We start from the raw sequence: 52,710 nt of genomic DNA on the forward strand, positions 1-52,710 counted from the left end.
TCGACTCCGAGATCGAAGCGACGCGCCGCCGCGGCTACGCCCAGGACGACGAGGAGTTCTCGCCGGGCATCCGCTGCGCCGCCGTGCCAGTCTACGCCGCCCCGGGCGACATGATCGCCGCCATCGGCGTATCCGGGCCGACCGCCCGCATCAGTCTCGAGCGGCTTGCCGAACTCGGAGCCCTGGTCTCCGAGCGGGCCGCCGCCACTTCCAGTTGGAGCAAACCATGACGTTCGACACAGTCCGTGTAGGAATCATCGGCACGGGCCGGATTTCCGACCTGCACGCCATCGAGTATCTCGCCAATCCGAACGCCCGCATCGTGGCGCTGTGCGACAATGCCATCGCCAATGCCGAGGGGCGAGCCAAGGCCTGGGGCGTGAGCGATGCGCGGGTCACCGACGACTACCGCCGGGTCCTCGCCGACCCCGATGTCGACCTGGTCGAGATCCTGCTGCCCCATCACCTGCACCTCGAGGTGGCCCTGGCCGCCATCGCCGCCGGCAAGGCGGTGTCGCTGCAAAAGCCGATGACGCTCGATCTCGCCCAGGCCGACACGCTGGTCGCGGCCGCCGAGGCCTCGAGCAAGCCCTTCAAGGTGTTTGAGAACTTCATCTTCTACCCGCCGGTGATGAAGGCCAAGGCGCTGATCGCCGAAGGCGCCATCGGCGAACCGGTGACCATCCGCCTCAAATCCAACCCCGGCGCCAGCAAGACCGCCTGGAAGGTCCCGGCCAGCGCCGAGGCCTGGCGGCAGGACAAGGCGCAGGCCGGTGGCGGCCCGCTGGTGTTCGACGACGGCCACCACAAGTTTGCGCTCGCCTGGCACTTCATGGGCAATCCAGACACCGTGCACGCCTTCATCAGCCGCTCCGTGGCGCCCTCGGGCTTCGTCTTCGACGCCCCGGCCATGGTGTCGTTCCGCTTTCCAGGCAACAAGATGGGCAATCTCGAGATCGTCTACTCGCCCGAACTCGAGATCATCACCCGCCACTACGCCCAGGACGACCGGGTGGAGATCACCGGGACCAAGGGCGTCATCTGGATCAATTGCGGCCACGGCCGGATCGGCGACCCGCCGCCGGTGGCGCTCTACCGCGACGGCGCGGTGACCACCTTCCACAACCTCGATACCGGCTGGGAGGCCAGCTTCGTGCACTCCACCCGCGCCTATATCGAGGCCCTGCGCAACGGCACGCCGCCCAAGCTGACCGCCCGCGAGGGCCGCACCATCCTCCGCTTCGCGCTTGCCGCGGAGCAATCCGCCCGCGAGGGTCGCGCCATCGCCCTCGATCCGGCAGGCTGAACCATGACCGACGCTGCCACTCCCTCGCCGACCGCCCTGATGGACCGGCGGGCCGCCGCAATCGCCGCGGCCGGCGGCCTCGAGGCGGCCATCGCCAGCGGCCCGCTGGCGGAGCCGCTCGAGGTCAGCCTCAGCGAGGCCCTGGTGCTGGGCCTGATGCGTCAGGGCGTCCGCAAGTTCTTTGCCATCTTCGGGCACGGCTCGACCGCGCTCGCCGAAGTACTGCGCGTCTATGAGGCGCACGGACTGGTACGGGTCTGGCAGTTTCGCAACGAGATCGAGATGGCGCATGCCGGCACCGCGCTGCGCTGGACCTATGGCGAGACCTGCGCGGTGATCACCTCGATCGGGCCCGGCGCCCTGCAGGCCATGTCCGCCTCGCTGGCCGCCGCCTCGAACGGCATCGGCGTCTATCACATCTATGGCGACGAGACGACGCATGGCGAAGGCTACAACATGCAGCAGGTGCCCAAGCCGGCGCAGGGGCTGTACGGGCAGATCACCGCGCTGATGGGCCGCTCCTACACTCTGCACACGCCCGAGGCGCTGCGCGAGGCGTTGCGCCAGGGCGCAGCGACGGTGTTCCACCCGACGCGGGCCGGCCCGTTCTATCTGCTGACGCCGATCAACACCCAGCCAAGGATCATCACGCTGAACATCGCCGGGCTGCCCCGCGCGGCGACGCTGCCGGCGCAGGTGCCGGCCGATCATGCCCCATTCGCGGCAGCAGCCGATCTCATCGCGGCGTTCGGCAAGGTGGCGATCAAGGCTGGCGGCGGAGCGCGGCGCTTTCCGGAGCAGGTCCGTCGCCTGGCCGAACTCGCCGGCGCCGCCGTGCTGCTCAGCCCCGGTTCGACCGGCCTGTTGCCCGACAACCACCCGCAGAACCTCCACGTCGCGGGCTCGAAGGGCTCGATCAGCGGCAATTTCGGCATGGACGAGGCGGAACTGCTGATCGTCATCGGTTCGCGTGCCGTGTGCCAGGCGGACTGTTCCGGTATCGGCTATCCACGCGTCCGGCAGGTCATCAACATCAATGCCGACATCAACGACATCCAGCACTACAACAACACGCTGCCGCTGCTGGGCGATATCGGCGCCATCCTCGACCGGCTGAACGCCCTGCTGGCGGACCGCGACCTCGCCGCCGCTGCCGACAAGCAGGCCTGGCTGGCCGCCTGCCGCGCCGCCAAGGGGCGCTGGCGGAGCTTCAAAGAGGCGCGCTTCGCCGCCCGCCCGCTGCACGACCCGGCCTGGCAGCGGACGGTGCTGACCCAGCCGGTCGCCATCCGCACCGTCGCCGAGTTCGCCAAACGCATCGACGCGCTGAAATACTTCGACGCGGGCGACGTCCAGGCCAACGGCTTCCAGATCGTCGAGGACGATACCCCGACCGAAACCGTCACCGAGTCGGGTGCCTCCTACATGGGCTTTGCCGTGTCGGCCCTGCTGGCGGGTGCCGCCGCCGAGCGGCCGCGCTACGCCATCGCTTTCACCGGCGACGGCTCGTTCATGATGAACCCGCAGGTGCTGATCGACGGTGTCGCGCACGGCGCCAAGGGCATGATCGTGCTGTTCGACAACCGCCGGATGGCGGCGATCAGCGGCCTGCAACTGGCCCAGTACGGCATCGAGTACCGCACCAACGACAATGTCGTGGTCGACTACCGGCAGCTCGCGGCGGCCGTCTCGGGCGTCGCCGCGTTCTGGGGCGGCACCACCCGGGAGGAACTGGCCGGCGTGCTCGAACGGGCGCGGGCGCATGACGGGCTGAGCCTCGTGCACGTGCCGGTCTATCACGGCACCGATGTCGACGGCGGCATGGGCGCCTATGGACGCTGGAACGTCGGCAACTGGGTGGCCGATGTCGAGCGCGACTATGCCCTGACCGCGATCTGAGAACGGACGACCAACATGTACGAGACATACGGACTGCTGCGGCTCAACGGATGGCACGCCGCCTCGGACGGTGCGACCCGCACGGTGACCAGCCCGGTCACCGAGCAGCCGGTCGGGGCCGTGCCCGCCGCAACACCCGCCGATATCGACGCCACACTGGCGGCGGCGCGAACCGGCCTCGCCCAGTGGCGCGAGGTGCCGGCCTGGACCCGCGCCAGGATCCTGCGCCGGACCGCCGACCTGATGCGCGAGCGGGTCGACGACATCGCCCGGCTGATCAGCACCGAGACCGGCAAGCCGCTGGCCGAATCGCGCGGCGAGACCAACTCGGCGGCCGACCAGTTCGAGTGGTATGGCGAGGAAGCCAAGCGCATCTACGGCCGGATCATTCCGGGCCGGAACGGCGACGAGCGCCTCTCGGTCATCCACCAGCCGGTCGGCATCTGCCTGTCGCTGTCGGCCTGGAACTTCCCGGCCCTGCTCCCGGCGCGCAAGATCGCCGCGGCGCTGGCGGCCGGCTGCGCCATCATCGCGCGCCCCGCTTCGGAGGCGCCGGGCGCCACGCTGGCCATCGGCCAGGCGCTGATCGATGCCGGGGTTGCCCCAGGCGCGATCGGGATCCTGACCGGCGATGCCGGGCTGATCTCGGAGACGTTGATCGACTCGCCGAGCGTCCGCAAGGTCTCGCTCACCGGTTCGGTGCCCGTCGGCAAGCATCTGCTCGGGCTCGCGGCCAATGGGGTGAAGCGCGTCAGCATGGAACTTGGCGGCCACGCGCCGGTGATCGTCCACGCCGACGCCGATCCCGTCGCGGCGGCTCGGAAGGTGGCCGGCGCCAAGTACCGCAATACCGGGCAGGTGTGCATCTCGCCGTCGCGCTTCTACGTCCACCGCTCGATCCAGCCGCAGTTCGAGGCGGCCTTCGTGGAGGTGGCCAGGAGCCTCGTCGTCGGCGATGGCCTCAGGGACGGTGTGACGATGGGGCCGATGATCCGGCGCCGCGCCTTCGATTCGGCGCTGGCGCTGATCGAGGATGCCCGGACGAGGGGCGCGCGGCTGCTGACCGGCGGGAGGCGGCCGGCCGGCGCCAATACCGGCCATTTCCTGGAGCCGACGGTGCTGACCGACGTCCCGGACGACGCGAGCATCATGCATGAGGAGCCCTTCGCCCCGGTGGCGCCGATCGCGGGCTTCACCGACCTCGGCGAGGTACTTGAACGCGCCAACAGCACGCCGTTCGGCCTCGCCTCCTACGTCTTCACCAACAATGCCGAACTCGCCGCCCGCACCGCCGAAGGGCTCGAGGCGGGCATGGTCGGAGTCAACGAGACCCTTCTCGCGCTGGCCGAGGCGCCGTTCGGCGGCGTTAAGGAAAGCGGCTTCGGCCGGGAAGGCGGCTCGGAGGGCATCATGGACTATCTCGACACCAAGTATGTCCGGCACCGGCTGAGCATCGAGGGGGCGCGCTGATGGCCGACAGGAAGCCGCATGCCGGGCTGACCGGCGGCCTCACCAACTATGGCGATACCGACTTCGCCCGTTACCTGCGCCGCTCGTTCGCCAAGTCGATGGGCTATACGGACGCCGCGCTCGACAAGCCGATCGTCGGCATCTGCTACACCGAGAGCGGCTTCAACAACTGCCATCGCGATTTCCCGCAGATGTTGGAGGCGGTCAAGCGCGGGGTGCTCGCCTCGGGCGCCCTGCCGGTGGTGTTCCCGGTGATTTCGCTCGGCGAGGTCTTCCTCAGCCCCACCAGCATGAACTTCCGCAACCTGATGGCGATGGACGTCGAGGAGATGATCCGCGCCCAGCCCATGGACTCGGTGGTGCTGATGGGCGGCTGCGACAAGACCGTGCCGGCGCTGCTGATGGGCGCCGCCTCGGCCGGCAAGCCGGCCGTGATGCTGGTGTCCGGTCCGATGATGACCGGCCGGCATCGCGGCGAGCGGCTCGGCGCCTGCACCGACTGCCGGCGCTTCTGGGCTCGCTATCGGGGCGGCGATGTCGACGACGCCGAAATCAACCAGGTCGAGGGACGGCTCGCCGTCACCTCGGGCACCTGCGCGGTGATGGGGACGGCCAGCACCATGGCGCTGATCGCCGATACGCTCGGCATGATGGTGCCCAACAGTTCCGCCATCCCCTCCGTCCACGCCGACCGCCTGCGCGCCGCCGAGGAGACCGGGGCGCTGGCCGCGCGCCTTGTCGGCACCGACCGCACACCGGACACACTGATGACGCCGGCCGCGATCGAGAATGCCCTGCGGGTCCTGCTCGCCGTCTCGGGCTCGACCAATGCCATCGTCCATCTTGCCGCCATCGCCGGGCGGGTCGGCGTCGACATCGACCTCGATGCCTTCAACCGGCTGTCCGACGAGACCCCGGTGCTGGTGAACCTGAAGCCGGTGGGCGACGGCTACATGGAGGACTTCAACACCGCCGGCGGCCTCGACGCGGTGCTGCGCGGCATTGCCGACAAGCTGCACCTCGAGACCCGCGACGTCACCGGCCAAACCCTGCGGGAACGGCTGGCCAGGCCCCTGCCCGATCCGGTGGACACCCGCTTCATCCGCCCGCCCGACAATCCGGTCGAGCCGGTCGGCGGTCTGATCGCGCTGCACGGCAACCTGGCCCCAGGCGGCGCCATCCTGAAGCGGGCGGCGGCGACGCCCCGGCTGATGGAACACGAGGGTCGCGCCGTGGTCTTTGCCTCGCTCGAGGACCTCGCGGCCCGTATCGACGATCCCGACCTCGATGTGACGGCGGACGACGTGCTGGTGCTGCAGCATGCCGGACCGAAGAGCCCGGCAGGGATGCCCGAGGCCGGCTACCTGCCGATCCCCAGAAAACTCGCCCGCCAGGGCGTCAAGGACATGGTGCGCATCTCCGATGCCCGGATGAGCGGCACGGCGTTCGGCACCGTCGTCCTCCATATCACCCCGGAAGCGGCCGATGGCGGCCCCCTGGCACTGGTGCGGACCGGCGACCGCATCCGCCTCTCGGCGGCGCGGAAGCGGATCGACCTCCTGGTCCCGGAGGAGGAACTGGCCGCGCGCCGGGCGAACCTGCCGGTCGACGACACCGCCGGCCAGCGCGGCTACAAGTGGCTCTATGGGCGCCACGTCGGCAACGCCACCTCGGGCTGCGACTTCGACTTCCTGCGCCGCGACTGGACGGGCGAGCCGGTGCGCCGGGACGGACGCTGAGACCGGACCGGCTGCGGCCAGGGATCAGTCCCAGCGTTCGAGGTCGAAGGCGGCGAGGCTGTCGCAGACCTCGGCAGCGCCGCTGAAGTCGCCGCCCGCAGTGTAGGCGGCCGGGGTGACGATGGTGCGCAGCCCGGCGGCCAAGGCGGCCCTGAGCCCGTTCTCGGAGTCCTCGAAGGCCAGCGCCTCCTCCGGCGCGAGGCCGAGCCGCTCGAGCGCGACACGATAGGCGGCGGGGTGCGGCTTGAGCTCGGAGACGTCGCCCGCGGTGACGAGCACGTCGAAGGCGGGCATCGGCGAGGCGGCAAGCAGCGCATCGAGGTTGACGCGGCTGGTGGTGGTGGCGATGGCGAGGCGCAGCCCCCGCCGCCGCGCGCGTTCCAGCAGATCGATGACCCCCGGCCGCGGCACGGCGGCCCCGCGCCCCACCAGCTCGCCATAGAGCCGGTTCTTGGCCGCATGGAGGGCCGACGCCAGCGCATCGGGTATCGGCAGGCCCGCCTGCTCGAAATGCCCCACGATCCGGCGCTTGCCGCCGGTGACATCGAGCAGCCGCCGGTACCGCGCGGGATCCCAGCGCACGGCGAGCCCGGCCTCGGCGAAGGCGCCGTTGAACGCCTGTCGATGCAGTTCCTCGGTCTCGGCGAGGGTGCCGTCGAGGTCGAAGATCAGCGCGGCGAGCCTAACCAAGGCGCCACATGTCGATGGCGACGTCGAGTTCGCCGAGGCTGTCGATGATGATGTCGGGCGCAAGCTGCTCGAGCGGCACGCTGGAATAGCCGTTGCGCAGCGCCACCGCGAAGACGCCCGCCGCCCGCGCCGCCTCGATGTCGGCCGCGCTGTCGCCCACCATGATCGCCTCGCCCGGCTGGGCCCTGAGCCGGCTGAGGGTGAACTGCAGCATATCCGGCGCCGGCTTGGCGGCGAGGCCGCCGGGGCGCGCCTGGTCGCCCAGCACGACGCTGAAGCTCTCGGCGAGGCCGAAATGATCGAGGACGATATTGGCCGCCGACTGCAGCTTGTTGGTGACCAGCGCCAGCGGCACGTCGCGCTGCCTGAGGCCGGCGAGCGCCTCGCGCGCGTGCGGCATCAGCGTGGTGCGGCCGGTGAGATGGCGCGGATAGATCTCGCGCATCCGCCCGATCTGCCGCTCGTGCTCGGTGGGCGACAGCTCGATGCCGTGTGCCGCGAAGGCCCGCGACACCAGCGGGCCGACGCCATGCCCCACCATGACGCGGATGCTGTCCTCGTCGAAGGGCGCCAGGCCGGACAGATCGAGCAGTTCCGCCACGGCGAGAGCGATATCGGGAACCGAGTCGATCAGCGTGCCGTCGAGGTCGAATAGGACGGCCCTGGGCAGGGTGCCGGGCCGGCGGTCGGGTGCGCCGCGAGTGTTCAGCACGAAATCTCCAAAATCCATCCGCGCCTCCCGCTACGGCCTGCCGCCGGCAGCACTGCGGATCGCCGCGATGCGTGCCGCATAGCCGTCGCGACCGGCGGCGAACACGGCCGATCCGGCCACCAGCACATCAGCGCCCGCCGCGGCGACGGCCGCCGCATTGGCTGCCGAAACGCCGCCATCGACCTCGATCCTTATCGGGCGATCACCGACCATCGTCTTGATTCGACTGATCTTGTCGAGCGTCGACGGAATGAAGGCCTGGCCGCCGAAGCCCGGGTTCACCGTCATCACCAGCACGAGGTCGACACGGTCGAGCACATAGCCGAGGACCGATTCGGGGGTCGCGGGGTTGAGTGCCACCCCGGCCCTCTTGCCCAGTTGCCGGATGCGCTGCAGCGACCGGTCCAGGTGCGTCGTCGCCTCGGCATGGACGGTGATGACGTCGCAGCCGGCCTCGGCGAAGGCGTCGAGATAGGCGTCGACCGGCGAGATCATCAGGTGGCAGTCAAAGGTCGCCCCGGTGCGGCCGCGCAGCGCCTTGATGACGGCCGGACCGAAAGTGATGTTGGGCACGAAGTGGCCGTCCATCACGTCGAGATGTATCCAGTCGGCACCAGCGGCGAGCACATCGTCGACTTCCTCGCCGAGCCGCGCGAAATCGGCGGCAAGGATCGAGGGAGCGATAAGGATGTCGGTCATGGCGCCTCTCCGGTCGACTGGGTCTGCGCGAACACCCGGCTGGCGCGGATGTCCGGAGCGGTGATGGTCGAGAGAGCCTCGGCCCCCACCGGCCCGGTCGCCTCGAACAGCCGGTTGGCCTGCCTGAGGCGGGCCCGGTCGATGGCATTGCGGATCGAGCGGGCATTGGCGAAGTGCGGCTGGGTCCGCCGCTTCTCGATGTAGTCCCGCATCGTCACCTGCCCCGGCCCGTCGAAGCGGTAGCCCTGCTCGTCCAGCATGGACCGTGCGATCGCCAGCAGTTCGTCGTCGGAATAGTCGGGAAAATCGATGTGGTGGGCAATGCGGGAGCGGAAGCCCGGGTTGGACTGGAAGAAACGCTCCATCCGGTCGGCATAGCCGGCGAGGATGACCACCAGGTCGTCGCGCTGGTTCTCCATCACCTGTAGCAGGATCTCGATCGCCTCCTGCCCGTAATCGCGCTCGTTGTCGGGGCGATAGAGGTAGTAGGCCTCGTCGATGAACAACACGCCGCCCATTGCCTTCTTCAGCACTTCCTTGGTCTTGGGCGCAGTGTGTCCGATATACTGGCCGACCAGATCGTCGCGCGTGACCGCGACCAGGTGCCCCTTGCGCACATAGCCCAGCCGGAACAGCAGGTCTGCCATGCGCCGCGCCACCGTGGTCTTGCCGGTCCCCGGATTGCCGGTGAAGCTCATGTGCAGGGTCGGCGTCGTGCTGCCGAGCCCGAGCTGGCGCCGGGCCCGGTCGACGAGCAGCAGCGCCGCCGTCTCGCGGATCCGCTGCTTGACCGGCTTCAGCCCGACCAGCTCGCGGTCGAGTTCGGCGAGCACCTCGGCGACGCCCGAGGCCCGGTACTCGGCCTGCAGGTCGATCGTCGCCGGGGCCGCCCCGCTGCCTTCGGTCTCGAGCACGGTCAGTACTCGGTCGTCATGGTGACGCTGACCGTACGGCCCCGCACCTCGGTGCGCGTCAGGCGGAAGCTCGGCTCGACCTGCGGACGGTTGACGATGAAGCTCAGCCGCACCGTCTCGAAACCGCGGGTCGAATCGTAGGCGTTGATGCGGATGTAGTGATTGGGGAAGGCCTTGCGGCAATCCCTGAGCTCCATCATCACGCCGGCCGCATCGCGCAGGTCGAACATCGGGTTGCCCCACATGTCCCACAGCACGTTGCGCGGGTGCGGATCGGAGGTGTGCTCGATGCCGATGGCCCAGTCGTTCCTCAGGCAGTACTCCACCTGCATGGAGATCTGCTCGTCGGTGAGGTCGGGAAGGAAGGAGAAGGCTCCCTGGGTGATGCGCATGGCAGGTCCTCAGTAGCTGAGCGCCGGCGTCGGGACGTAGTCCGACGTGTCGGTCGACTGGTAGTTGAACGAGATGTTGCCCCAGGTATCCAGCGCGGCCTCGACCGGCTTGCACCACCTGGCCGCCGCCCTGAGGATTTCGGGCCCTTCGTTGATGATGTCGCGGCCCTCGTTGCGGGCCAGCACCATGGCCTCGAGCGCGACGCGGTTGGCCGTCGCGCCGGCCTGGATCCCCATCGGATGGCCGATCGTGCCGCCGCCGAACTGCAGTACCACATCGTCGCCGAACAGGTGCAGCAACTGGTGCATCTGGCCGGCATGGATGCCGCCCGACGCCACCGGCATCATCTTCTTGAGGTCGGCCCAGTCCTGCTCGAAGTAGATGCCGCGCGGCAGGTCGATCTCGTTCCTGAGTTCGCGGCAGACATTGTAGTAGCCCTGCACCGTCATCGGGTCGCCCTCGAGCTTGCCGACCGCGGTACCGGCGTGGATGTGGTCGACGCCGGCGAGCCGCATCCACTTGGCGATGACGCGGAAGCTGACCCCGTGGTTCTTCTGGCGCGTGTAGGTGCCGTGGCCGGCCCGATGCAGGTGCAGGATCATGTCGTTCTGCCGGCACCATTCCGAGATCGACTGGATTGCGGTGTAGCCGATGATCAGATCGATCATCACGATGACCGAGCCGGTCTCCTTGGCAAGTTCGGCCCGGCGGTACATCTCCTCCATCGTGCCGGCGGTGATGTTGAGGTAGTGCCCCTTGATCTCGCCGGTCTCGGCCGAGGCCTTGTTGACCGCGTCCATGCAGTAGAGGAACCGGTCGCGCCAGTGCATGAAGGGCTGCGAGTTGATGTTCTCGTCGTCCTTCATGAAGTCGAGGCCGCCCTTGAGGCCCTCATAGACGACGCGCCCGTAGTTCTTGGCGGAGAGCCCGAGCTTGGGCTTTGTCGTCGCCCCGAGCAGCGGTCGGCCGAACTTGTCGAGCCGCTCGCGCTCCGTGACGATGCCGGTCGGCGGCCCTTTGTAGGTCTTCACATAGGCGACCGGCAGGCGCATGTCCTCGAGCCGGGCGGCCTTGAGCGGCTTGAACGAGAAGACGTTGCCGATGATCGAGGCGGTGAGGTTGGCGATCGAGCCTTCCTCGAACAGGATCAGGTCGTAGGCCACGTAGCAGAAGTACTGCCCCGGATTGTTGGGGACCGGTTCGACCCGATAGGCCTTGGCCCGGTACTGGTCGGCGGCGGTGAGCCGGTCGGTCCACACCACCGTCCAGGTCGCGGTCGAGCTCTCGCCGGCCACCGCCGCAGCGGCCTCGATGGGGTCGACGCCATCCTGCGGCGTGATCCGGAACAGCGCCAGCAGGTCGGTGTCCCTGGGCACGTAGTCGGCATTCCAGTAGCCCATCTGGGCGTACTTGAGCACGCCGGACTTGTAGCGTTCCTTGCCCCGGATTTCGGTCGGCTGGGTGTCCATGATCAGTTCCTTTCGACTGGGGTTCAGGCGGCGCGGGCGGTGCCGGCGCGGGGCGCGAGGCTGCCCGACGCATAGCGCCTGGCCATCTCGCTCATCGGCACGACCTTGATGCGCGAGGCATTGCCGGCCGTGCCGAAGGCCTCGAAGCGCTGCTTGCAGACCGATCGCATCGCCTCCATGGCCGGCTTCATGAACTTGCGCGGATCGAATTCGGCGGGGTCCTTCACCGCCGCCCGTCGCATCGCCGCGGTGGCCGCCAGCCTGAGATCGGTGTCGATGTTGACCTTGCGCACGCCGTGGCGGATGCCGCGCACGATCTCCTCGACCGGAACGCCCCAGGTTTCGCGCATCTGCCCACCATGGGAATTGAACACGTCCTGCCATTCCTTGGGCACCGAGGAAGACCCGTGCATGACGAGGTGGGTATCGGGCAGCCGCTCGTGCAACCGCTCGATGACGTCCATGGCGAGCACGTCGCCGCTCGGCGCGCGGGTGAACTTGTAGGCCCCGTGGCTGGTGCCGATGGCGACGGCGAGCGCATCGACCTGGGTCGCGGCGACGAAGCGCGCCGCCTCCTCGGGGTCGGTCACCAGCATGTGCCGCTGCAGCTTGCCCTCGAAGCCGTGCCCGTCCTCGGCCTCGCCCTCGCCGGTCTCGAGGCTGCCGAGTACGCCGATCTCGCCCTCGACCGAGGCCCCGACGAGGTGCGCGAGCCGCGCCACATCGGCGGTGATGGCGACATTGTAGTCATAGTCGGACGGGGTCTTGCCGTCCTCGTGCAGCGAGCCATCCATCATCACCGAGGTGTAGCCGTGCTGGATGGCGCTGAGGCAGGTGGCGACATTGTTGCCGTGGTCCTGATGCATGCACAGCGGGATCTCGGGAAACATCTCTTCGAGCGCATCGATGATGCGGCCCAGCATGATGTCTCCGGCATAGGAGCGAGCGCCGCGGCTGGCCTGCAGGATCACCGGCGCATCGACGTCGCGCGCCGCCTCGAGAATGGCGAGCGCCTGCTCCATATTGTTGATGTTGAAGGCGGGAACGCCGTAGCCACGCTCGGCGGCATGGTCGAGCAGTTGCCTCAGGGTGATGCGGGCCATGTCAGGCGATCTCCAGGGTTTCGGTTCGGGTGGTGGTCAGGGCGGCAACGCCGGGGAGCAGCAGTGCCTGCTCGCCCAGTTCGGCGGCCCGCGCGACGAGTTGCGGACCGGCGAGCGCCGGCATCACCAGCGGCAGCGTCGCAACGGATGCATGCTGGCGGGCCGAGGCGGCGGGCGCATCGTTGACGCACACATCGCCGTGCACGGACAACAGCAGCGCGAAGGCGCGATCGTTGAGTTCTTCGCCCAGGTGGAAGCGCAGGTTCTCGAGCAGCAGCACCGCCCCGGCCGAGGACGACCGCGTCGCGCCCTCGGCGACCGCCCCGACGCAATCGCGCACGAAGCCGACCTCCTGGCCGAGAGCCTGCGCCAGGAGGCGGCCGACGGGAGCGAGCGACATCACGGGATTGGGCACGCCGTGCGGCCGGTCGAGATGCGCGGCAATGACGACGCGCGCCCCCTGGCGTCTGAGCATTCGCACCGTCTCGGCGCAACGGGTGACCCGGGTCGAGGCGGACTCCTCGCCGCGCACGACGGCAATATTGAGGTCGGCTCGCAGCAGCACCGTCCGGCCCCGCAGGTCGGCCCCCAGCACGTGCGGCAGATCGAGAAGCCGGGACTCGCTCATGTGTTCCGCCGCTTGCGTTCGACGATCTGCAGGATCAGCGGCGTCAGGATGAGCTGCATGGCGAGGTCGAGCTTGTTGCCCGGCACGACGATCGAGTTGGCCCGCGACATGAACGAGTCGTGGATCATCGACAGCAGGTACGGAAAGTCGATGCCGCGCGGGCTGGCAAAGCGGATCACCAGCATCGACTCGTCGGGAGTGGGGATCCAGCGGGCGACGAACGGGTTGGAGGTGTCGACGATCGGCACCCGCTGGAAATTGATGTCGGTGCGCGAGAACTGCGGCGTGATGTGCCGCACATAGTCCGGCATCCGGCGCAGGATGGTGTCCATCACGGCTTCGGTCGAGTAGCCGCGCGTTGCCTTGTCGCGATGGATCTTCTGGATCCACTCGAGATTGATGACCGGCACCACCCCGATCTTGAGGTCGGCATGGCGGGCGAGATCGACCTTGTCGGTCACCGCGCAGCCGTGCAGCCCCTCGTAGAACAGCAGGTCGGAGGGAGCGAACTCGCGCCAGTCGCTGAAGCGGCCCTGCGGCACCCCGAGCTGGGCCGCCTCCTCGTCGTCATGGACATAGGTCCGGGTGCGCCCGGTGCCGGAGCGGCCGAACTCGGCGAAGATCGCCTCGAGTAGTTCAAGCTCGTTCGCCTCGGGGTTGAAGTGGGAGAAGTTCCGGTTGCCGGTCGTCTCCTCCTCCGCGATTTTCCGCTTCATCGCCTCGCGGTCGTAGCGATGGAAGGCATCGCCCTCGATGAAGGCGGCGCTCACCTGCTCGCGGCGGAAGATCAGCTCGAAGATGCGCTTGACCGAGGTCGTGCCTGCGCCCGACGAACCGGTGATCGAAATGATGGGATGCTGGACCGACATGGTGCTGGACCTCAGTTGCGGAACAGGCCGCGGGACCCGAACAGCGGCGACCTGTCGCCGACGGGCTCACGGTTGAGGTGGTACTGCGCGATCTGGTCGACCTCCGAGCGGGAGCCGAAGACCAGCGGTGTCTTCTGGTGCAGGCTCGCCGGCGCGATCGAAAGGATCGGGTGCTGCGTCTGGGTGGCGAGACCATCGGCCTGCTCGATCAGGAAGGCGATCGGGTTGGCCTCGTAGACCAAGCGCAGCCGACCGTGGCTGTATCCCTTCCGACTGTCGCCCGGATAGAGGAACACCCCGCCCCGGATGAGGATGCGGTAGGTCTCGGCGACCAGCGATGCGATCCAGCGCATGTTGTAGTCGCGCCCCTGCGGACCTTCCGAGCCGCGCAGGCAATCGTCGACATAGTGCCGCACCGCCTCGTCCCAGTGCCGACGGTTCGAGGCATTGATCGAGAACTCGCTGCTGCGATGCGGGATCTTCAGCTCGGCCCGGCTGTAGACGAAGGTGCCGAAGCGCGGCGCATAGGTGAACAGGTGCGTGCCCTCGCCGAGGGTGAGCACCAGCGCCAGCTGCGGGCCGTAGATGAAGAAGCCGGCCGCCAGCTGGGCGCTGCCAGGCTGCAATACAGAGGCCAGCGGATCGCGCTCGGGGTTGCCCGTCATCGGCAGGATCGAGAAGATCGTGCCGATCGAGACGTTGACGTCGATATTGGAGGAACCGTCGAGCGGATCGATCGCGAGGATCAGCGGCGCCTGCGCGTCGAGGACCACCGGGTGCGGCCGCTCCTCGGAGGCGTAGATGCCGATCGGGGCGCGGCCGGCCGCCTCGAGGAAGCGGTCGTCGGCATAAAGGTCGAGGCCCGCCTGCCGCTCGCCATTGGTGTTGTGCGCCCCGGCCTGCTCGGAAAAGGCCTCCCCGAGCGCCCCGCTCGCGATCTCGAGCGAGACGGCGACCGCGCTGGCCGCCAGGGCGATGACGGCATCGGCCACGGCGTCGCGCTGCGCCATGTCGGAGCGGGTGCGGAAGTGCTCGAGAAAATCCGTCAGAGCATGAGCTCTCATGGCCGTCCTCCCGGCGCATCTGGTGGCGCCTTGACCTCAGCTAGCGGCCAGATGAGGGAATAAGTAAAGTTTAATGCCTTTACATTGTGCATAAGGAACTCAAATATAGGCGGCATGAAAGGTCTCTCGCTTCGCCAGCTCTCGGCCGTGCTCGCCGTCCATCGGACCGGCAGGATCGTCAACGCCGCCAGTGACTTGGGTCTGACCCAGCCGGCCGTTTCGCTGCAGATCCAGGAGGCGGAGCGGATCGCCGGAACACCGCTGTTCGAGCGCACCCGGGATGGCCTGCGTCCCACTGCCGCAGGATCGGCGATGATCGAGGCGGCGCAGGACATCGACGAGACGCTGCGCCGCCTCGACGACGAGATCGCCGCCATCCGCGGCGGGCGCCGGGGCCGGCTGCGCCTCGGCGTGGTGTCGACGGCAAAGTACTTCGCCCCTGCCATCATGGCGGCGTTCATGAAGCTGCACCCCGAGCTCGAGATCAGCCTGTGGGTGGGCAACCGCGACGAGACGATCGCCAGCCTCGAGGCCCAGCGCATCGACGTCGCCCTGATGGGACGCCCACCGCGGGAATTCCCGGTCCGGGCCACCCAGATCGGCGAACATCCCTTCGTGATCATCGCGGCAACGGACCACCCGCTGGTCGGTCAGCCGGCCGTGCGCAAGCAGCGCATCGCCGACGAGGAGTTTCTCGTCAGGGAGCGAGGCTCGGGCACCCGCACCGCGCTGGACATCTTCCTCTCCGAGATTCCCGGCCGGATCGAAAACATCGGCGTCGAGCTGGGATCGAACGAGACCATCAAGCAGGCGGTCATGGCCGGGCTGGGGGTGGCGCTGATCTCCGCCCACACCATCGCCCAGGAGATCGAGTTCGGCCGGCTCGCCATCCTCGACGTCGAGGGCCTGCCCATCATCCGCAACTGGTTCTCGGTGTCGCGCGCGGACCGGACGCCCAGCCCGGCGATGGTCGCCTTCGAGGCCTTCCTGCGCGAACATGGCCGCTCGTTCCTGCCCGACGTGGCGTCATGACGCTGAGTCTTCACCATCCTCCCGCCAGGGGTGTTGACCGATCGCGACGCGCCCGCTACTCACCCCCTGCGGCAGTCCTTTGAGCATTTGTGCAGTATTTGTAGGTGCGAGTGTCTGTCCGCCCTGGCGTTTCGGTCGTCCTGCCGACCTTCAATTCCGGATCTCTGCTCGCCCCCTGCATCGAGAGCATCCTGGGCCAGGGCTACCGAGATCTCGAGTTCGTCATTGTCGATGACGGATCGACCGACGGCACCTTCGAACGCCTGGCCGACCACGCCCGCCGCGACAGCCGCATCGTGTTGGTGGCCGAGGGGCATGGCGGCATCTCGCGGGCGCTGAACCTCGGCATCGAGCGAGCGACGGCGCCGCTCGTTGCCATCATGAACCATGACGACATTTCCCGGCCCGACCGGCTCGAACGGCAGGTCGCCTTCTTTGCCGACCACCCCGAGGTCGCGGCCGCCGGCGGCGCCATGCAGTATATCGACACGGCCGGCAACGCTTTGGGGTTCGCCCACTACCCTACCGACGCCAAAGCGATGAGCGAGGCGCTATTTGCCGGCTGGCAACCGGTCGGACACCCGACCCTGATGTTCCGCCGCGAGGCGGTGCGGGCACTGGGCGGCTACCGCGACTACTATGCCTACGCCGAGGACTACGACCTGCTGCTGCGCCTCGCCGAACGCCACCCGCTCGGCAACCTGCCGGACGTGCTGCTGGACTACCGGCTGCACGACAACACCACCACCAGGCAGCGACCCGAGCAGGAACTCGCGGCCCGCTATGCCCTGTTTGCCTCGCGCCAGCGCCGCGCCGGACGCCCCGACCCGACCCCCGCCGTTGGGCGCGCCGACCTGGCGGACCTCGCCCGCTTCGAGATCGCCACCGAGGATCGGACAGACCTGTTCGTCAGGCTGGCCGATGCCGCACTCTGGGCCGCGAGCGGCACCGGCAACCTGCAACGGCTGTCCGAGGCGGAACGCCATGTCGCGCAGGCCGCCGCTATGGGGGCTTCGGGCACCGACGAGAAACTCGAGCAGATTGCCGCCGCCTGGCGCGGAGCGGGGCGCGCCGCGCGAGCGCGCCGGGTGCAGATTGCGGCGGCGTTCTCCCGAGGGACGCGGCAACTGCGCCGCCTGCCCCAGGGGCTCGCAACACGCGGCCGCCGGCGCCGCGAGGAAGCGGAGGCGTTCCGCTGGCTGCTCCACTGCACCGGCAGTGGCGAGGAAACGGCGACAGCGGGCGCCGCCCCGACGCCGGCTGTCGGACAGGCCCTGGTGTCGCAGGCCTACTGGCACGGCGCCCTGGCCGCGGTGATCGCCAGGTTTCCCCCGTTTGCCGCCAACGAGGCGCCGTTTGCCCCGCTGAAGGCCGAGGCCGTGCGCCGGTCGCGCGAGGCGACGGCGCTGTCGCTGATGCTGCACGACGTGGCCGCCGATCTGGGCGGCAAGCTCGGCGGACTGCCGGCCATGGTGATCAAGGGTCCCGCCTTCAGCGCCCTCTATGGCGGCGTTGGGCAACGCACCTTCACCGACCTCGACCTGCTCGTCGATCCCGCGGCGCGCGAGGCGCTCGACGGCGTGCTGCGCCGGGCCGGCTTCGTCCTCGCCGAGAGCAACCCGGCGGCAGGCGAGTGGAAATGGCTGCGTCGCGACAATGCTGCCGTGATGGTCGAGGTCCAGACGGACCTGGTGCACATGCCGGAACAGCGCCGCGCGCTGTCGCTCGACTACGCCGGCCTCACCGCCGGTGATGCGTCGCGGGCAACGATCAACCTGCTGGTCGCCGTCGTCCATGCCAGCATGCACCAGTTCGAGCGGCTGCGGCACCTGACCGACGTCCGGCAGGCGGCGCGGGCCCTGACCTCGGATGTCGAGGTCGCACAGTTCGCCGCGCTGGCGGCGAGGACCGGCGCGACGCTGGCGGCGCGCACCGCCCTGCGGCTGGCCGGCGGGCTCTATGACGAACCCCGCTGCAATGCGATCCTGAAAGCCCTGCCGCAGCATCCACTCTCGCCGCTGGCGGCGCTGCTGATCACACCGCGCCAGCTGCGGCGCGGCGCGTTCGGACAGGGCGACACCCGTACCTGGCGCCAGAAGCTGTTCTGGCGCCTGCTCGCCATTCCCATCCCTCCTGGAGTTTCCGGTGCTCGATCTCGGTAGCATTCCCGTGCGCAGTCCTACCCACCATGTGCAGGACATGGGCGGCGAGCAGGTCGTCTATGGCCAGGCCCGGGCCACGGCCTACTTTCTCAACGAGACTGCCGCGATGATCCTGTACCTGTGCGACGGGCAGCGCACGGTGGGCGACGTCGTCGATCTGCTCGCCGGGGCCTATCCCGAAGCATCCGAGCAGGTGCGCGCGGACGTGCTCTCGAGCATCGGCAACCTGGTGGCCGAGGGCGTGATCAACATCGGGTCAGCCGGCAGCGGCAAGGCGGCGTGAGCGCGCCGCCCCGATCGGCACGCCGGCCATCTGCAGCTCGCGCCAGGCATCGGCGATCAGCCGGTCGGCCTCGCTCTGGCCCAGCAGTTCGCGGAAGTGCTGCGTCATCTCCTCGGCGGGCAGCCCCAGCTCGTTGAAGCCGGCGATGATGTTGAACACCCGATCCTCCCAGCGATTGGGATAGGAGACGCCGCGCGGCCGCGGGAAGCGGTGCAGCCAGCGGAAGAACGGCAGGCAGAGGGTGCGCGCTCCACCCTGCCGGAATTTCTCGTGGATATAGCCTTCCTCGGCGCCGAAACCGCGGAACATCCGGTTGTAGCCGGGCCAGGCGTCGCGGCGGCAGGCCAGCGCGCCGACGCCCTGCATGGGGATGTCGAAGGGCTCGGCGTCCGGATCGGCGCCGCGCGGATCGGTCGCCCAGCGCCCCCACATACCGCCATGCCACTCGGGCTCGAAATGCGTCGAGATGCCCGAAAGGTTGTCATAGATCAGCGGTCCCTGCAGCAGGTCGCGCGTCTGCGGGTGGGCGTCGAAATAGGCCATCAGCCGGCCGATCGAACCGGGCACGAACATCACGTGGCAATCCATGCAGATCACGTATTCGCCGACCGCGAGGTCGAACACCGAATCGCGCACGATGGTGCCGCGCCGCTCGAGGAACGGCACGTAGCGGTAGTTGGGAATGCCGGTCTCGAGGTCCTTGAGCGCCTGCGCCGCGATGCCGTCGGGATTGTTGTCGATGACGAGGATCTCGGCATCCCCGATCGCCTCGCCATGGAACATCCTGAGCGCCTGGACGCTGAAATAGACGCCGTCGAAATCGTCGTAGGTGGTCATCGCGACGGTGAGCCTGCGCGGCCTGCCGGCCGGCGTCGCGGCCGGAACCGGGCGTGGCGCGGCCGGCACCGACGTCGCGGTGGGCGCGGCTCCCCCCAGCTGCAGCAGGCTCGCCGCGACATCGGCCCCGACCTTTCCTTCGAGCGCGAGGCGCGCCAGCGTCTCGAAGGCGCCGTCGAGCTGATCGAAATGGCTGTAGGTCACCTCGAGGCAGAGCGCACCGGCCATCGCCGTCGAAATGGCGTTGAGCCCGCCGTCGACGAAGTTCCGCGCATTGAGGTTGCAGGCCATCAGCCGGAAGCCGGCCTGTGCCGGGCGTAGGGCCCGCACGGTGAGTGCCGCGCCCGCCTCGAAGTGCGGCAACAGGACCAGCCGGACGGCGGACGGCGGGGTTCCCGCCGGCGCGTCGGTGTCATAGGCGACGCCGCCGGCCATCGCCACCTGCCGCTTGCCGCGAAAGGGCGGTAGCTCGGCGAGAATGGCGGTGGTCCCTGCCTTGCCGACCAGCGCCCGCCGCAAGGGCACCAGCTCGCGCCCGCCCGCGGCGAGGACCACCAGTTCGTCCGTCCACAGCCGCAAGCCCCGCGAGGCCAGCCAGGCAGCGAGCGAGGACTTGCCGGCGCCGGTCGGCCCCGCGATCAGCGCCGCGCCATCGCCGAGCGAGACCAGCCCGGCATGCAGCGCCGGATCCGAGCCGACCTCGCCGATGAGGCCGCGGATCACCCGGTCGACGACATGGGTCAGCAGCGACGGCCGGTCGAGCCCGACGAGGGGATCGCCCAGCCCCTCGAGCCCGTAGCGGTCGCTCCCCGAGGCCGTCAGCCTGAGGTCGGCCGCGCCTTCCGGGTCGATCGGCTGCAGGTCGCCGAGGATGAGGCGGAGATCGGCCGAAAGCTCTTCGGGATGGGCGATGCTGACGCTGCGTCCATTGAGGCTGATGCTGCCGCGGGACATGGCTGGGGCTACTCCAACTACACTCGGAACCCGCCGGTCCGGGGTCCGCGGTCCCGGGGTCGGCAGGCGACGGGACTGCCCGTCAGGATGGCTCTATGGGTTTGGCAAGGCGTCGCTTGGGCACGTGCGTCTCGGGCACCGGCCCATCGGGGTCGAAGCTGCCGCGCAGGTAGAAGCGCTGCCAGGCCTGCTTCAGCGCCTCCGGCTCGCCGGCAGCGAGACGGGCCACGAAGGCGCTGCGCGAGGCGCCCCAGGCCTCGTACTCGGCCTCGAGGACGGGGTCGGACGAGAGCGGCTTGACCACCGGGGTGATGGCATCGAGGGCCACGTGCTCGATCGGGGTCAAAAAGCAGAACGGGTCGCCCTTCATGAACATCACCGAACCAGGGCGGGTGAACTGCCAGTTCATGGTGAAGGTGAACGGCATCCAGTCGGTCTCGACGAGCCCGTCGAGCGGCGCGATGCCGTCACGCAGGAGGTTGGGCGAGCCGCGCACCTGCAGTGCCCAGCCCGGATCGGTGCGAAAGATGTAGCCGGGATGAAAGGTCAGGATGCCATAGTGGAAGTGCGATGCGACCAGGTGGCCGAGATCGGGGTCACCGCCATCAATGGCAGTAAGGGTGATGTCCTGGGCGAGCGGGCCACCGGTCCAGGTCGCCATGAAGCTGCGCGGCGACAGCAGCTCCCAGCCGCTGGTATTGGCGACAGTCAGCGGGATGCAGCGATAGGCGAACTTGTCGAGCCGGTCCATCCAGCCGCGCTCGGGCGTCCCCGGCACCAGCGGCGGCGCATCGTCATCCAGGCGATAGGCGGTGAACCGTGTCGGCATGGTCACTCTGTCGCCGGCGCCGAGTGTGAACCTGAACGCTTGTCGTCCCTGTCGTCCAGGTCCGCCTCCGAGGCTGCGTTCGACCAACATGCTGCGCTGGCGCGCTAGACGTAGCAACTCGTCGTGCCTGGCGCCGGCATGGTCGTGGGCGGCGGCTCCGTCGTCGTCGTGGTCGTGGTCGTGGTCGTCGTCGTCGTAGTTGTTGTCGTCGTCACCGGCATGACGGTGGTCGACATTGTCGTGGTCGTCGGCATCGGGGTTGTCGGCACCGCGGTGGTGACCGGGGGGTAGGTCACCCGCCCCCTGGTGGTGGGCGGTGCCGTCTGCGCCAGCACGATGCGCGTGTCGTCGTCGAACTGCACGTTCTCGAGCGAGCCCACATCGAGGCAGCTCACCGGCGAGGACTGCGCATGCGCCGGCACCACGATCATGTCGATCACCGGCCGCGTCCACTTGCTCGGCAGCACCATGGGCGCAGCTGCGCCGCTCGCCGCAAGCATCGTCACCAACTGGCGCCGCGTCAGCTGGCGCTTGTCGTCATTGTCGTCCACATCTGCCCCCAACGCTGCGCACGTCTTGATGCACGCATACGTTCATCCCCTTAGCACGAGGAAAAGCCGCCCCGCAACGGGGCAGCGGGCTTTGACTGCCCTGCACCGGGACGCTAAGGCGTTCAGCATGAATCGCTTTTTGCCCTGGCGCCGGGACGCCCGGCCGGCCCTGTCGGTGCTCGTCGTGATCTGCGGCATGCCGCGCGAGGCGCCGCGCACACTGCTGTCGCTCACCCCGCCCTACCAGCGCGGCATCGCCGCGGCCGACTACGAGATCATCGTCGTCGATGCCGGGCGTGCGCCATCGCTGCAGGCCGGCCAACTCGAGCGATTCGGCCCGAACCTGCGGCTCGTGCGACCTCCCGCCCTCCCCGCCCCCCTCGCCGGCGCCATCAACGCCGGCCTCGGCGCAGCCCGGGGCAATGCGGTGGGCGTGCTGCTCGACGGCGCCCGGATCGCCTCCCCCGGCTTGTTGGCGATGGCATTGGCCGGCCTCGCCGCTCGCCCGGGCGCCCTCGTCACCCCGCTCGGCTGGCACCTGGGCAACGACCTGCAGCGCCATGCCGTCGCCGCCGGCTACGATGCGGCGCAAGAGGATCGGCTGCTCGAGGCGATCGGCTGGCCGGCCGACGGTTACCGACTATTCGACATCGCCGCCCCCGACGACGCGTCTCCCCCCGTCTGGCCGGGCCCGATCGAGGAAGCGAGCTTTCCGGTGCTGGCTCGGTCGCGCTGGCAGGCGCTCGGCGGGGTCGATGAGCGCTTCGGCCTGCCCACGGGCGGCTTCCTCGGCCGCGACCTGTTCCGCCGTGCCCTGGAACTGCCCCAGGCGGAACTCCTCGTGTTGCTCGGCGAGGGCACCTTCCACCAGGTGCATGGCGGCCTCGAGACCAGCGCCGACGACGCGGCGCATCATGCCCTGCTCGAAAGCTGGCACAGCCAGTACCGGACCCTGCGCGGCCGACCGCTCGCGGCTCCCAGAACCGTCCCCCTCCTGGTCTTCGGGACGCCCCGCGACGAGCCCCGCAGCAGCGCGGAAGGGCACCGGCAGCCCGGCGACATCACGGTGCCCCAGATCGACGAACTGGTCGGCCTGGCCGAGCAGGAAGCGGCCGCCGGCAGGCTCGCCGCCGGCGCCGCGGTGGCACGGGAGGCCCGCCGGCGCGCCCCGCACGATCCGGGACCGCAGGCCGTTCTCCGTCGCCTTGGACGCTGGCTGCCGAGCATCGCCGGGCTGAAGCGACCGGAGCAAGCCGGAGTCTTGCTTGCCCGTGCCGAGGGGCTGCGGCGCATCGGCCGCGACGCGGAGGCAAAGGCTGCCTTGCTCGAGGCCCTCGCGCTCGAGCCCAATCTCGTGGCCGCGCATGTGGGCCTGGCGGCGCTGCGCTTTCCGGGGCCCGACTATCTCGCCAGACTCGCCGACATCCACCGACTGCTGCGACCGGCTTGCTATCTCGAGATCGGCGTCGCCTGGGGCATGTCGCTGGCGCGGGTGCGCTCACCGACCATCGCCATCGGCATCGACCCCGCGCCGCGGCCGCAGGTACCGCTCGCAGCCGAGGTCCACATCTTCAACGAGACGAGCGATGCCTTCTTCGCCCGCGACGGGTCCCGCCCGATCACCGGTGGTCGACCGATCGACCTCGCCTTCATCGATGGGCTCCATCTGTTCGAGCAGGCGCTGCGGGACTTCATCCATGTCGAGCGCCTCTGCGCGCCCGGTTCGACCATCCTGCTGCACGATACCCTGCCGCTCGACGAGCCGACGCAGCGCCGGACGCTCGACACCGCCTTCCACAGCGGCGACGTCTGGAAGCTCGTCCTCTGCCTCGACCACTACCGGCCGGATCTCGAGATCGTCACCCTGCCCGCGGCCCCCACCGGCCTCACCCTGGTGCGCAGGCTCGACCCCGGCTCCGGGGTGCTCGCCGGGCACTACGACGAGGCCGTGGCCCGCTTCATCGATACCCCGTTCTCGTTCATCGCCGAAGACCGCTGCGACGCCCTCCGCCCCGACCCGCGTGGCCTCGAGGAGATACTGGCGGCCTCCGAGTAGGGGGGAGAGGCCATCAGGGTCCAGACAGACCCGCAACCGTCCGGCCAGCGCCACGGGTTCGCCAAGGCTGCCATCCGACACTCGCGCCGCGTGGTCGCCCGACGGGGGCGGGCATCGCGTGCTCCGGGCCGGCGCAGCGGACTAGGACAAAATTACCGTTCCCGACTAACGGCACCGAAAGACGGGGGGGCGAGTATCGCTGCATGCAGGATGACGCGGGACCGGGCAGTGCTGGTGTTGTCGGACAGGCCGGCCGAGCGCTGACGGCCTGGCTGCTGCGCATCGGGCTCGTGCGGGCGGTGCTGGTGATCGCCGGCTTCTCGGTGATCTCGTCGGTGCTGATCACCGGCGTCAGCATTCACCTGACGCTGCCGCGCATCGCCCTCGAGGAGTGGCTCTATTTCGCCATCCTGACGCCGGCGGTGATCTCGCCGCTGGTCGGGGTGGTGGTGATGTCGCTCGCCTACCGGCTGGCCGATGCACAGCGGGCGCTCGCCTCGCTGGCGCGGACCGACCCGCTCACCGGGATCGGCAATCGGCGGCACTTCATCGATAGCGCCGAGGCTTTTCTCGCCCTTGCGGCCGAGGACGCCGACCCCGTGGCGCTGCTGATGCTCGATATCGACCACTTCAAGCAGCTCAATGATCGGTACGGGCATGCCGCCGGCGACGCGGCGCTGATCGCCGTGGCGCAGTGCTGCAGCCGCCGCGCCAGCGTGCTCGGCCGCTGGGGCGGCGAGGAATTCTGCATCCTGCTGCCGGCCACCGCGATCGGCGTGGCTGCCGTTCTCGCCGAGCAGCTGCGCGAGGATATCGCCGCCCTCGCCATCCCCGCCGTGCCGGAGGGCGTGACGGTCAGCATCGGCGTCGCCGCCGCATCGGGCGAGCGGTTCGGCCTCGACGACCTGCTCAGTGCCGCCGATCGTCAGCTCTACCGGGCCAAGGCCGCGGGCCGCAATCGGGTCAGCTCGGCGCCGCCGGCGGACGGTGATCGCCCGGCCCGGCCGGCTGTCGCCGAAGCCGACCGGCCTCACGCGGCGGCGCTGACCTCGCGGATGAACGTCGCCATCAACCCGGTCATCTCCGCCGGCGGCAAGCCGTAGCGCCCGACGGCATCGGGCAGCCCCATGTTGCCGCTGATGACGAAGGCCCTGAGCCCCCCGGCCGCGAGGTGGCGCGCCTGTGCGATGCTGAGGCCGCCGACCACCTGCACCGAAACCTCCGCGCCGACCGCCTCGAACACCGCCAGTGCGGCATCGGCCAGATGGCTCGATGCCAGCAATGCGGGATCGGCCCGGCGCGCGTCGAGCTGCAGGTGCAGCCCCACTCCGTCGACGCCCGCATCGACCATTTGCCGCGCCACCTCGACGGCACGGCCGGCCGGTCCCTGATGCGGCAGGAGGATGTCGGCGAAGGCGAGGCGCGGCACGTCCGGGGCCCGCCGACGGTAGTCGTCCCGCACCGCGCAGACGCCGCGAGCACTCGCAACGCCCGCGAGGGCGAGAAAGTCGATGACGTTGCCGCCCCCCTGGTAGACGCCGGCCGCCTCGTAGGAAGCGCCATCCATGCTCTTCATGTCGGCGAGCAGCAGAGCATCCGGAAAGCGCTGCCGGAAGATCGGCACGACATTGCGCACACCCTCGGTCTTGAGCAGCGGCGTGCCCAGCTCGACCAGCGTGACCCCGGCCGCGAGCCCGGCCTCGGCCACGACCAGCCCTTGCGGCACATTGTCGGTATCGACCGAGATCTGGAAGCTGAGGCGGCTCTTCAACAGCTCGAGAACGCGCGCCGAGGCGCTCGGCACGGGTGCGGCAGGCGATGTCATCGGTAACAGGCTCCTCCGGCCGGGCGGCCGAAACCACACTCCAGCGCTCCGCCGCGGACGTCAAGTCGGCACTTCATGTCTTGGTTGCACAAGAAATAGGCGGCCTGCCAATGACTTGGGCTATTTATCTTCAACCAGAACTTAATCAAGTTCGGCAATGATATCGATTGCATTCCGGGGGACGCAAATGCGCAAACTCTCCATCAGCCACCGGCTGACACTCATCGTGCTGCTGTCGCTGCTGTCGGTGCTGTTTCTGGGCAACCTGTTCGTATCGCAGAGCCTCAAGGAGATCAGCTTCGCCGACCGCGAGCTGAGCGGCGTGGCGGTGCTGGCGCCACTGCTCGAAGACCTGTCGCGCGTCGCCCGAGGCGAGTCGCCGGCCAGGCTCGCGGACCTCGAGGCGCTGACGGCTGCGTCGCCGCAGCTCGACCTCGGCGCACAGATGACCGCGCTGCGCGGGGCGGCCGTGGCCGGACCGGCCGGCCAGGAGGTGCGCGAAGCCCTGCGCGGCATGATCGCCCGGGTCGGCGACACCTCGAACCTGATCCTCGACCCCGATCTCGACAGCTACTACGTCATGGACATCCTGCTCGGACGACTGCCCTTCGCCCTCGACAGCTCGGCGGAACTGGTCGAGGCGTTCCTCGCCGCGGCAGGCTCGGCGGTCGTCCCGGATCAGACCCGCATCGACCTCGTCGCCGGCCTCGGCGGCCTCGCCGCCAACGTCAAGGCGCTGGGCAGTTCCTACGACTCGGCGCTGTCCGGCAACAGGACCGGCCTCGTCGCCGAGCGGATGGGCGGCGTGATCGCCGCCTTCGCCGCATCCGCCGACGGACTCTACGCGGCGCTCAATGTCGGCATTACCGGCCTCGCGGCGCCCGGCGGCCGAAACCAGGATGCGGTCGCCGCGGCCCAGCGGGACTTCATCGCCGCCAGCGACGCGCTGCGCGGCCGTGCGGTCGAGACGCTGACGACGCTGCTGCAGCAGCGCATCGATCGTTTCGTCAGCACGCTGGTGCAGTCCCTGCTCTCGGCCCTGCTGCTCGTCGCCGTGGTGTTCGGCGTCACCTGGCTGTTCGCCCAGAGCATCCTGCGCAATGTCCGTCGCCTCGAGGCCGACATTCGCAGCCTCGCCGATGACGACAACGCCGAACTGAGGGCCCTGGGCGGTCGCGACGAGCTCGCCGCCATCGCCGCGGCGGTCGAGTATCTGAAGACGGTCACGGTGCAGCGGCTGAGGCAAGCGGCCACCGCGCAGAGCGCGGCGCGCGAGGCCGCCCTGCAGCTCGAGCAGCAGGCCCAGTCGGAGCGCGAGGCCAGTCTGCTCGAACAGACGAGGGCAGCGACCGAGCAGCAGCGGCTTGTCGAGGGACTGTCCCGCTCGCTCGGCCGGCTCGCCGACGGAGACCTCGACTGTCGCCTCGAGGAGGGTTTCACCGGCGAACTCGGCCGGGTGGTCGAGGCGTTCAATGCCACCGTCGAGAAGCTCGCGCAGACCATCGCCAGCATCCAGACAGCGTCGTCTGCCATCCGCTCCGCCACCTCCGAGATCCTTGCCGGCGCCAACGACCTGTCGGCGCGCAGCAGCGTCCAGGCCGAACGCCTCAAGGACACGGCCGGGCGGATCATCGCGCTCCGCGACGCCGTCGCGCAGAATTCGCAAGGGGTCGGCAAGGCCGGCCAGATCGCCTCGCGCGTGGCCGAGACCGCGCAGGACGGCCGCTCCGTCATGATCGAGGCGGACGGCGCCATGGGCGAAGCCACGGCCTCCTCGCAGAAGGTGTTCGACGTGATCAGCATGATCGACGACATCGCCTTCCAGACCAACCTGCTGGCGCTCAACGCCTCGGTCGAGGCGGCTCGCGCCGGCGATGCCGGCAAGGGCTTCGCCGTGGTGGCGATCGAAGTGCGGCGCCTGGCGCAATCGGCCGCCACCGCCTCCCAGGACGTCAAGCGGCTGATCGAGACTACCGGCCGTGACGTCGCCAATGGCGTCCGGCTGGTCTCGAGCGCCGGGGCCCTGCTCGAGAAGGTGGCGGGGCTGGCCGCCGAGTCGCAGCAGTTGATGGAAGGTCTCGCCCGCTCCAGCGCCCACCAGGCCGAGGACGTCGCCGCGGTGGCGCAGGCCGTCGACCAGCTCGACGAGATCACCCAGCACAACGCCGCGCTCGCCGAAGAGACGAACGCCGCCATCGAGCAGACCGAGACCCAGGCCGAACACCTCGCCGCCGCCGTCGGCACGTTCCAGTACCGGACAGGCGACGGCCGGCATGCGACGACGCGCGCCACCGCTCCGCTTCGGGCAAGCCAGAGACGCTGAGGCTGCGGGGGGCCGCGCCGGAGGCACGAGCCGCCGAGCCTCACGGACGCCACCCCGGCGTCCGTCCGGCGAGACGCTGCCTTGGGGCCCTCGGCGGCCGGACATGATCCCGTCTCTGCCTCACCCGGCCGGGGAGTTCCCTGGCGCCCCGGGTCGCGGCAGTGATTATTCTGATGCTCGGTATTGGATTCCCGGTATTTGAGCTTCCCCGTGGCACCTCATAGACAGGCAGATGCTGCCGGGCGTCCGGCCTCGGCATGGCCGCACAACAGCAGGGGAGCCTCCATGACGGAGGAGATGGTCAGGCCGCACGCGCCTGCCGATCGGGCGGACCGGCGGGCCCCTGCCCCGGCCGGGCAGACGGCGCCCCGGCGGCGACACCAGGAAAGCGGCTATATCCTCGGCGCGCAGGTGCTGATCGTGCTGCTGCTGATCGCCGGCATGTACGCGCTCAACGCCGTTGCCGGCAAGCTCACCATGCCGCGGCCCGATGCCGTGCTGGAACAGAGCATCAGGATGTGGTCGGACGGCACCATGCTGAGGGGGCTCGGGGAATCCCTGACGGTGGTCGGGCTGGGTTTCCTGCTCTCGGCAGCGAGCGGCATCGCCATCGGCATCCTGCTCGGAGGCTTCCGCGTCCTCGGACGCGTCTTCGATCCGTTCGTCAACGCCATGAACTCCACCCCGGGCGCCGCCTTCATCCCGCTGATCATCGTCTGGTTCGGCCTCTATACCGAGGCCAAGGTGGTGGTGGTGTGGAACGCGGCCGTCTTTCCCATCCTGATCAACACCGCGGCGGGCGTCGCCAACGCCAACCGCGACCTGGTCGAGATGGGCCAGGCCTTCGGCGCCAGGCGGGCGCGACTGTTCTGGAGCATCATGGTGCCGGACGCCCTGCCCTCGATCCTGAGCGGGCTCAGGATCGGCGCGGCGATCTGCACCGTCGGCACCGTCATCGCCGAGCTGACCATGGCCCAGTCGGGGCTCGGCGGCCTCCTTGTGACCGCCGGTAACCGCTTCCAGATGGATCGCTACTTTGCGGTGGTCATCGTCCTGATGGTGCTGGGCACGCTGATCACTGCTCTGCTGCGCCTTGCCGAACGACGCTTCGCCCGCTGGCGGCTGACCGACGGACGCTGAGATGGAGACCGCGCCCCGGCCGCTGATCTCGCTGCGGCATGTCAGCAAGTCCTTCGCCAATGGCGCCGTTCGCGCCCTCGACGACATCAGCTTCGACGTGCAGCCCGGCGAGTTCGTCAGCCTCGTCGGGCCGAGCGGCTGCGGAAAGACCACGCTGCTGCGCCTGATCAACGGGCTGATCGAGCCGGACGCGGGCACTGTCGAGGTCATGGGCGCACCGCCCAGCCCCGGCCCCGACCTCGCCATGGTGTTCCAGTCGGCGCGCCTGCTGCCGTGGCGGACCATTGCCGGCAATATCGAGTTCGCCCTCGCCCTGCGTGGCCATCCCGGGGCCGAGCAGAAGCGACGGTCCCGCGCCCTGCTCGCCGCCGTGGGCCTGCGCGATTTCGCCGAATCCTACCCGCACCAGCTGTCGGGCGGCATGCAGCAGCGCGTCGGCCTTGCCCGGGCCCTGGCGGTCGAGCCCAGTGTGCTGCTGATGGACGAGCCCTTCGCCGCCCTCGACGCCATGACGCGCGAGGTGCTGCGCGGCGAACTGCTGCAGATGTGGTCACGCCGCCGCATGGCGATCGTCTTCGTCACCCATGACATCGACGAGGCGGTGCTGCTGTCGCAGCGGATCGTGCTGCTGCGGCCGAGGCCGGGCCGGATCGACGAGATCGTCGAGGTCGACCTGCCGGAGCCCCGCTGGCAGACCGACCCGCGGGCCCTCCCCGCCTTCGCCGCCCTGCGCGCGCACCTGTGGGAACGCATCCAGGCGATGGGACGCAGCGGCCTCGAGCTCGAGGAACTGGCGCGGGCGTTTCCCGATACGGCCGGCCCCGCCTGAGACGTCTTCGGGTTCCCCAATAAGCAGCATTGGCGTTGCGTGACTGGTTGTCCGGCGGCGTGGGCAGCAATTTCCGTGCGGGAGAAAATCGGGGCAACTCGATGACGAGGATCGCTTGATGAGCCGGCCGAGGGCTGAGACGTTGACGCCCATAGGGCGGTCGGAATGGGGGATGCAGCAGGCAGCGCATCTCATCGAGCGGGCCGGCTTCGGTGGCCGGCCGGATGAGGTGGCACGCCTCGCCGCCCTGTCCCCAGAGGCCGCGGTTGCGAGCCTCGTCGACTACGCGGCCATCGATGACGGCGGCCTGCCGTCATTCGAGGAATCTGGCCTCTGGGACCCGTCCCTCAAGGACTTTCCCGTCAGCCGGCCCGCCGCGACACAACTCGCCGAACAGACCGGTTCTGCCATGGGCGTCCGCGTCAAGCCGGGCGGCAGCCGGCCGCTGCAGCCGGTCACCAACCGCTTCTTCTACTGGCTTCGCGCCACCGCGCTCGAGACGCGCCGCCTCGCCTTCTGGTGGCTCGATCGCATGCTGCGGACGCCGCGCCCGCTCGAGGAAAAGCTGACCCTGTTCTGGCATGGGCACTTCGCCACCGGCGAGGAGAAGCTGCGCGACTACCGCAAGATCGCCCTGCAGCTCGAGACGCTGCGGCGCGGCGCCTCCGGCAGCTTCGCCGATCTGCTCGTTGCCGTGTCCAAGGACCCGGCGATGCTGGTCTATCTCGATGCCTCCCAGAATGTCCGAGGCGCGCCCAACGAGAACTTCGGCCGCGAGGTCATGGAACTGTTCACCATGGGCGTCGGCCACTACAGCGAGGACGACATCCGCGAGGCGGCCCGCGCCTTCACCGGCTGGGGCAATGACGACCTGAGCTTCGTCTTCGATCGGGACAAGCACGATGACGGGGTCAAGCGGTTCCTCGGCCGCGAGGGCCGGTTCGACGGCGACGACATCCTCGCCATTATCCTCGAGCAACCGCAGACCGGCATCTACATCGCCACCAAGCTCTACCGCTTCTTTGTGCGCGAGGAGGTGTCGCCGGCCTTTGCCGAGCGGCTGGGGGCACTGCTGCGCGATGGCAACTACGCGATCGCGCCGTTCCTCAGGACGCTCTTTCTGTCGGAGGATTTCTACTGCGAGGCCTCGGTCGGCACCCACATCAAGTCGCCGACCGAACTGATCGTCTCGACCTACCGGAAACTGGGCCTCACCGCGCTGCCCGGCATCCCCGATCCGCACACGGTTGGCCGGACGCTTGGCCAGGTGCTGCTCAACCCGCCCACCGTCGCCGGCTGGGGCGAAGGTCGATCCTGGATCACCCCGGGGCTGCTGTTCGAGCGGGCCAACTTCGCCCGCGAGGTGGTGTTTCCCAACGTCATCGAGTTCGCCGACCCCAACAATGATCCGGGGGCAGAGATCCGGCGCGTCAACCGCAACATCCTCGAAGGCATGGAGATCACCGCGGCGACGCTCGAGGAGGGGGCTGCGCTCAGCTCCGCCGACGGCATCCGGGAGACCTTCAATACCCGCTATGCCAGCCTCATGGGGTACCAGGAAGCGCTGCGCCGGCTGAAGCCGATCCCCCGCGCCGCCGCGGACTTCAGCCTCGCCCGGATGGTCGGCGAGGCCGGCGCATCGACCGCCGCGGAGGCCGTCGACGCTCTGCTGCACCGCCTGCTGCGGGTTCCGCTCGCCGAGGCCGCTCGCTCGCGTCTGATTGCGACGCTGACCGAGGAACTCGGCACCGACAGGCTCGCCGAGGCCGACACCTACATGGAGCACGGCCTGCGGCTCGTCGCCCACCTGATCATGAGTTCACCCCAGTACCAGCTGGCCTGACCGGAGACCCGCCGATGGTGAAGAAGACCTCGTTGACCGCCGGCGAACGGCGCACCCTGACGCAGGCGGGCTTCGGCAGCATGGTGCTCGGCGAAGCCGGCGGCATCAGTGCCTCGCCCGTCTGGTCGAACCTTGCCGACGACCGGGCGGGCGCCAATGACCGCATCCTCGTCATCGTCGAACTGTCGGGCGGCAATGACGGGCTCAATACCGTCATCCCGCATGCCGACGACGCCTACTACCGGGCCCGCCCCCGGCTCGGCATCCGGCCGGACCGGCTGCTGCAGATCGACGACCGTTTCGGCTTCCAGAAGACGATGGCCGGCTTCGAGCGGCTCTACAAGGACGGCGAGATGGCGATCGTCCATGGCGTCGGCTACGATCAGCCGTCGTTCTCGCACTTCTCCTCGATGGCGTTCTGGCAGACCGGTGCGCCCAACAGCGGCGAGGCCTATGGCTGGCTTGGACGCATGGCCGATGCCATCGACCCGCTCGGCCACGTCACCAACCTCCTCGTCAACGTCGACGATCACCAGTCACTGGCGGTGCGCTCGATGCACCACGTCCCGCTGGTCTTCGACGATCCGGCCAAGTTCACCCGCCACATGTTCGACAGCCAGAAGGACGCGCTGGGGGCCATCGACCAGCGCGGCAATGGCAGCGCCAACCCGGCCGAGGCCTTCCTGTGCGACATCGCCGCCAGCGCCAGCAGCTCGGAGCAGCTCGTGCGTGACGCCTGGAACGATTACAGCTCGCCCATCGACTACGGACTGGTTCCGTTTGGTCTCGAGAAGGTCGCGGCACTGATCGCCGCCGACTTCCCGACCAAGGTCTACTACGTCCCCTATCGCCACAATGCCTTCGATACGCATGTCTACCAGGCCGATGTCCACGCCCGCCTGTGGTCCTACACGTCCGACCACATCGCCGCCTTCATGCGCGACATGGAACGCATCGGTCGTGGCGACGACGTCGTGCTGATGGCCTTCAGCGAATTCGGTCGCCGGGTGGCCGAGAACACCAGCATGGGCACCGATCACGGCACCGCCGGCCCCGCCTTCGTCATCGGCAAGCCGGTGCAAGGCGGTCACTATGGCGAAATGCCCAGCCTGACCGATCTCGATGACGGCAATCTCAGGTTCACCACCGACTTCCGCCGCATCTACTCCACCCTGATCGAGGGGTGGATGGGCCACGAACAGGCCGCGGCGATCCTCAAGCAGAACTTCGGGGCGATCCCGATCTTCGCCGCTCGCGACTAGCTCGGACTCCGCCGGAAACCGGCACCACCAAGGAAAGCGAACAACATGCACAGGACAATTCTACCCGTACTTGCCCTCGGCTTTGCCCTCGCGGCCTCGATCGGCGGGGCCGCCGCGCAGGACAAGCCGGCCGACATGCTGGAACTGAAGCTGGCAACGGCCGACACCGACATCAACCCCACGACCGACTCGGTGCTCAAGCTCGCCGTGCAGTTGGGGCTCTACGAGAAGCACGGGGTCAAGGTGACCATCGTCGCGCTCGAAGGCACGCCGCAGGCCGTCGCGGCCCTGAATTCCGGCGCGGTCGACATGGCCGACATCAGCATCGAGGCGGCGATCCGGCTGCGCGCCGACAGCGACCTGCCGATCCGTGGCATCGTCTCGGGCACGCTCGGGGCGCCGTTCCTGATCGCCGCGAAGTCGGAGATCGCCACGGTTGGCGACCTCGTCGGTCGCAGCTACGCCATTGCCGACAATGGCAGCCTCGACCACAGCCTGACCCAGGTGGTGCTGGCCTCGAGGGGCGTTCCGGCGGATGGCCCGAGCTACGTGCCCATCGGGGCGCCGGCGGCCCGCGTCCAGGCGCTCGCGGCCGGCAAGGTCGACGCGACCACCGTCTCCTACGGCACCTATCTCGCCATCGCCGATGCCCCCGGGATCAGCGTGCTCGTCTCGCCGGAGGATTTCTCCGCCGCCTCCCCCGGCCTGTCCAAGTTCGTTGCGACCCTCGACAGCACCATTGCCAGCAAGCCCGAGGCGCTGCAGCGCTTCGTGACGGCATTGGTCGAGGCATCGCGCTACTTCGAGGCCAATCCCGCCCAGTGGGTGGATGCGGTGACCGCCGTCCGCGACGACCTGCCGAAGGCGACGCTCGACAATACCGCCGGGTTCCTCGCCGGCCGCTGGTGCGTCAATGGCTGTCTCAACCCCGGTGAACTCGCCAAGACCGTGGCCTTCACCTATTCCAACCCCGACTTCAAGGATGTGAAGGCGGTCACCGCCGACGACATCGTCAACCGCCAGTTCGTCGATGCCGCCCTCGCGACGCTCGGCGCCGCGGACACCGGCCTCGACAAGCCCTGACAGGGCTCCGCGACGGGGCGGCCATCCGGTCGCCCCGGCAGCGGGCCTGCGATCCCGGCACGCCCGCCTGGTATCGTGGGGCAAGCGGCGGGCGCCGGCGTGGTCACAGCTCCCGGAAGCGGCTGCGAATCCAGACCTGGAGCGGCTGGGCGAGCCACCACTTCAGCGGCACGCGGCCATGGTGCCGGCGGACCACCTCCATGGCCTCGCGATAGTGCTCCCGTCGACGCGTGCTGGTCTTGGTCAGGGCGTGCACGCGGTTGACCGCGACGAACTCGTCGAGGAAGGCAGGGGCCCCGAAGCGGCGCCAGAGCCGCCACCACAGATCGTAGTCCATGGCCATCTGCAGGCCGGGATCGAGCCCACCCAGCGCCTCCCAGGCGGAGCGGCGCACCAGTGTTCCCGGTTGCGAAACGACGCACCGCAGCGCCAGCCGGGCCTCGGAAACCGGCTCCACCCAGGTCGATTTCCGCCGTCCGCTGGTTTCGTCCTGATCCCAGGTGCGCCCGTGGCAGAACGGCGCCGCTGGCAGGTCCTCGAGCCGGCCGATCAGGCGGGACAGCGCCCCCTCGAGCAGGAAGTCGTCGCTGTTGAGCCAGGTGACATAGGGCGCGCGACCGGATGCGATGCCGTTGTTGATCGCCGCGGACTGCCCGCCATCGGGAGCGGACCGCCAGCCGGCGAGCCGGGGCGACCACGACCTGATCAGGTCTACCGACCCATCCGTCGACCCGCCGTCCATGACGTAGACCTCGCAGGGCACGTCCTGCGCGAAGATGGACCGCAGGGCCTCGTCCAGATAGTCCGCCTGATTGAACGAGGGCACGGCAATGGTGACGCCGGGCGGCATGCTCAGCCGGCGTGGTGTGCGAGGAAGTCACGATAGGTGAGGGCGATGCCATCCCTGAGGCCGGTGGAGGCCGACCAGCCGAGCGTTCTCAGCCGGCTGACGTCGAGGAGCTTGCGCGGCGTGCCGTCGGGCTTGCTGGCGTCATAGACGATCCGCCCGCTGAAACCGACGATCTCCATGATCACTTCGGCCAGCTCCCGGATCGAGATGTCCTGACCCGTGCCGACATTGTAGAGTCCGGACTCGATCCCCTGTTCCATGAGGAACACCAGCGCATCGGCCGTGTCGTCGACATACAGGAATTCGCGCAACGGCCGGCCCGAGCCCCAGATCACCAGCTCGTCCGCCCCCGAGAGCTTGGCCTCATGCGCCTTGCGCAGCAGGGCCGGCAGGACGTGACTGCTGCTGAGGTCGTAATTGTCGTTGGGCCCGTACAGGTTGGTCGGCATCGCCGACAGGTACCTGGTGCCGTACTGGCTGTTGTAGGCCTCGCACAGCTTCACGCCGGCGATCTTGGCGATCGCGTAGGGCTCGTTGGTGGCCTCGAGCGGGCCGGTCAGCAGCGAATCCTCGGAAATGGGCTGCCGGCTGTCGCGCGGGTAGATGCAGCTCGACCCGAGGAACAGCAGCCGCTCGACGCCGGCGCGCATGGCCGCATGGATGACGTTCAGTTCCATGATCAGGTTCTGGTAGAGGAACTCGCCGCGATAGGTGTTATTGGCCTGGATGCCGCCGACCCTGGCGGCGGCAAAGAACACGTAGTCGGGCCGCTCCGCGGCGAGGAAGGCCTCGGTGGCCCGCTGGTCGGCAAGGTTGAGTTCGTCCCGAGCGCGGGTGATGACGTTGCTGTACCCGCCGGCACGGAGGCGGCGGACGAGCGCCGAACCGACCATGCCGCGATGACCGGCAACGAAGATCCTGGCGTGCTTGTCCATCCGCGTCACTCGTTCTGGCTGTAGGCCGAATAGCCGTGTGCGGCCACCAGTTCGTCGCGCTCGGCCGCCTTCAGGTCTTCCCGCATCATCTCTGCCACCAGCTCATGGAAGGTGGTACGCGGCTGCCAGCCGAGCTTTTCGCGGGCCTTGGTCGGGTCACCGAGCAGGGTCTCGACCTCGGTGGGACGGTAGTAGCGGGGGTCGACACGGACGATGCAGCGCCCATCGGCGTCGTAGCCTCGCTCGCCGCCGCCCGCCCCCTCCCAGCGCACCGCCATGCCGACCTCGGCAGCCGCCGCGACGAGGAAGTCGCGCACGCTGTACTGCACGCCGGTGGCGATGACGAAGTCCTCCGGCCTCTCCTGCTGCAGCATCAGCCACTGCATCTCGACGTAGTCGCGCGCGTGTCCCCAGTCGCGGCGCGAGTCGAGGTTTCCGAGGTAGAGGCAGTCCTGCATCCCCAGTTTGATGCGGGCCAGCGCCCGGGTGATCTTGCGCGTCACAAAGGTCTCGCCGCGCCGCGGGCTCTCGTGGTTAAACAGGATGCCGTTGCACGCGTAGATGCCGTAGGCTTCGCGGTAGTTGACGGTGATCCAGTAGGCATAGAGCTTGGCGACGGCGTAGGGGGAGCGCGGATAGAAGGGCGTCGCTTCGCGCTGCGGTATCTCCTGGACCAGCCCGTACAGTTCTGAGGTCGAGGCCTGATAGAACCGCGTCTTGCGGTCGAGCCCCAGGATGCGGATGGCCTCGAGGATGCGCAGCGCACCGAGCGCGTCGGAATTGGCCGTGTACTCCGGCTCCTCGAAGCTCACCGCCACATGGCTCTGCGCCGCGAGGTTGTAGATCTCGTCCGGCTGCACCTGCTGGATGATGCGGATCAGGCTCGAGCTGTCCGTCAGGTCGCCATGGTGCAGGAACAGCCGCACGTCGCTCTCGTGCTGGTCCTGGTAGAGGTGGTCGATCCGGGCGGTATTGAACAGCGAGGAACGCCGCTTGATGCCGTGCACCTCGTAGCCCTTGCCCAGCAGCAGTTCCGCCAGATACGAGCCGTCCTGGCCGGTCACGCCGGTGATGAGCGCCTTCTTCTTCACGCTTGCCTCTCCATGTGTCCGGCCTCCAGCCGCCTGACCTGCGCCATCACCATGCGGGTGATCATCTCTTCGAAGCCGACGCTCGGACGCCAGCCGAGCGTCTCGCTCGCCCGGGCCGGGTCGGCCCTCGTCGTTTCGGGTTCGAGCGGGCGCACCAGTGCCGGATCGCTGTACACGAACTCCTGCCAGTCCCGGCCGACGCTGCGATAGGCAATCTCGCACAATTGCCCAAGCGTGTGCAGCCGGCCGGTGCCGATGACGAAGTCCTGCGGCTCGGCCTCAGCACAGATCATCCACATGGCACGCACGAAGTCCGGCGCGTAGCCCCAGTCGCGAGAGACCTCCAGATTGCCCAGCGCCAGGCGCCCGGCCTCGACGATCGGGCGACCCCGCTCGTTCCGGTCCGGCGAGTCGGCAATCCCGAGAGCGGCGCAGGCGGCGCCATAGGCGACCTTCTGGCTGAGGAAATCGAGCGGGCGTCGCTCGCTTTCGTGGTTGAACAGGATGCCCGCCGAAATGTGCAGGCCGTAGCCCTTGCGATAGATGCCGGCCATGTGGTGGGCGTAGACTTTGGCCGCCGCGTACGGGCTGACCGGCTTGAAGGCCGTTCCCTCGTTCTGGGCGTCAAGGCCGGTCGCGCCGAACATCTCCGATGACGATGCCTGGTAGACCCGCGCCTCCGGCCGGTTGTGCCGCACCGCCTCGAACAGGCGAACCGCCGCAACCCCGTTGACCAGCAGCGTGTCGGACGGACGGGACCAGGAGTCGCCCGGGCGCGACTGCGAGGCCAGGTTGTAGATTTCGTCGGGCTGCGATTGGCGCACCGCATGCACGATGTCGACGCCTTCGGTGATGTCCCCGAACACGATGTCGACGCGGCCGGCCAGATGGCTCGCCGCGTGCGGACGGTACCAGCTCTGCTCGCGGGCGAATCCGACCACCTGGTACCCTTTTTCCAGCAGCAGTTCGGCCAGGTAGGAGCCGTCTTGCCCCGTGATGCCGGTGATGAGTGCGCGCCTCGACATGACCGGCAACCGTCAGCTGAGGCTGCGGCGCAGCAGCGACGAACGGCCCCACGCCCGCCGGACGAGTCCCCCGAACCGGGGGTGGCGCTGGTCGATGGCGCGGAACAGCGTGCGCGCCACCTGGGCCCGGGTGACCCGGTTGCCCAGGCCAAGCGCCTGCGCGCCGAACTGGGCGAGCGCCGGCACGCGGTGCACCCATGGCAGGAACCGCCTCAGCACCGGCCCGCCGCGCCAGCTCTCGTACAGCCGGTAGGACCACAGGCCATTGTGGTAGCCATAGCTGACATATCCGCCCTGCGCCCGGCAGATGGCGAACACCTCCTTGAACACCGTGCCGCGCAGGGTCAGCGTCTTGGCGCCCTCATGCAGGCGTGACTGCGCCCACTTGTCGGCACAATGGTGGATGATCGCCCCGTCCGATGCGAGCCGCAGCCAGTATTCATAGTCCATCGCCGTCTGCAGGTCGGTGCTGAACGGGCCGGTCCGCTCGCTGGCGCGCCTCCGCCAGAACGCCGCCGGCTGGCAGACGCAGCAATCGCTCATCAGCCGCTCGAACGAGAACCCGGCAGTGGGATAGGCGCCGATGATGCACCCGCCCCTGTCGATGAAGTCGGCATCGCCGTAGACCATGTCGCACTCGGGGTGCCCGGCGAAGTAGGCGACCACCTTCTCGATCGCATCAGGCAGCAGGATGTCGTCCGAGTTGAGGTAGCCGAGGATGTCGCCCGTCACCCGGCCCATGCCCTTGTTGATGGCGTCCGATTGCCCCGTGTCGGGCTCCGACAGCCACTTGATCCGGTCCCCGTAGCTGTTCAGGATCTCGATCGTGCCATCGCTCGAAGCGCCGTCGACGACGAGCAGTTCGAGGTCCGGGTAGCCCTGCTTGAGGACGCTGTCGATGGAGCGACGGATGAACTCGGCGTGGTTGCGCGTCGGCATGACGAGGCTGACCCGCAGCCGCCTCGCCGGCCGGGGCAGGGCCGCGGCGCGGCGCTCGAGGCCGGCTCGCAGCGCCCGGGCCGGGACCGCCCAGTCGTAGGCGGCAAGCCGCCCCGGGGCCCGGGCGAGCAGCGCCTCGCGCAGTCCGGGCTCGGTGACGATCCGGCGCATCAGGACCGCCATCGCATCGATGTCGGCAGGATCGCAGGCCAGCACCGCATCGCCCCCCACCTCGGGCAGCGAGGTGGTATTGCTGCACAGGACCGGCACGCCGTGGTGGAACGCCTCGAGCAGCGGCATGCCGAAGCCCTCGAAGAGCGAGAAATAGACCAGCGCCTCCGCCCCCTGAAAGAGGGCAGCGACCTGTTCGCGCGTCACGTAGCCGAGATGCAGGATGGGCAGGTCCTCGAACCCATCCAGCATCGCCGCCAGTCCCTCCGCATTTCCGGTGAGCACCAGGCCGGTGCGCGCCGGCAGGTCGGGCAGGGCCAGCCGCAGCGCCTCGAACAGCCGCCGGTGGTTCTTGTGCGGCCAGAGGTTGGCGGGAAAATAGAAGTAGCGGTCGAACCGGGCGACCTGGCTCGGCGGCTCGACCGTCGCCCGCTCGGTGCGCAACTCCTCGGTCAGCGCCGCCGGCATCAGGAAGACGTCGTCCGTCATCGTCCAGGGATGGCCGGTCACCGTCGAGCGCGAGTGCTCGGTCATGGTCGCCACCGCGCCACCGCAGGAGAGGGCGTAGGCGAACGCCCGGCGACGGACGGCCAGCACCGACCGCGCGAAGTTCTCCGGCAGATGGTCGTGCTGGATGTCGGGGATGGTGAAGATCTGCCGCTCGAACGCGATGGCCGGGTGCTGCTCCTGCGGATAGCTGCGGATGACCGCCTGAACGCCCTCCCGCTCGCAGTGGCGCGTCATCTGCTCGTAGAAAAGCACCGGGTGCGCGTCGAGCGGCAGGCACCGCACCCTGTCGCCGTCGACATCGATCGGACAGGCACCTGGCCGGTGGAACAGCATCACCCGATCGCCGGGGTAGAGCCGCACCATTTCGCGCAGCACGCCCTCGATCCAGGGAACAATGCCGCCGGAGACACCGGGAATCAGTGGAAACAGATCGACCGCAATGGTCAGCGGCTGCGCCGCTGAACTGGCCGGCGTCGCAAGGTCATTTCCCGATGGCATTGATCCGGCTTCCCCGACGACTGTGCAACGACATATCGGGACGGCCTGCAACTGCCAAGCTACTTTCGGGGCACGCGCTCGAAGCTTCGCCTCGATTGCTTGCGCGCCACAAAAGGCGGCACGAGCGCCGGGCCGCTAGCGGTCCGCGCGCAGCCTCTGGCCGTCGGCCGAGAAGACGAGCAGGCATGCCGGGTCGAACCGGGCCTCGAACGCATCTCCGGCCGCGAGATCGCGGGCGTTGTTCGTGGCGAGCGTCATCAGGTCGCTCTGCCCGTGCCGGGCATAGGCATAGGTCTCGCCGCCGAGGTGCTCGACCAGCTCCACCCTGAGCGGGAGTGCCGCCGGCCCGCCCTTTGCGAAGTGCTCCGGGCGCAGCCCGACGGTGACCACCGTTCCGGGCGCGGCCTTCACCTGCGTCGGGACCACGACGTCGCCATGATCCGGCAGGCGGACCCCGCCCTCAGCCAGCACGCCCCTGAGGAAGTTCATCTTCGGCGAGCCGATGAAGCCGGCAACGAACAGGTTGTCCGGGTCATCGTAGAGCTGCAAAGGCGTGCCGACCTGCTCGATGATGCCGTCGCGCAGCACCACGATCTTGTCGGCAAGTGTCATGGCCTCGACCTGGTCGTGGGTCACGTAGATGATGGTCGTCTTCAGTTCCTGGTGCAGCCGCGCCAGTTCGATCCGCATGTGGACGCGCAGTTCCGCGTCGAGGTTGCTGAGCGGTTCGTCGAACAGGAATACCTGCGGATGTCGCACGATCGCCCGGCCTATGGCGACGCGCTGGCGCTGTCCCCCGGAGAGCGCCTTCGGTAGGCGGTCGAGCAGCGGCCCCAGTTCGAGGATGCGCGCCGCTTCCTGCACCTGGCGCTCGATCTCCGGCTTGGGCACTCCGGCGAAGCGGAGCGCGAAGCCCATGTTCTCGCGCACCGTCATGTGCGGGTAGAGGGCGTAGGATTGGAACACCATGGCGATGCCGCGCCGCGAGGGGTCGACATCGTTCATCAGCTGGTCGCCGATGTGGAGCTCGCCCGAACTGACCGACTCGAGGCCGGCGATCATCCGCAGCAGGGTCGACTTGCCGCATCCCGAGGGACCGACGAAGACCACGAACTCCTTGTCGGCAACATCGAGATCGACGCCCTTGATGACGTTGACCGACCCGAAGGACTTGGTGACACCGCGCAGTCGCAGGCTGCTCATCGTGTTCTCCTCATGCCGCCTCGAGCGTGATGCTGCGGCTGCCCAGCACCGGGCTCGTCACCGTGACCGCGATCGGCCCGCTCCCTGTCGCCTCGATCCAGAAGCCGGTGCTGCCGGCCCGCAGCGGCACGAGTCCGGGACCGAGGCGCCGCCCGGCTCCGCTGACGTCGATCGCCACCGGCTCGGACAGGAACGGCAGCCGATTGCCCACCTGGTCGAGGGCCCGCACTATCACCCGCACCGTGTCGGTCCGCCCGATCGTCGTCCGATCGGCCACCACCTCCAGCGTCGTCGCCACCGGATCTGCGACGAACTGCACCGTCTTGACGGCCGTGCCATCGATATAACCGGTTATGCCGACCCCCAGCCATTCCATGCCCCACAGCCCCAGTTCCTCGCTGGTGAAGTGGCGCCGGTCGATCACCACCGGTGCGTGCGGCAGGTGCGGAAAGGCCTCGCGGTCGGGGCCCACCCGCTTGGGCGGGTAGTCGCCATACTTCAACTCCACCTCGTCGCAGTTGGTAAGGACGATCAGCGGCAGGACGCCGCCGATGTTTCGTTCGCCGCGCGCCCAGAACGTCACCGGCTTGAGGATCACCTCCTCGTCGGGCGCGCACTGGCTGGCATAGACATAGGCGGCGAATTTGGGCTCGCGGAACATGTCCATGACACCGTGGTGGCAGATGCGGTCGCCCGAGCCGAAATCCTTGTGGGTGTTGTAGTCGAAGGCGCACCAGCCGATGGCACCGGCAATCTGCGGATCGCCATAGGCGGCATCGAGCACCTCGAGATGGCGCCGCACATGCTCGGCCTGCCTCTGCTCCTGGTCGTAGCTCTTGGTCGGAAACATGTGCCCGCCGAACTCGGTGATCATGTAGGGCACCGGATAGTCGAGGCCGGTCACTTCGCTCTGCGGTCTCAGCGCCGTGCGCGGGCGGTTGCCGCCCAGCTCCTCGTTGCCGAGGATGAAGTCATTCATGGTGTAGACATCCTCGAGCAGCTCGCTGTCGGTGATGTAGCGCACCCCGCCCGTGGGCCGCGTGCGATCCAGCTGATGCGCGAGCCGATTGGTCTCGGCGTAGAAGTCGTGATCGTCCTGGCTCTCGTTGATGCGCACGCCCCAGATGACGATCGAGGGGTGGTTCCAGTCCCGCGTGATCATCCGGCGAACGTTCTCGACCGCCTCGGCCTTCCACGTCTCTCCCCCGATATGCTGCCAGCCGGGGATTTCCTCGAAGACCAGCAGCCCCAGGCGGTCGCAATGATCGAGGAACCAGTGCGACTGCGGATAGTGCGAGGTCCGCACGATGTTGACGTGCAGCTCGTGCTTGAGAATTTCGGCGTCGCGTTCCTGCGCGGCCCGACCCAGCGCATAGCCCGAGTAAGGGAAGGACTGGTGGCGGTTGAGCCCCCTGAGCTTGAGCAGCCGCCCGTTGAGCCTGAATCCCGCAGCATCGAAGGCGACGGAGCGGAAGCCGAAGCGCTCGACGAGGCTGTCCTCCCCGACGCGGACCTCGACTGAGTAGAGGGCCGGCGCGTCGATATCCCACAGCGAGATGCCTTCGAGAGCCTCGAAGCGGAAGCCGACATGCGCGGCCGACGGGGCCGTGGCGCTGGCGACCACTCTGCCCGATGCGTCCCGCAGCGTCGCAGTGGCGTTGCCGGCAAAGGCCAGGTTCTGCGGATTGCCGAGGTCGACCTCGACCAGCACGGTCTTTTCTGCCGCCAGCACCTCGGGGGTCTCGATCTTCATGCGCTGAACGAAGACCGGATCGGTGACCCTGAGCCACGCGTCGCGGTATATCCCGGCATAGGTGAGATAGTCGATGCGCCCGCCGAACGGCGGGATATCGGGGTTCTCGCTGCCGTCGATGACGACCACGAGCTCGTTGTCGCCATCCTTCAGCCGGCCGGTAAGTCGCGCCTCGAACGGCGTGTAGCCGTCGCTGTGCGCCGCGATCGCCTCGCCGTTGAGACTTACCCGGGCATTGGCCATGGCGCCGTCGAACACGACGCAGACCTCCCGCCCGGACCAGGCCGGATCGCTCCGGAACCGCTTCCGATAGGTGAACTGGCGCTGGTAGCATCGCTCGTCGAAATACGAGAAGGGCAGCTCGACCGCGGTGTGCGGCAGCGACACGGGCACGCCGTCCTCGAAGAGCCAGCCGTCGTTGAAACTGGTGACCGAACGCATGCGAAGTCCTTATTTGACGGCGCCCAGCATGCCTTCGACGAAGCGGCGCTGGAGCAGGAAGAAGATGACGAGGGTGGGCAGGGTGGCGAAGATCGCCCCGAGCATGACCACCCCGTAGTCCGGGGTGTAGGCGGAGGTGAGCCCGGCGACCACGAGCGTGAGCGTCTTCATTTCGTTGGTCTGCAGCACGATCAGCGGCCACAGGTAGTTGTTCCAGTTGGCCATGAAGATGATGATCGTCGCCGCCGCATAGGTCGAGCGCATGACCGGCAGGTAGATGTGGAGGAAGATCTGCCACTCCTTGAGCCCGTCCACCCGCGCCGCGTCGCGCAGCTCGGCGGGGAAGGCCTTGGTGGCCTGGCGGAAGTAGAAGATGATGAAGATCGAGGCGATGCCGGGCAGCAGGATGGCCTGGAAGGTGTTGATCAGCTTGAGGTTGGCCATCATCACGAAGAGCGGCACCATCAGCGCGGCGAACGGGATCGAGAGCATCAGCAGCATGGCCGCGAACAGTCGCTCCCGCGCGCGCGACCGGAACATCTCGAAGCCGTAGCCGGCCAGCGAGGAGATCAGCAGCGTCAGCGCCGTGCCGACCCCGGCGACGAGGAACGAGTTGAACAGCACCCGCACCATGTCCACCGAGGCCAGGAACTTGCCGATATTGTCGAGCAGCACCACCCCCGGCGTCGCCTTGCCCTTGATGATGTCGGCCGACGTATTGGTGGCGCCCACCACCATCCAGAAGAACGGGAACACCGAGATGAAGGCGGCGAGCGTCAGCAGCACGTAGGTGGCGAGCCGGCCCAGTATGGCGAACGGGGACTTCATCCGCGACGATCCCGGGCGAGGACGAACTGCACCAGGCTCAGAAGGCCGACCAGCACCACGATCACGTAGCTCACGGTGGCGGCGTAGCCGAAGCTGGGCATGAACTTGAAGCTCAGGTTGTAGATGTAGAGCGACAGCGTCAGCGTCGAATCCGACGGCCCGCCCGCAGTGAGCAGGTTGGACTCGTCGAACAGCTGCAGCGTGCCGATGGTGGAAATCACCGAGGTGAACAGGATCACCGGCTTCAGCATCGGCACGGTGATCTTCCAGAACCGCGCCGAAGCGGGCACCCCGTCGATCCGGGCCGCCTCATAGATCGAGCGATCGATGTTCTGCATGGCGGCGAGATAGAAGATCATGTTGTAGCCGGTCCACCGCCAGGTGATGGCCGAGATCACCACCACCTTGGCCCAGAACGGGTCGGCCAGCCAGGGGATGGGATCGGAGATGACATGAATGCCCATCAGCATCTGGTTGATGATGCCGTCCTGGGCGAACATGGACTTGAACACCACCGAATAGGCCACCAGCGAGGTGACCGCCGGCAGGAAGATGGCGGTGCGGAAGATGCCGCGCCCCCAGAGCCTGGAATCGTTGAGTGCGTTGGCCAGCAGCAGCGCCAGGATCAGCATGATCGGCACCTGGATGGCGAGGAACAGCAGCGTGTTGCTCAACGCCCGGATGAACACCGGATCCTGCGTCAGGCGCAGGATGTTGGCGAAGCCGCCGAAGCTGAAGTTCATGCCGCGCCCGACCTGCAGGCTCATCCAGAGCGACCACAGGATCGGATAGACCATGAACAGGCCGAGCAGGATCAAAGCCGGCATGACGAACAGCCAGCCGTTGACCTGCTCGCTGCGACCGAGCCTGGCGTTTGCCAATTGCGCTTCCCCGCCCCTCAACCATCCGCCGCGTCCGGCACCCCCCGGCGCCGGACGGAAAGGGGGCGGATCGACCGCCCCCTGCCCGGCTCGTTACTGGGTCAGCTGACGCACCTGGGCGTCGATGTTGGCAATGATCTCGTCGATATTGCCGCCGCCAGTGATCGCCGGAATCTGCGCCACCACGGCCGCGTCGGCCTCGTTGGTGAAGACGCCGTAGTTGACCGACGGGATCTGGCCCAGCCAGGTGGTGAAGTTCTGCCACACCGGCTGACCGCCGAAGAAGTCGTCGCTGGCCTTGTAGGCATCGCCGTCGCGCGCCGCCAGCAGCGAACCGAGTGCGCCCTGGTTGACCAGGATCTTCTGGTAGAAGTCGACGTCCTTGCCCCAGATCTCGTCGAGGAAGCTGATCGTCTCGTCCTTGTTGTCCGACGAGGACAGCACGTACCAGCTCGAGCCGCCCAGGTTCGAGGCATTGGTGGCGCCCTCGACGCCGTCGAGCTTGGGTAGCGGGGCGATGCCCCACTTGCCGGCCTGGTCCGGGTTCGCCTTGATGGTCCCGACCATCCATACGCCGGTGAAGGTCGAGGCGGTCGCGCCCGAGGTGAAGCTGCCGGTATACTCGGTCCAGCCGGACACCGGGGCGGTGATGCCGGCTGCCAGGATGCGCTGGTAGGTCTCGAGCGAGGCCTTGAGCACGGCATTGCCGGCAATGTTCGGGCTGCCGTCGGCATTGAAGTACCAGCTGCCGGCCGACTGCATCATGATGCGCAGCCAGCCCGCGTCATTGGGATCGATCGGCAGCAGCCCCTTGCCGGTCTTTTCCTTGACCGCCTTGCCGACCTCGATGAGCTTGTCCCAGGTGATGCTCTGCAGGTCGGCGTCGGAGAAGCCGGCCTCCTTGAGCAGGTCGGCGCGGTAGAAATAGCCCGTCACGCCGGAGTCGAACGGCAGCGAGTAGGTCTGCCCGTTCACCGTGGCAAGCTCGACCTTGTAGGGGGCGAAGCCCGCATAGTCGATCTTGCCGTTGAGCGGCTCGAAGGCGGCCGGGAACGACTGCAGGTACTTCTGTGCGCCGTAGTCCTCGATCAGCACGATGTCGGGCAGGCCGTCGGTGGTGCCCGATGCCAGCTGCGCCTGCAGCTTCTGCTCCAGGTCGGCCTTGGCAAAGTCGACGATCTCCAGCTCGAAATCCGGATGCGCGGCTTTGAAGCGGTCGCCGGCTTCCTTCATCGTGGCGCCGTTGAAGTTCGGGTCCCAGCACCAGACCGTGACTTTGCCGGCCATGGCCACGCTGACCGACAGCAGGGAAATGCCGGCGACTGCCAGCCATCGCGTTGTGTTGCGATTCATCAGGTATCCTCCCAAGGGCAAGGCGTCGTTCCGCCTCCGCCGAAAGTTGTAGCCGGAGCCCCCGGACGGCGCAAGATTTTCAGTAAATATTTATCTCGCTGACGAGGAAAGGCCGTCGGACAGGAAGGATCGCCTGTCCCTCACGTGGTTGCGGAGGCCTCGGTGCGGGTGCTGCCGCGCCAGATCAGCCGGGAGGCAAGGTTGATGCGCTTGGCCAGGTCCCTGCCCGCCGCCTGCTCCAGCAGCAGTTCCACGGCGACCTCGCCGATCTCCTCGGCCGGCAGATGGATGGTGGAGAGGGGCGGCCCGAGGAACTGCGCCACAGAAATGTCGTTGAAGCTCGCAACCGCGACATCTTCGGGGATTCTGAGGCCCAGTTCGTGGATGGCGCGGTAGGCGCCGACGGCGATGTTGTCGTTGCAGGTGACGATCGCATCGGGACGCGCCGGCTGCTCCAGCAATCGACGCGCCAGGCGGTAGCCGGTCTGCTCGGTGTTGCGCTCCACCGCCCGGTCGGTCACGCAGATCGCCGGATCGAGCGTCGCGTTGGCCCTGCTCCACTCGAGATAGGTCCGGCAGCGGACTTCGGCATGGGGATCGCTGGCCCCCTCCTCCATCCAGCCGACAAAGCCTATCCGCCGGTAGCCGAGCCCCTTGAGCGCGCCCAGGAGCTTGCGCGTCGCCGCGGCCAGGTCGCAGCCGACGCAGTCATGTTCGTCGCTGGGCGGGAAGAAGTCGGCGAACACCAGATGCCGGGCATGGCGCCTCAGCCAGGCGATCTCCTCGTCGCGGTGGAACCCGATGGCAATCACGCCCGAGGCACTTTGCAGCAGGCTGGCGTCGGGCATCGAATCGGTGTGGTAAACTTTTACCGTCTCGATCTTCAGCGCCTGGCAGCGGCTCTCGATCCCGAGGCGCAACGCGACATAGTAGGGATCGATCAATTCCTGATCCGGACGCAGGAAGTGCACCAGCGCCACCTTGCTGAGCCCCTGCTGGCTGGCCCGGTTGCGGGCCCGCGGCGTCGAGTAGTTCAGCGCCTCCGCCGCCTCGATGATCGCCTGCCGCTTCTTGGAGGTTATCGACAGCGTCGCGTCGAAGTTGAGCACGCGCGACACCGTCGCCGTCGAGACCCCGACGACACCCGCGATTTCCTTGAGGGTAACCATGGCCAGACCTGTTCTGCGCGCAACCCGTGCAACCCACGGCCCGACTTGTCAACAGCCGGCCCTCCGGCGGACCGGAGCGCCCCGGGCCCCGGCCCGACCCGCGGCGCCCTACGCGCCCCTCGGATCGACCAGTTGCGCAACGTCGCGCACCGAGGTGATCGACGCGATCTCGTCGGCCGACAGGGTGCGTCCGAGGGCCGCCTCGATACCGAGGATCAGGCGCATGTGCGCGAGGCTGTCCCAGGCCCCGAGGGTGCCCATGTCGTCCCCGATATCGACAGGCGACTGCAGGCCGAGCGCCTCGGCGACGATGGCGCAAGCTCTCGCTTCAGGGTGCACGGCGTCCCTGCGCCAGCGGCGAGGCGAGCCAGCGATCCTTTTCCATCTCGAAATCCAGCACGTCGATGGGCCCCCCCGTCAGCGGATTTCGCTGTGCGCAAAGCCGCGTTCCCACATGGTCGTAGCCGAGCCGGCGATAGTTGAACACCGAGGCCGAGTTCCTCGCATTGCACGAACCGACGAAGCGCTCAACGTCGGAATGCGTGAAGAAATGCGTCATCAGCCGTGCCCTGACCTCCAGCACCACGCCGGCGCCCCACCAGTCGCGATTGGCGATGGCCACGGTATTGCGGGCCCGGCGCTCCGCCAGCATGCGAACGGCATGCATGCCGATCGGCACGCCGATCGACTTCGGCACGATGGCAAAGGCAAAGCGATCGACGTTGTTGGGAACCGGGGCCCGCCTGATCCACTCGAGGGCCGACATCGGCGCCGGTGCATGCAGCACACCCATCAGGATTTCGGGATCGGATCGCCAGGGCAGCATCAGGCGGATGGCGGAGGCGATGCCCAGCGGCTCGAGGATGTAGCGCTCGGTCTCGAGTCGCTGTGCCAGTTGCCGGTTTGCCGGCTTGAGGACGATCTTCATGCACGGTCCTCGGCAGCGCGCCGCACGTCCGCGCGGACGATCTTGCCACGATCGTTGCGCGGTATCGCCTGCATCTGCGTCAGCCGTGTCGGGACCGCGTCGGCGCGCGCATGCACACGGCACCAGGCCTTGATCGCCTCCGGATCGAAGCGCGCCCCCGCGCGCAGCACGATGGCGGCGGCCACTGCCTCGCCGGACACCGGGTCCGGGATGCCGAAGGCGCAGGCCTCGACGATATCGGGGTGACGTTCGAGCAGCATGTCGACCTCCTCCGCCTGCACCTTGATGCCGCCGCGGTTGATCTCGGTCTTGATCCGCCCCACGAGGACCAGTTCGCCGCCGGCCGACAGCTCGCCGATGTCTCCGGTGCGGAACCAGCCGTCGCTGAACGCTTCGGCATCGAGATCCGGCCGCTCCCAATAGCCCTGCATGATCGAGGGCGTGATCACGAGGACTTCGCCCCGGCCCCGGTCGGCGATCCGCCCATCCTCCGCCAGCACGGCGAACCGCCCGCCCCAGGCCCGCCCCACAAAGCCGTCACGGCCGCCGGCCTCGTCCAGCCGGCCGCCGCCGATCCAGTTGGCGGTTTCCGTCATGCCGAACAGGTTGAAGACCTCCCCGGTGCCCGCCCAGTCGGCAATCTCGCGCCACAGCGCCACCGACAGCGGCGCGGAGCCGACCTGAACGCGCCGGAGCGGGCGCGCCGGCGCCTCGGCCAGCCGCAGCGCCAGCTTCCAGAACGAGGGCACCGAACTCATGAAGCCGATCCCGTGGTGATCGATCAGCGCGCCCAGCCCACGCAACTCGGACATGTCCGGGCCCGGCAGCAGGTGCACGGTCCCGCCGGCGAGCAGCGGCGTCAGCACGTTGCCGATCAGGCCATGGCCGAAAAAGACCGGCAGGATGCAGAGGCTGTCCGCCAGCACCGGCCGTCCGATCGTGGCGATGTTGAGCGTGATGCGCGCCATCAGGCTGCGCTGCGTGTGGACAATGCCCTTTGGCCGGCCGGTCGTGCCCGAGGTCATCAGGATCAATGCCGGGACGTCGGGCCCGAGCGGCCCGGCGTGAGGCCCGGCGGACGGGCTGTTCTCCGGCAGTGCCACGCGGCACGCTCCGGCCCAGTGCCGCGCGCCGGTCGCGGCGACGACATTGGCCTGCTCGTCCGCCGCAAGCGCGGGATTGACGGCAACGGCCACGAGCCCCGCCGTCCATGCGGCGAGCATGGCGATCACCGCATCAAGGGGATCGGCCTCCCCGACCACGATGCGCGCGCCGGGCCCCAGCCCCAGGGCGGCGAACGTCCGGGCCTGCCGGGCCGCTTCGGCGCGGATCTGCTTGCCGTCGAGTGTGATGCCGGTACGAACCGAATGAAGGCGCGCCTCATCGGGCAGCATGGCGAGAAGCGGCGTCGATGGCTGCAATTGGCTGGTCGCTCCCCTTTGCGCCGCGATGGCCGCCACACCACACACCGGCGCCGATGAACGCGCAGTGAACCGGCGGCAATCGATTGCATCGATCAGCGCGGCTGGACCAGGGTTCCGTCCGCGATCTGGTCGTTGGGATGCAGGATCACCACCTCGCCGGCGGCAAGCCCGCTCGTCACCTCGGCCAGCTGCGCCGTGCGGCCGCCGATGCCGACGGCCCTGAGCTCGGCCCGTTCGCCCGCGAGCACGAACACGCTCCACGCGTTGTTGACGCGGAACAGTGCGGCCGCCGGCACGAGTGTCACCCCGCTCATGTGCTCGGCCTCGATCTGGACGAACACCCGGTAGAGATGTCCGAGCCCCTCCCGGCCCGACGGCGGCCCGGTCAGTTGCAGATGCACGGGGACCCGCTGCTCCTCGACGCCGAGCGCCGATATCTTGGTGAAGCCCGTCGGCTCGATCCGGTCGACCCTGGCCTCCAGCACGCCCTCGCCGCCCCACCCGGTGATCATCGCCGCGGCGCCCTGGCGGATGCGGACCGCGTCGGCCGAGAGCAGGTCGACGACCACTTCCAGCGCCCCGGGTTCGCCGATTTCCATCAGGGGAGTACCTGCCGGCAGACTGCGTCCGCTCTCGTTGGCAATGCTGAGGACCTGTCCCGCCATCGGCGCCGACACCTCGCGGCGTACGCCCTGCTGCGCGGTCTTCCCGTTCGTCGCGAGGCGGGCCTGGGCCTGCTCGAGCTGGTGCTGCCGCATCGCCAGCGCCGCTCGCGAACTCACCTCCAGCGCCTCCCGCCGCGCCAGTTCGAGCTGCACCTGCTGCAGGGCCTGTGCCGTGGTCACGCCCTTTTCGAGCAGGCTCTCCTTACGCGCCGCCTCCCCTCGCCAGTAGCCCAGTTCCGAAGTCGCCATCTCGTGTTCCGACTGCGCGGCGAGAACGGCATCCTCGGCCGCCGCAACCGCGGCTTCGGCCTCGGCGCGGGACACCGCATCGAGCAGCGCGCTCTCGACCGGCAGGATCGAGGCGACCACTTCGCCGGCAGCGACGTCGTCACCGACCTTGACCGGCAGGCGCAGCAGTTCGCCGGCAACCGGCATCGACAGCCGCGCGACATTGCGCATCCTCGCGAGCCCCTCGTCCTCGACGGTGATGACGAGATCCCCGGCCGCAACGGTGGCGGTCTCGACCGACAGCGGCTTGGGCGTGAAGGCCCACCACAGCCCCGCGACCGCGGCAGCCGCGACGACCCCTATGACGGCGATGCGACCCCACTTCATGGTCAATCCCTTGTCTTCAGCACTGCGATCATGTCCAGCCGGCTGACCCGGCGCTGGACGAGGTAGGCGGAGAAGGCGGCCGCCCCGAACACGATCAGTCCGGCGGTGGCGTAGGTCGAGCGCTCGATGATCAGCGGGATGCGGAACAGTTCGCTCTGGAAACCCTCGGTGACCGATACGGCAAGGCCGTAGCCGCCGAGCCAGCCGGCCGGAATGGCGATCGCCACCAGCACCGCCAGTTCACCGAGGAGGATTACCGAGACCTCTGCCAGCGTGAAGCCGAGCACCCTCAGGCTCGCCAGTTCCCGCGCCCGCTCGCTGAGCTGGATCCGCATGGCATTGTAGACCACCCCGAACACGATCAGGCAGGCGAGGATCGAGTAGATGGCGCGCGATTGCCCGATATTCTCACCGATGGTTTCGCGAAAGCGCTCGACGGTCCGACGCTCGAGCGTCATGCCGGCCACTATCGGCACCGCCTTGACGGCGGCGAAGAGCTGCGGCCAGGCGGTGTCGTCGACCATCAGCGCCACGCTGTTGGCGACCGGCGCCTCGCCCAGCAGCCGGTTCAGTTCGCTCAGTTCCATGTAGGCGCCGAGCCCCACGAACTGCTGCACGATCTGCGACACCGTCTCGGTGAGCACGCGGCCGGTGCCGTCCATCAGCTCGATCTCGACCTCGTCTCCGACCCTGACATCGAGCAGCCGCGCCATCATCTGCGACAGCATCAGGCCACGATCGGGCAGGACGACCGGGACAAGGTCGAGGTCGACGACCCGGCTCAGCTCGGTCACGCCGGGCTTGCCCACCAGCGCCGAGCGCTTCGAATGCAGTCCGTTCCTCAACACCACCGCAACGCTGCGCGACGGCTCCGCCGCCATGACGCCCGGCAGCCGACGTACCGATTCGAGCCCGCTCCCGCCCACCGGCCGGGCCAGGATGAGGCTCGCCTGCTGACGCTCCGCCTTGTAGAAGGTGGCATCGATCATGAAATCGATCGAATCTTCGGCGAAGAGCCCGGCGACGAGCAGCGCACCGGCCAGCGCGATGCCCAGCGTGGTCAGTGCGGATCGCAGCGGCCGACGCATGATGTTGCGCAGCGCCATGGTCAGGGCCATCGGCAACAGGCGCATCAGGCCGATGGCATCGAGCACCGAGCGCATGTAGACCGGCGGAACCGGCGGGGCCATCGCCACCGCGGGAGGCAGCCGCACCGTCGAGGCGACGGCCTGCGCGCTGCCAAGTCCCGCCGCGACCAGCGCTGCCAGCGCCGAGATCGCGAAGACATCCGGCCGCTCGTCGAACAGCAGGAAGGGGAACTTGTAGAACTCGGCGTAAAGTCCGGCCATCTGCCGGCCGAGCCAGGCGCCGATACCCCAGCCGATCACCACCCCGATCGCCACGATCAGCAGCGACAGCTTGACGTAGTGCCAGGCGATGCTGACCGAGCCGTAGCCGAGCGCCTTG

46 protein-coding genes are annotated in these 52,710 nt (G+C 68.5%); 16 read left to right on the top strand and 30 right to left on the bottom strand.

Annotated elements, in window-relative coordinates; translation table 11 throughout:
- From ACE3TU_RS01220 to ACE3TU_RS01240, 5 genes are all read left to right on the top strand, one after another.
- Positions 1–230 (top strand): IclR family transcriptional regulator C-terminal domain-containing protein (locus ACE3TU_RS01220; protein ID WP_374619150.1); only part of this gene is annotated, 230 nt, incomplete at its 5' end.
- Positions 227–1,306 (top strand): Gfo/Idh/MocA family protein, encoded by a 1,080-nt coding sequence (locus tag ACE3TU_RS01225; protein WP_374619153.1) that lies wholly within the window; start codon positions 227–229, stop codon positions 1,304–1,306. The genes ACE3TU_RS01220 and ACE3TU_RS01225, both read left to right, overlap by 4 nt.
- 3 nt (positions 1,307–1,309) lie before the next feature.
- Positions 1,310–3,205 (top strand): thiamine pyrophosphate-dependent enzyme, encoded by a 1,896-nt coding sequence (locus ACE3TU_RS01230; RefSeq protein WP_374619156.1) that lies wholly within the window; start codon positions 1,310–1,312, stop codon positions 3,203–3,205.
- A 15-nt stretch (positions 3,206–3,220) separates the two neighbouring features.
- Positions 3,221–4,675: an NAD-dependent succinate-semialdehyde dehydrogenase gene (locus ACE3TU_RS01235; protein WP_374619158.1), complete on the top strand. Its 1,455-nt coding sequence runs from the start codon at positions 3,221–3,223 to the stop codon at positions 4,673–4,675.
- Entirely contained in the window at positions 4,675–6,414 is a 1,740-nt protein-coding gene (locus tag ACE3TU_RS01240; RefSeq protein WP_374619161.1) for a dihydroxy-acid dehydratase, read from the top strand. Before ACE3TU_RS01235 ends, ACE3TU_RS01240 begins: the two co-directional genes overlap by 1 nt.
- Positions 6,415–6,438: 24 nt before the next feature.
- Here the strand turns inward: ACE3TU_RS01240 and ACE3TU_RS01245 are convergent, their stop codons facing one another.
- From ACE3TU_RS01245 to ACE3TU_RS01290, 10 genes are read right to left on the bottom strand one after another with little or no spacing between them, the layout of a single operon-like run.
- Positions 6,439–7,104 carry an HAD-IA family hydrolase gene (locus ACE3TU_RS01245; RefSeq protein WP_374619163.1) on the bottom strand — a complete coding sequence of 222 codons (666 nt, stop codon included), beginning with the start codon at positions 7,102–7,104 and terminating at the stop codon, positions 6,439–6,441.
- On the bottom strand, positions 7,097–7,816 hold the full coding sequence (locus tag ACE3TU_RS01250) for an HAD-IA family hydrolase (RefSeq protein ID WP_374619166.1): 720 nt from the start codon (positions 7,814–7,816) through the stop codon (positions 7,097–7,099). The genes ACE3TU_RS01245 and ACE3TU_RS01250 overlap by 8 nt, the downstream gene beginning before the upstream one ends.
- A gap of 30 nt (positions 7,817–7,846) precedes the next feature.
- Positions 7,847–8,515: a ribulose-phosphate 3-epimerase gene (gene rpe / locus ACE3TU_RS01255; RefSeq protein ID WP_374619169.1), complete on the bottom strand. Its 669-nt coding sequence runs from the start codon at positions 8,513–8,515 to the stop codon at positions 7,847–7,849.
- Positions 8,512–9,429: a CbbX protein gene (gene cbbX / locus ACE3TU_RS01260; protein ID WP_374619172.1), complete on the bottom strand. Its 918-nt coding sequence runs from the start codon at positions 9,427–9,429 to the stop codon at positions 8,512–8,514. The genes rpe and cbbX overlap by 4 nt, the downstream gene beginning before the upstream one ends.
- A 2-nt stretch (positions 9,430–9,431) precedes the next feature.
- Positions 9,432–9,821, bottom strand: a complete 390-nt coding sequence (locus ACE3TU_RS01265; protein WP_374619174.1) for a ribulose bisphosphate carboxylase small subunit — start codon at positions 9,819–9,821, stop codon at positions 9,432–9,434.
- Between the two features lie 9 nt (positions 9,822–9,830).
- Positions 9,831–11,291 carry a form I ribulose bisphosphate carboxylase large subunit gene (locus tag ACE3TU_RS01270; RefSeq protein WP_374619177.1) on the bottom strand — a complete coding sequence of 487 codons (1,461 nt, stop codon included), beginning with the start codon at positions 11,289–11,291 and terminating at the stop codon, positions 9,831–9,833.
- Between the two features lie 23 nt (positions 11,292–11,314).
- Complete coding sequence (fba, locus tag ACE3TU_RS01275) at positions 11,315–12,394, bottom strand: class II fructose-bisphosphate aldolase (RefSeq protein ID WP_374619180.1); 1,080 nt, start codon at positions 12,392–12,394, stop codon at positions 11,315–11,317.
- Between the two features lies 1 nt (position 12,395).
- Positions 12,396–13,022, bottom strand: a complete 627-nt coding sequence (pgk, locus tag ACE3TU_RS01280; protein ID WP_374619182.1) for a phosphoglycerate kinase — start codon at positions 13,020–13,022, stop codon at positions 12,396–12,398.
- The gene (locus ACE3TU_RS01285; RefSeq protein WP_374619185.1) at positions 13,019–13,891 is read right to left on the bottom strand and encodes a phosphoribulokinase; all 873 of its coding nucleotides are present in this window, start codon (positions 13,889–13,891) and stop codon (positions 13,019–13,021) included. Before ACE3TU_RS01285 ends, pgk begins: the two co-directional genes overlap by 4 nt.
- A gap of 11 nt (positions 13,892–13,902) precedes the next feature.
- The gene (locus ACE3TU_RS01290; protein ID WP_374619187.1) at positions 13,903–14,955 is read right to left on the bottom strand and encodes a class 1 fructose-bisphosphatase; all 1,053 of its coding nucleotides are present in this window, start codon (positions 14,953–14,955) and stop codon (positions 13,903–13,905) included.
- A gap of 114 nt (positions 14,956–15,069) precedes the next feature.
- Between ACE3TU_RS01290 and ACE3TU_RS01295 the strand changes: the two genes are divergently transcribed.
- The 3 genes from ACE3TU_RS01295 (at position 15,070) to ACE3TU_RS01305 (ending at position 18,432) form a co-directional block, all read left to right on the top strand.
- Positions 15,070–15,987, top strand: a complete 918-nt coding sequence (locus tag ACE3TU_RS01295; protein ID WP_374619190.1) for a LysR family transcriptional regulator — start codon at positions 15,070–15,072, stop codon at positions 15,985–15,987.
- Positions 15,988–16,097: 110 nt separating this feature from the next.
- Entirely contained in the window at positions 16,098–18,149 is a 2,052-nt protein-coding gene (locus ACE3TU_RS01300; RefSeq protein ID WP_374619193.1) for a glycosyltransferase, read from the top strand.
- A complete protein-coding gene (locus ACE3TU_RS01305) occupies positions 18,133–18,432 on the top strand; it encodes a PqqD family protein (protein WP_374619196.1) in 300 nt (99 codons plus the stop codon). The genes ACE3TU_RS01300 and ACE3TU_RS01305 overlap by 17 nt, the downstream gene beginning before the upstream one ends.
- On the opposite strand, the gene ACE3TU_RS01310 is transcribed toward ACE3TU_RS01305, so the two are convergent.
- From ACE3TU_RS01310 to ACE3TU_RS01320, 3 genes are all read right to left on the bottom strand, one after another.
- Entirely contained in the window at positions 18,406–20,223 is a 1,818-nt protein-coding gene (locus ACE3TU_RS01310; RefSeq protein WP_374619198.1) for a glycosyltransferase, read from the bottom strand. The two genes, ACE3TU_RS01305 and ACE3TU_RS01310, sit on opposite strands and share 27 nt — an antisense overlap.
- Positions 20,224–20,305: 82 nt before the next feature.
- Positions 20,306–21,052, bottom strand: a complete 747-nt coding sequence (locus ACE3TU_RS01315; protein WP_374619200.1) for a DUF6065 family protein — start codon at positions 21,050–21,052, stop codon at positions 20,306–20,308.
- Positions 21,053–21,156: 104 nt separating this feature from the next.
- Positions 21,157–21,603, bottom strand: coding sequence for a hypothetical protein (locus tag ACE3TU_RS01320; RefSeq protein WP_374619203.1), 447 nt, complete (start codon positions 21,601–21,603; stop codon positions 21,157–21,159).
- Between the two features lie 127 nt (positions 21,604–21,730).
- On the opposite strand from ACE3TU_RS01320, the gene ACE3TU_RS01325 reads away from it, so the two are divergent.
- Both ACE3TU_RS01325 and ACE3TU_RS01330 read left to right on the top strand, forming a co-directional pair.
- Positions 21,731–23,659, top strand: coding sequence for a class I SAM-dependent methyltransferase (locus ACE3TU_RS01325; RefSeq protein ID WP_374619205.1), 1,929 nt, complete (start codon positions 21,731–21,733; stop codon positions 23,657–23,659).
- A 203-nt stretch (positions 23,660–23,862) separates the two neighbouring features.
- On the top strand, positions 23,863–24,762 hold the full coding sequence (locus ACE3TU_RS01330; RefSeq protein WP_374619208.1) for a GGDEF domain-containing protein: 900 nt from the start codon (positions 23,863–23,865) through the stop codon (positions 24,760–24,762).
- On the opposite strand, the gene ACE3TU_RS01335 is transcribed toward ACE3TU_RS01330, so the two are convergent.
- Positions 24,690–25,484 carry an orotidine 5'-phosphate decarboxylase / HUMPS family protein gene (locus ACE3TU_RS01335; RefSeq protein WP_374619211.1) on the bottom strand — a complete coding sequence of 265 codons (795 nt, stop codon included), beginning with the start codon at positions 25,482–25,484 and terminating at the stop codon, positions 24,690–24,692. The two genes, ACE3TU_RS01330 and ACE3TU_RS01335, sit on opposite strands and share 73 nt — an antisense overlap.
- A 187-nt stretch (positions 25,485–25,671) precedes the next feature.
- Here ACE3TU_RS01335 and ACE3TU_RS01340 point away from each other — a divergent pair, with 187 nt between their 5' ends.
- The 6 genes from ACE3TU_RS01340 to ACE3TU_RS01365 all read left to right on the top strand — a co-directional run bounded on the left by ACE3TU_RS01340 (position 25,672) and on the right by ACE3TU_RS01365 (position 33,964).
- Positions 25,672–27,807: a methyl-accepting chemotaxis protein gene (locus tag ACE3TU_RS01340; RefSeq protein ID WP_374619213.1), complete on the top strand. Its 2,136-nt coding sequence runs from the start codon at positions 25,672–25,674 to the stop codon at positions 27,805–27,807.
- Positions 27,808–28,092: 285 nt separating this feature from the next.
- On the top strand, positions 28,093–28,947 hold the full coding sequence (locus tag ACE3TU_RS01345; protein WP_374619215.1) for an ABC transporter permease: 855 nt from the start codon (positions 28,093–28,095) through the stop codon (positions 28,945–28,947).
- 1 nt (position 28,948) lies between these two features.
- Complete coding sequence (locus ACE3TU_RS01350) at positions 28,949–29,776, top strand: ABC transporter ATP-binding protein (protein WP_374619217.1); 828 nt, start codon at positions 28,949–28,951, stop codon at positions 29,774–29,776.
- A gap of 172 nt (positions 29,777–29,948) precedes the next feature.
- Entirely contained in the window at positions 29,949–31,619 is a 1,671-nt protein-coding gene (locus tag ACE3TU_RS01355) for a DUF1800 family protein (protein WP_374619220.1), read from the top strand.
- Between the two features lie 14 nt (positions 31,620–31,633).
- Positions 31,634–32,881, top strand: a complete 1,248-nt coding sequence (locus ACE3TU_RS01360; protein ID WP_374619222.1) for a DUF1501 domain-containing protein — start codon at positions 31,634–31,636, stop codon at positions 32,879–32,881.
- A 45-nt stretch (positions 32,882–32,926) separates the two neighbouring features.
- Positions 32,927–33,964 (top strand): ABC transporter substrate-binding protein, encoded by a 1,038-nt coding sequence (locus ACE3TU_RS01365; RefSeq protein WP_374619225.1) that lies wholly within the window; start codon positions 32,927–32,929, stop codon positions 33,962–33,964.
- A 103-nt stretch (positions 33,965–34,067) separates the two neighbouring features.
- Here the strand turns inward: ACE3TU_RS01365 and ACE3TU_RS01370 are convergent, their stop codons facing one another.
- The 16 genes from ACE3TU_RS01370 to ACE3TU_RS01445 form a co-directional block, all read right to left on the bottom strand.
- Complete coding sequence (locus ACE3TU_RS01370; protein WP_374619228.1) at positions 34,068–34,814, bottom strand: glycosyltransferase family 2 protein; 747 nt, start codon at positions 34,812–34,814, stop codon at positions 34,068–34,070.
- A 2-nt stretch (positions 34,815–34,816) separates the two neighbouring features.
- Positions 34,817–35,749, bottom strand: coding sequence for a GDP-L-fucose synthase family protein (locus tag ACE3TU_RS01375; protein ID WP_374619230.1), 933 nt, complete (start codon positions 35,747–35,749; stop codon positions 34,817–34,819).
- Positions 35,750–35,754: 5 nt separating this feature from the next.
- Complete coding sequence (gene gmd, locus ACE3TU_RS01380; RefSeq protein ID WP_374619233.1) at positions 35,755–36,840, bottom strand: GDP-mannose 4,6-dehydratase; 1,086 nt, start codon at positions 36,838–36,840, stop codon at positions 35,755–35,757.
- Positions 36,837–37,865: a GDP-mannose 4,6-dehydratase gene (locus ACE3TU_RS01385; RefSeq protein WP_374619235.1), complete on the bottom strand. Its 1,029-nt coding sequence runs from the start codon at positions 37,863–37,865 to the stop codon at positions 36,837–36,839. The genes gmd and ACE3TU_RS01385 overlap by 4 nt, the downstream gene beginning before the upstream one ends.
- A 12-nt stretch (positions 37,866–37,877) precedes the next feature.
- The gene (locus tag ACE3TU_RS01390; RefSeq protein ID WP_374619238.1) at positions 37,878–39,983 is read right to left on the bottom strand and encodes a glycosyltransferase; all 2,106 of its coding nucleotides are present in this window, start codon (positions 39,981–39,983) and stop codon (positions 37,878–37,880) included.
- Positions 39,984–40,118: 135 nt separating this feature from the next.
- Complete coding sequence (locus tag ACE3TU_RS01395) at positions 40,119–41,186, bottom strand: ABC transporter ATP-binding protein (RefSeq protein WP_374619241.1); 1,068 nt, start codon at positions 41,184–41,186, stop codon at positions 40,119–40,121.
- A 10-nt stretch (positions 41,187–41,196) separates the two neighbouring features.
- Positions 41,197–43,380: a glycoside hydrolase family 2 TIM barrel-domain containing protein gene (locus tag ACE3TU_RS01400; RefSeq protein ID WP_374619243.1), complete on the bottom strand. Its 2,184-nt coding sequence runs from the start codon at positions 43,378–43,380 to the stop codon at positions 41,197–41,199.
- 9 nt (positions 43,381–43,389) lie between these two features.
- Positions 43,390–44,208, bottom strand: coding sequence for a carbohydrate ABC transporter permease (locus ACE3TU_RS01405; RefSeq protein ID WP_374619246.1), 819 nt, complete (start codon positions 44,206–44,208; stop codon positions 43,390–43,392).
- On the bottom strand, positions 44,205–45,035 hold the full coding sequence (locus ACE3TU_RS01410; protein ID WP_374619265.1) for a carbohydrate ABC transporter permease: 831 nt from the start codon (positions 45,033–45,035) through the stop codon (positions 44,205–44,207). Before ACE3TU_RS01410 ends, ACE3TU_RS01405 begins: the two co-directional genes overlap by 4 nt.
- A 147-nt stretch (positions 45,036–45,182) precedes the next feature.
- Positions 45,183–46,442, bottom strand: a complete 1,260-nt coding sequence (locus tag ACE3TU_RS01415) for an ABC transporter substrate-binding protein (protein ID WP_374619249.1) — start codon at positions 46,440–46,442, stop codon at positions 45,183–45,185.
- A 140-nt stretch (positions 46,443–46,582) separates the two neighbouring features.
- Positions 46,583–47,611, bottom strand: coding sequence for a LacI family DNA-binding transcriptional regulator (locus tag ACE3TU_RS01420; protein ID WP_374619252.1), 1,029 nt, complete (start codon positions 47,609–47,611; stop codon positions 46,583–46,585).
- Positions 47,612–47,719: 108 nt separating this feature from the next.
- Positions 47,720–47,950 carry an acyl carrier protein gene (locus tag ACE3TU_RS01425; protein ID WP_374619253.1) on the bottom strand — a complete coding sequence of 77 codons (231 nt, stop codon included), beginning with the start codon at positions 47,948–47,950 and terminating at the stop codon, positions 47,720–47,722.
- Complete coding sequence (locus tag ACE3TU_RS01430) at positions 47,940–48,539, bottom strand: GNAT family N-acetyltransferase (RefSeq protein ID WP_374619256.1); 600 nt, start codon at positions 48,537–48,539, stop codon at positions 47,940–47,942. Before ACE3TU_RS01430 ends, ACE3TU_RS01425 begins: the two co-directional genes overlap by 11 nt.
- On the bottom strand, positions 48,536–49,999 hold the full coding sequence (locus ACE3TU_RS01435) for a class I adenylate-forming enzyme family protein (RefSeq protein WP_374619258.1): 1,464 nt from the start codon (positions 49,997–49,999) through the stop codon (positions 48,536–48,538). Before ACE3TU_RS01435 ends, ACE3TU_RS01430 begins: the two co-directional genes overlap by 4 nt.
- A 56-nt stretch (positions 50,000–50,055) precedes the next feature.
- Entirely contained in the window at positions 50,056–51,243 is a 1,188-nt protein-coding gene (locus ACE3TU_RS01440) for an efflux RND transporter periplasmic adaptor subunit (RefSeq protein ID WP_374619260.1), read from the bottom strand.
- Between the two features lie 2 nt (positions 51,244–51,245).
- A partial coding sequence (locus ACE3TU_RS01445; protein WP_374619262.1) for an ABC transporter permease occupies positions 51,246–52,710 on the bottom strand: 1,465 nt, incomplete at its 5' end.

Source organism: Devosia sp. (assembly GCF_041917035.1).
Taxonomy (GTDB): domain Bacteria; phylum Pseudomonadota; class Alphaproteobacteria; order Rhizobiales; family Devosiaceae; genus Devosia_A.

Excerpts from the sequence above, each read along its gene's own strand:
- ACE3TU_RS01225 (WP_374619153.1), top strand. The coding sequence starts at position 227 with ATGACGTTCGACACAGTCCGTGTAGGAATCATCGGCACGGGCCGGATT.
- ACE3TU_RS01230 (WP_374619156.1), top strand. The coding sequence starts at position 1,310 with ATGACCGACGCTGCCACTCCCTCGCCGACCGCCCTGATGGACCGGCGG.
- ACE3TU_RS01235 (WP_374619158.1), top strand. The coding sequence starts at position 3,221 with ATGTACGAGACATACGGACTGCTGCGGCTCAACGGATGGCACGCCGCC.
- ACE3TU_RS01240 (WP_374619161.1), top strand. The coding sequence starts at position 4,675 with ATGGCCGACAGGAAGCCGCATGCCGGGCTGACCGGCGGCCTCACCAAC.
- rpe (WP_374619169.1), bottom strand. The coding sequence starts at position 8,515 with ATGACCGACATCCTTATCGCTCCCTCGATCCTTGCCGCCGATTTCGCG.
- ACE3TU_RS01265 (WP_374619174.1), bottom strand. The coding sequence starts at position 9,821 with ATGCGCATCACCCAGGGAGCCTTCTCCTTCCTTCCCGACCTCACCGAC.
- ACE3TU_RS01270 (WP_374619177.1), bottom strand. The coding sequence starts at position 11,291 with ATGGACACCCAGCCGACCGAAATCCGGGGCAAGGAACGCTACAAGTCC.
- fba (WP_374619180.1), bottom strand. The coding sequence starts at position 12,394 with ATGGCCCGCATCACCCTGAGGCAACTGCTCGACCATGCCGCCGAGCGT.
- pgk (WP_374619182.1), bottom strand. The coding sequence starts at position 13,022 with ATGAGCGAGTCCCGGCTTCTCGATCTGCCGCACGTGCTGGGGGCCGAC.
- ACE3TU_RS01285 (WP_374619185.1), bottom strand. The coding sequence starts at position 13,891 with ATGTCGGTCCAGCATCCCATCATTTCGATCACCGGTTCGTCGGGCGCA.
- ACE3TU_RS01290 (WP_374619187.1), bottom strand. The coding sequence starts at position 14,955 with ATGAGAGCTCATGCTCTGACGGATTTTCTCGAGCACTTCCGCACCCGC.
- ACE3TU_RS01295 (WP_374619190.1), top strand. The coding sequence starts at position 15,070 with ATGAAAGGTCTCTCGCTTCGCCAGCTCTCGGCCGTGCTCGCCGTCCAT.
- ACE3TU_RS01310 (WP_374619198.1), bottom strand. The coding sequence starts at position 20,223 with ATGTCCCGCGGCAGCATCAGCCTCAATGGACGCAGCGTCAGCATCGCC.
- ACE3TU_RS01315 (WP_374619200.1), bottom strand. The coding sequence starts at position 21,052 with ATGCCGACACGGTTCACCGCCTATCGCCTGGATGACGATGCGCCGCCG.
- ACE3TU_RS01325 (WP_374619205.1), top strand. The coding sequence starts at position 21,731 with ATGAATCGCTTTTTGCCCTGGCGCCGGGACGCCCGGCCGGCCCTGTCG.
- ACE3TU_RS01330 (WP_374619208.1), top strand. The coding sequence starts at position 23,863 with ATGCAGGATGACGCGGGACCGGGCAGTGCTGGTGTTGTCGGACAGGCC.
- ACE3TU_RS01335 (WP_374619211.1), bottom strand. The coding sequence starts at position 25,484 with ATGACATCGCCTGCCGCACCCGTGCCGAGCGCCTCGGCGCGCGTTCTC.
- ACE3TU_RS01340 (WP_374619213.1), top strand. The coding sequence starts at position 25,672 with ATGCGCAAACTCTCCATCAGCCACCGGCTGACACTCATCGTGCTGCTG.
- ACE3TU_RS01345 (WP_374619215.1), top strand. The coding sequence starts at position 28,093 with ATGACGGAGGAGATGGTCAGGCCGCACGCGCCTGCCGATCGGGCGGAC.
- ACE3TU_RS01350 (WP_374619217.1), top strand. The coding sequence starts at position 28,949 with ATGGAGACCGCGCCCCGGCCGCTGATCTCGCTGCGGCATGTCAGCAAG.
- ACE3TU_RS01355 (WP_374619220.1), top strand. The coding sequence starts at position 29,949 with ATGCAGCAGGCAGCGCATCTCATCGAGCGGGCCGGCTTCGGTGGCCGG.
- ACE3TU_RS01360 (WP_374619222.1), top strand. The coding sequence starts at position 31,634 with ATGGTGAAGAAGACCTCGTTGACCGCCGGCGAACGGCGCACCCTGACG.
- ACE3TU_RS01365 (WP_374619225.1), top strand. The coding sequence starts at position 32,927 with ATGCACAGGACAATTCTACCCGTACTTGCCCTCGGCTTTGCCCTCGCG.
- ACE3TU_RS01370 (WP_374619228.1), bottom strand. The coding sequence starts at position 34,814 with ATGCCGCCCGGCGTCACCATTGCCGTGCCCTCGTTCAATCAGGCGGAC.
- ACE3TU_RS01375 (WP_374619230.1), bottom strand. The coding sequence starts at position 35,749 with ATGGACAAGCACGCCAGGATCTTCGTTGCCGGTCATCGCGGCATGGTC.
- ACE3TU_RS01385 (WP_374619235.1), bottom strand. The coding sequence starts at position 37,865 with ATGTCGAGGCGCGCACTCATCACCGGCATCACGGGGCAAGACGGCTCC.
- ACE3TU_RS01390 (WP_374619238.1), bottom strand. The coding sequence starts at position 39,983 with ATGCCATCGGGAAATGACCTTGCGACGCCGGCCAGTTCAGCGGCGCAG.
- ACE3TU_RS01395 (WP_374619241.1), bottom strand. The coding sequence starts at position 41,186 with ATGAGCAGCCTGCGACTGCGCGGTGTCACCAAGTCCTTCGGGTCGGTC.
- ACE3TU_RS01400 (WP_374619243.1), bottom strand. The coding sequence starts at position 43,380 with ATGCGTTCGGTCACCAGTTTCAACGACGGCTGGCTCTTCGAGGACGGC.
- ACE3TU_RS01405 (WP_374619246.1), bottom strand. The coding sequence starts at position 44,208 with ATGAAGTCCCCGTTCGCCATACTGGGCCGGCTCGCCACCTACGTGCTG.
- ACE3TU_RS01410 (WP_374619265.1), bottom strand. The coding sequence starts at position 45,035 with ATGCCGGCTTTGATCCTGCTCGGCCTGTTCATGGTCTATCCGATCCTG.
- ACE3TU_RS01415 (WP_374619249.1), bottom strand. The coding sequence starts at position 46,442 with ATGAATCGCAACACAACGCGATGGCTGGCAGTCGCCGGCATTTCCCTG.
- ACE3TU_RS01420 (WP_374619252.1), bottom strand. The coding sequence starts at position 47,611 with ATGGTTACCCTCAAGGAAATCGCGGGTGTCGTCGGGGTCTCGACGGCG.
- ACE3TU_RS01430 (WP_374619256.1), bottom strand. The coding sequence starts at position 48,539 with ATGAAGATCGTCCTCAAGCCGGCAAACCGGCAACTGGCACAGCGACTC.
- ACE3TU_RS01440 (WP_374619260.1), bottom strand. The coding sequence starts at position 51,243 with ATGAAGTGGGGTCGCATCGCCGTCATAGGGGTCGTCGCGGCTGCCGCG.